A 57671-nucleotide genomic window follows, 5' to 3' on the forward strand; every position below is an offset into this window, starting at 1 on the left:
GCGGTGGGATAGCGCACGTGCCCGATGCCCACGTTGCCCTGGAGCTGGAGCATGTGCCGGGTCCGGAAGACGTCGCGCACCAGGCCATTGCTCTTGCGCAGGAACAGACGTCCCTGGTCATAGGTCATGATGCCCGCGGCGTCCTGGCCCCGGTGCTGGAGCACGGTCAGGCCGTCGTAGAGCGCCTGGTTGACCGGGCCGCAGCCGACCATGCCGATCACACCGCACATTGTTTCCTACCTCCGATTACTCGATGACACCGCCGTCCGCACCGGCCGCCAGCCCCTCCGTGGAGCGGCGGACCAGCGTTGGACGCCGGCAGAACTCGTCCCAGTAGCGCGACAGCCGCTCGCCCCGCTCGCCGGCGCCGGTCCCGGGGACCCGCAGCCGGAAGTCCTCCAGCCAGCCCTCGACGCCGAGCGAACACACCCGCGGCGTCATCCAGGCCGCAATCACGGAGCGCTGCCACCAGCCCTCCCGTGGCAGTGTCGTCAGTCCGGCAGCGAGGATGAGCGCAGCGATGATCACCGCCCCGCGGGCGGCGCCGAAGACCGCCCCCAGGGTGCGGTCCGTGCCGCTCAGACCGGTGCGCCCGACAAGCTGGCGGGCAAGGTGGTTGAGGAGCCCGCCGGCGAGCAGGACCGCCACGAACAGCGCGCCGAAGGCCACGGCCATGCGCACCGTCGGCGAGGCGATCAGTCCATCCAGCCATACCGCCACCGGCGCGGTGAACCGCACCGCCGCCCAGATTGCCGCAATCCAGGTGACGATGGAGAGACACTCGCGCACGAACCCGCGCACGAGGCTGATGATCACCGATATGGCGATCACCGACAGGAAAACAATATCGAGCCAGCTCAAGTTGACGGCACCGGATCAGCGACGGTGAGTCGGGCGCGCACAGGCTAGCGGGAGACCACGAGCACGGGCAAACCCTCCTTCCCGGAGAGTTCCTTCGCGAGGCTGTCGGCACGTTCCCGGGACGCCACGGGGCCGACACGCACCCGGAATATCGCATTGCCGTCGGCCTCCGCCTCGGCGACGTAGACATCGTAACCCTTACTGCGCAGGCGGTCGCGTACCGCGACCGCGTTGGCGCGCTCGCTGAACCCACCCACCTGCACGGCCCAGCCCCCCTCCTGCGGGGCCGCGGACTCGGCCGGGGCCCCGTCGGCGGCGGGCTCCGGGCTGGACGGCGTCTGATCCGCCGCCGTAGCGGACGCCGACGGCTGCGTCTCCGCGGAGCCGGTGGCACCGGTATCCGTCTCCCCGGCGCCGGCTCCGTCGTTCGCCGGCATCTCCGGCTCCGGCACGGCCTCCTGGTCCGCACCGGGATCCGGCGCCTCTGCGACGCCCTTGTCCGGCAAGCCCGCGTCCGGCGCTTCCTCGCCGGCCGGCGGCACGTCCATGGGCACGTCGATCCGCCGCTCCTTCACGGGCCCTTCCAGCAGCATGGGCAGGAAGATCACCACGAGGGCGACGATGATGGTGGCTCCGGCCAGACGGTGCTTGAGTCGCGTATCCACGCCATCCCCCAAGATCAAGATGCAGTCCCAGGCATCACCGCGGTGCGGGCCGGCACCGCTTGCTCCGCCCTATGGTAGCAGCCTCCGGTGCGCACGGAGCACGTCCTCCGCCACACGGAACGAGCCGAAGGCGATGACCCGGTCGCCGGGCCCCAGGCTGCCGTCGAGCTCCCGCATCAGCGTATCCACCGGCGCGCAGCGTCCGACGCGGCCACCGGCCTCGCGGATCAGGGCGATGAGGTCCTCACTGCGCCGCGCCGACGGATCGTCCAGTGCGAGCACGTGCCAGACGTCGACCGCGTCGTGTAGCGCCGCGACGACACCCCCCGCATCCTTGCGGGACATGATCGCGAACACGGCATGGGTACGGCCCGGGCCGGCTCCCGCGCGCAACCGCTCGCCCAGAGCACGGGCGCCGTCGTGATTATGGGCAACATCCACGTACCACGGCACCGCCCGCTCCAGGCGCTGGAACCGGGCCGGCGCCGTGGCGGCGCCGAGCACGGCCGCCGCGGTGGCGGTGTCCGGCAGCCAGCTGTCACCGAGCCGGCGCAGCGCAGCGACGGCCGCCGCCGGGTTCGCGAGCAGCGCCGCCGGCATGCAGTCCGGCCGCGGGATGGCGTCAAGCGCGCCGGAGGCGTCCTCGTAACGCCAGTGGTCGGCGCCCGGAGTGGCCGTCACGGCACGGAAGGTCTCTCCGATGCGCTCCACCGGGCAGTCCTGCGCCGCGGCGGCGGCCAGCACGCTCGTCGGCGGGTCCGGGTCGGCGAGCACGAGCGGCGTGCCCGGTCGGAGGATGCCCGCCTTCTCGGTGCCGATCGCCTCGCGGTCTTCGCCGAGCCACTCCGTGTGATCTAGGCCCACGCTGGTGATCACCGCTACCGTCGGGGCCAGGACGTTGGTCGCATCCAGGCGCCCGCCGAGGCCGACTTCGAGGACCCACAGGTCACAGCCCGCCTCGCGGAAGCACCATAGCGCCGCCAGGGTCGCGAACTCGAAGTAGCTCAGGGTGACCTCGCCGCGTGCGCGGTCTATCGCATCAAAGGCGGCCAGCAGGCGGTCATCCGATACCGGCTCGCCGTCGATGGCGATACGCTCGTTGAACGCCAGCAGGTGGGGCGAGGTATACGCCCCCGTGCTGTGCCCCGCCGCGCCGGCCAGCGCCGTGACGGCCGCCACGGTGCTGCCCTTGCCGTTGGTCCCGGCGACGGTGACCACGGGCACCGGCGGCCGGTTGAGGCCCATGCGTGCCGCCACCTCGCCGATACGCTCGAGTCCCGGATCGATCGCCCGGGGATGCAGTGTCTCCAGCCATGCAAGCCAGTCGTCGACCCGTTGGAAGCGCAACGTCAGCTCAGCCCTCGATCGCGGCCTGGGGCTGGACCGCCGGTGCCGCCCGTCCGTTGAGCATGGCGATGATACGGGCCAGGCGCTCGCGCATATCACGGCGGTCGATGATGGCATCCACCACGCCGTGCTCCAGCAGGAACTCGGAGCGCTGGAAGCCCTCCGGCAGGGTCTCACGCACCGTCTGCTCGATGACCCGCGGCCCCGCAAAGCCGATGAGGGCCTTGGGCTCGGCGACGTTGACGTCTCCCAGCATGGCAAAGCTCGCGGACACCCCACCGGTGGTCGGGTCGGTGAGCACGGAGATGAACGGCACCCCGGCCTCGCGCAGGCGCGCCAGCACGGCACTGGTCTTGGCCATCTGCATTAGCGAGAACAGCGCCTCCTGCATCCGCGCGCCGCCACTGGCGGTAAAGCACACCAGCGCACTGCGCGACTCGAGCGCAGCGTTGGCGGCGCGCACGAACCGCTCGCCCACCACGGAGCCCATGGAGCCGCCCATGAACGAGAACTCGAAGGCCGCGGCCACCACCGGCACCTCGTGAACGGTGCCGGACATGGCGATCAGCGCATCCTTCTCGCCGGTGTTCTTCTGTGCCTGGACCAGGCGGTCCTTGTACTTCTTGCTGTCGCGAAAACGCAGGATGTCCACCGGCGTCACGTCCGTGCCGATCTCGCTGCCGGAGTCCTCGTCGAGGAACCACTCCAGCCGCCGGCGGGCGCCGATGCGCATATGGTGGCCGCACTTCGGGCAGACCTCGAGGTGGCGCTCGAGCTCCGGGCGGTACAGCACCGCGGTACACTCCTCGCACTTCGTCCACAGCCCCTCGGGAATGCTGCGCGTGCGGCTCCCCCCCGCTTCGGTACGGATACGCGAAGGCATCAGTTTCTCGAACCAGCTCATCGAAATCTCCTCAAGCCGTCGCCTGGCTCCGGACGTCCATGGCCTCGCGCATGCCCCGCACGAGGTCTGCCACCGCCTTGCGACCGGCGGCCGGATCGTCGGCATGCTCGCCGACCAGGCGGACGATGGCACTGCCGACCACGACCGCATCCGAGACGGCAGCGACCCGCGCCGCGGTCGCGGCGTCGCGGATGCCGAAACCGACACCCACCGGCAGTGCGGTGAGGCCCCGGATCGTGTCCACGTGTTCGGCGACATCGTCCACGTCCAGGGTGTCGGCCCCGGTCACGCCCTTGAGCGAGACGTAGTAGACGTAGCCCCGCGCCACGTCGCAGATCGCGGTGATCCGCTCCCGGCGGGTAGTCGGCGCGATCAGCCAGATCGGGGCCAGGCCGGCCTTGCCGAGCACGTCAACGAGGTCGTGACTCTCCTCCGGCGGCAGGTCGACGCAGAGCACACCATCCACACCCGCGTCCCGCGCCTCCGCGGCAAAGGTCTCGTAACCGAGCTGCTCGATGGGATTGAGATACCCCATAAGCACCACCGGGGTGTGCGCGTCCCGTTCCCGGAACCGGCGCACGGCGGCCAGTACGTCGCGCACCGTCGTACCGTGTGCCAGCGCCCGCTCACAGGCAGCCTGGATCACGGGGCCATCCGCCATCGGGTCGGAGAACGGCATCCCAACCTCGATGAGATCCGCGCCGGCATCCACCAGCGTGTGCATCAGCGCAGCGGTCTCCGCCGGCGCCGGATCGCCGCCGGTGATGTAGGGAATCAGGAGCTTGCGCCCGGCCTCCCGCGCGCTCGTGAAACACTGCTCGATACGGCTCATAGCTCCATCCCCTGCAGCGCCGCCACGGTGTTGATGTCCTTGTCGCCGCGGCCGGAGAGGTTCACCACGATGTGCCGGTCGCGCTCCATGCCGGCGGCGAGCTCGCGGGCATACGCGAGTGCGTGGGCCGTCTCCAGCGCCGGCATGATGCCCTCGGTGCGGGTCACCTCGTGGAAGGCATCGATCGCCTGCCCGTCCGTGGCGGAGACGTACTCGGCGCGGCCGGTATCCCGCAGCCACGAATGCTCCGGCCCGACACCCGGGTAGTCCAGGCCGGCGGAGACGGAGTGAGTGCCGAGGATCTGGCCGTCCTCGGTCTCCATGAGATACGTGCGGTTGCCGTGGAGCACGCCCGGCCGGCCGGCCGACAGCGGCGCCGCATGGCGACCCGTGTCGACGCCCTCGCCGCCGGCCTCGACGCCGACGATGCGCACATCGGAATCGCCCAGGAACGGATGAAACAGCCCGATGGCGTTGGACCCACCGCCAACGCAGGCCACCAGTGCGTCCGGCAGCCGGCCCACACGCTCGAGCATCTGCTCCCGGGTCTCGCGCCCGATCACCGACTGGAAATCCCGCACCATGAGCGGATACGGATGCGGCCCGGCCACGGTGCCGATGATGTAGAACGTATCGTCGACGTTCGCGGCCCAGTCCCTGAACGCCTCGTTGAGCGCGTCCTTGAGCGTACGCGAACCGGATTCCACCGGTACCACGCGCGCGCCCAGCAAACGCATTCGGTAAACGTTCACGGACTGGCGGCGCACGTCCTCGGCCCCCATGTAGACGACGCACTCCAGCCCCAGGCGGGCGGCCACCGTCGCCGACGCAACGCCGTGCTGGCCCGCGCCCGTCTCCGCAACGATCCGGCGCTTGCCCATACGCGCGGCGAGCAGCGCCTGGCCCATGGTGTTGTTGATCTTGTGAGCACCCGTGTGATTGAGGTCCTCGCGCTTGAACCAGATCCGCGCGCCGCCGATCCGGTCACTCCACCGCTCGGCCAGGTACAGCGGCGACGGGCGCCCCACGTAGTCACGCAGGTCGCGGTGGAGCTCCTCCTGGAAGGAGGGGTCCTCGCGGTAACGCAGATAGGCCTCGGTGAGCTCCTCGAGCGGGGCCATGAGCAGTTCCGGCACGAAACGGCCGCCGAAACGGCCGAAGTGCCCGGTGCTGTCCGGGAATCCCGCGTAATCAGCGGCGCGCTCACCCGCCTTATTGGTATCGGACACGTTCAACCTCTCTGACGAATGCCTCGATGCGGGCGTGATCCTTGATGCCGGGCGCGCTCTCCACGCCGCTGCTGACGTCCACCGCCCACGGCTGCGTGCGCTCGATGGCCTCGGCGACATTACCGGGGTGCAGGCCACCGGCGAGCACCAGCGGCCTGCCGATGTCACCGGGATAAAGCCCCCAGTCGAACGCGGTACCGGTCCCGCCGGCACCGCCCAGGGCGTGACTGTCCAGGAGAAAGCCGCTGGCGGCGGGATGCCGCGCGGCCTGCGACACGGGATCGGGCTCGCCTTCGGCCATCGCCAGCGCCTTGATGTAGCGCCGCCCGTATCCCTCGCAGTCCACCGCCGGCTCCCGGCCGTGAAACTGGAGCATATCCACCGGCACCGTCTCCAGCACCCGCTCGATATCCGCCCTGGCTGCGTCCAGGAAGAGCGCGACGACGGTGACGAACGGCGGGAGCACCCGGCAGATCGCCGCAGCCGTCTCCGCGCCCACTGCACGCGGGCTGGGCGGATAGAACACCAGACCGATCGCGTCGGCGCCGCTCGCGGCGGCTGCCGCCGCGTCCTCCGCACGGGTGATGCCACAAACCTTGACGCGTGTACGCACTATCCGGCCGCCGTGACGGGACCCGCCCGACATCAGTATGGGAAAGCCTTGAATGTTAACCCGCGGCGAACGGATCACGCAAAAGCGGGCAGCGCCCCCAGCGGTGGCAGCGCGTACACCTGCGGATAGCGGACCCCCACCAGGTAAAGCCCGCCCGCCGGCGCTGTCATACCCCCGCAGCGCCGGTCCCGCGCGGCCAGCACCTCCGCCGCCCAGTCTGGCGGACGATCGCCGCTGCCGACCGCCATGAGCACGCCGGCGATATTGCGGACCATGTGGTGAAGAAACGCATTCGCCTCGATGTCCACGTAGACGAAGCCATCCCCGCCGGAGACCGTCAGCTCATGGATCCGGCGCACCGGGTGCTTCGCCTGGCAGGCGACGGCACGAAACGAGGTGAAATCGTGCTCGCCCACCAGGTGCGCCGCGGCCAAGCGCATCGGTTCGATAGACAGCGCCCGCCAGGTCCAGGAGACACGATCGCGGAGCAGCACCGGGCGCAGCGGGTCCGTGCGAATGACGTAGCGGTAACGCCTGGCCCGCGCCGAGAAACGCGCGTGGAAATCCTGCGCGACCGGGCGCATCCAGCGCACCCCGATCGCGGCGGGCAGGTTGGACGTCACCCCGCGGACCCAGGCGCGTTCCGGGCGTGGCACCGGCGGGTCGAGGTGAACCACCTGGTGGGTGGCATGTACCCCGGCATCCGTCCGCCCGGCACAGGTCACGGTAACCGGCGCGTCCGCGACCCGCGCCAGCGCCGCCTCCAGATCCGCCTGAACCGAGGGTGCGTGGTCCTGTCGCTGCCAACCGCTGTACGCGCTACCGTCGTATTCGATCCCCAGTGCGATCCGCAATGCCATCCTCCGCCTGATTGCCGCCGCCATCGGGGTGCGCGACGCCACACCGCCCGCCGCCCCGGCTCACCCCAGCCACAGCGCCGCGGCGACCGCGCATGCTACCAGCCAGTCCCGTGCGGGTGGCGGTGACATCGACGGCAGCGTCAGCTCCGGCAGCGGCTCGTTCTCTGCGCGCTTCAGGGCGTAATCAAGCGGGCCGGCAACCGCCGCGGCAATACGCCGCCAGCGCGAGCCGCCGCCGCGGGGCGGGCGCCATGCGCCGAGCACGGCGAGACGGTCGAACACCAGGACCAGCCGCACGGCGAAGCGCTGCACGGGCAGCCCGATCCGTGCCAGTGGTGCCACGAGCCAGAGCAGGGCCGCCGCGGTCCGCTCGCGTGCGAGCCCGCCCAGGAGCCTGCGCGCCCCCAGCGCCATGACCAGAAGGATCGCCGCCCGCCGCGCCCCCTCCGAGAGGGCTGCCGCATCCGGCAGCCAGTGGAATGTCGCAGTCGAGAACCAGCCGTAGAAAACGGCAATGGAGAGGAGCAGCCAGCGCAATCGCCGCGCCGAATGAAGGACGCCGGCAAGCGGCCCGGCCGGATCCGAGCCGGCCATGAACACGACAACCAGGCCGACCACGACGGCCGCCCAGTCACCGGCCGCCATGCCCGCCGCCAGCGCGACGAGCACGACGATTCGTACCGACGGATGCAGGTTCAACCCGCGCCGTCAGCCACCGGAGGCGCGCAGGGAGCGGGCCTGCTCGCGCTGCGCGTCGTCGCCCTCCGCCATGACCTCATCGAGCAGGGCCTCCGCGCCTTCGGCGTCCCCCATCTCGATGTAGGCGCGGGCCAGGTCCAGTTTGGTCGCGACCTCGTCCTCCGGCTCCGCGTCCCAATCGTCGTTGTCGCCGAAATCGAATCCACCGCCGATATCGCCGTCATCCACGGACGCCGTATCGGCCCCGGTCGCGGGGGCGTCGTCACCGGCCTGATAACCTTCGTCGCCGCCGAAGTCGAGATCCCCGAGCTCCAGGTCCTCGGCCTCGAAACCGGGGGAGTCCGGCTCGCCCGGCCCCCGCTCTGCCGACGCCGCGGGCGTCCCTTCCTCCGCGGGTCCGTCCGGCGGTGTCGGGAGCTCGAACTCCAGGCCCGGGTCATCGTCAGATGGGGCGGGCACCTCGCTGTCCGACGCCTCGTCCCCGTTCCCGGACGGGGCCAACGAGCCGTCGAACTCCAGCGGTTCCAGGCTGTCCTCCACCGGATACTGACCTTCCCGGGTCGGGTCGGTGCTCGTGAAGGCGTCATCGCCGGCCTGAGTACCGCCCTCCCCCGGATCGAGATCGAATTCCAGCTCCGTACCACCCGCCGGCTCCGGTGCGGCCTGCCCGTCGTCGGCCACCGTCACGCCGGAATCCCCGCCCCCCGTCGAGGCTTCTTCCACACCAGCGGCGGTGCCCGCCGCGTGCGCATACGCCTGCCTCAACGCCTCGCTGGCGCTCTGCTCGCGATCACCGTTACCGGCCACCGGCCCGTCCTCAGCCGCCGACGTGGCCGGAGCCTGTGCCGCGGCCCCCTGCTCGCTTCCGGCAAACAGCGGATTGTCCGGCGCCACGTCCGCGGCCAGCGCGCAGACACGCCGCCATTCGGCGGAGTCCGTATCCTGTATCCGTGCCCGGAGCGCATGGGCCTCGGACTCGAAAGCGGGGCGGTCATCACGGCGCGCCAGCACCTCGAGCAGCTTGACGCGAAGCTGGGTGTTGTCCGGGTCGTCGTCCAGCGCCTTGTCCAGGACCTCCTGGGCGCTGTCGTAGCGGCCGTAGGCGATGAAGAAGTCGGCCTGCTCAGCCGGATCGCCCTCCTCCTCGATGATCTCCGGACCCTCGTTCCTGATGGTGGCGCGCTGGCTGCGGCGGCGCTCCGCCGCCGCCTGCGCCAGGCTGCGCTCGGTCTCGCCCTCGCTGCGGCGGCGACGCATTACCAGCAGCAGCAGCACGAGCAGGAGGACCAGTCCGCCCGCCCCCGCCAGCAGGAGACGGTTCGCAAGCAGCGTATCCAGCGTCCGCTCCACCAGCCCGGTGACACTCGCCGTCTGTGCCGGTACCTCGTTGCCGTCCTGCGCGCCGGCACCCTTGTCGTTGCCGGCCACGCCGCCCCCGGTGTCCGCCTTGTCCCCGGCGTTTCCAGTGTTTCCGGTGTCACCGCCGGCCGCCTCCCGGGCGGCGGAATCCGCCGCCGTCTCGACGGCCGCCTGCCCGGAGGCGTCCCCGTTACCGGCGGGCACGGCACCATCGGCCTCGACGTTGATCGCGCTCTCGAGCCGCGCAAGACGCTGATTCAGCGAATCCAGCTCCTCGGATAGATCCTCGTTCTCCGCGCGGAGGCTAGCCCGGCTTTCCCGGGCGGCCGCCAGCTCGTTCTGCAGGCGCCGGATGTTCTCGGGGCTTGCCGCGAGATCCGCGCTGGCGAGATCCGCCGTGGCCACGCCGGTACCCGTCGGGGCGACCACGCGGAGCTCGCCGCCGGCGCTACCCGGCGACGCCTTCCCGGACTGCCCCTCGGTGGCTGCCTTGTCCCCGGACTCCGGCGCCTTCCCGGACTGAGCGTCATCCTCGCCCGCAGAGGCGGCGGAATCCGGCGCGGATGCCGTCTCCCCGGACGTCGTCTTCGCCGCGTTGCCGTTCCGCCAGGCTGCCATCTGGCGATTGAACTCCCGGCGCGCCTCGGCACGCGAGAGCGCGGTGATGGCCCCCGTCTCCGGAACCTCGAGCACCGCACCGCGGCGCAGACTGTTGATGTTGCCGTTGACGAAGGCCTGCGGGTTCGCCTCGCGCAGAGCGATCATGGTCTGATAGACCCCCGCGCCCTCGGGACGCACGGACTGCGCGACGCTCCAGAGCGTATCGCCGGCACCGACCGGCCCATAGGAGCCCGGTGCCGTGCCGGATGCGGGCGCCACCGCTGAAGACGGTGCGGGCTCCGCCTCCGTTTCCGCCGCGCCGCCGGGCTGCGTCGTCGCCGGTTCGGCGCTCGTCCCCCCGGAGCTGGCGTAGACGGGCGGATCCAGCAACACGGTAAACTCGCGCACCAGACTGCCCCGCGGCCACTCGACGGTGACCACGAAATCGAGGAACGGCTCCTGGATCGGCCGCTGGCTGGTGACGGCGATATAAGGCTGACCGTCGTCGCCGTCGCGGACCTCGAAATTCAGACGGGTGAGATAGAAGGGCCTGGGGACCCCGGCACGTTCGAACTGCTTCTGGCTGGCGAGCCGGACCTCGACCTGATCCGCGTTCGCGGTATCCATGGAAAGCAGCGGAATCCGGGCATCGAATCGCTCGTTGAGGGCCGACCCCGCCTCGATGCGGCCCAGCCCGATCGCCGAGATATTCGCGGAGACCCCCGTCAGCGCAACGAACGTCGCGATCGCGATTCTACGTCGCATAATGTCCCTTGTTGTTGTCACAGCACCCCGGCTCTCCCGCCGGCCCCCGAACGCTGCCCGCTGACCCGGGCCCCCGTCGTGCGCGGCAGCCCCCTCGGTGGGCGCGCATCGGGTGATGCGAATGCACACGGACGTTGGTCCCGGTTTTATCGACTGACCGCGATGGCGTCAACCGCAGACGTCACATCACGAGCCCTCCGCACCGCAGCCTGCACGGCACGGAGGGGCCCGGCTAGCCTTCCAGCACGATACGGAGCATCCGCCGCAGCGGCTCCGCCGCGCCCCACAGGAGCTGGTCGCCGACGGTGAACGCGGACAGATACTCGCCGCCCATCGCCAGCTTGCGCAGCCGCCCGACCGGCGTGCGCAGGGTGCCGGAAACCGCCGCGGGGGTCAGACCCTGCTTGCTCGCCTCCGGCTCGTTGGGCACGACGCTCGCCCACTCGTTGTCCTCGGCGATCATGGACTCGATCTCGTCCAGCGGGGCGTCGCGCGTGAGCTTCACCGTCAGCGCCTGGGCGTGGGAGCGCATCGCGCCGATGCGCACGCAGATCCCGTCGATCGGGATGGGATTGTTGCTGCGCCCGAGGATCTTGTTGGTCTCGACCTGCGCCTTCCACTCCTCCTTGCTCTGGCCGGAGGGCATGGGCTTGTCGATCCACGGGATCAGGCTGCCCGCCAGCGGCACGCCGAAGTGCTCCGCCGGGTAGCCGTCGCCGGCCAGCGCCTCGTTGACGCGCCGGTCGATGTCCAGGATCGCGCTCGCCGGATCCGCCAGCGCCTCGCCGGCGGCGTCGCGGAGATAGCCCATCTGCGCGACGAGCTCGCGCATGTTCTGGGCGCCGGCGCCGGAGGCGGCCTGGTAGGTCATGGGGCTGATCCACTCCACCAGGCCGCTGCGGAACAGCCCGGCCATGCCCATGAGCATGAGACTGACCGTGCAGTTGCCGCCGACGAAGGTGCGCGTGCCGTTGTCCAGGCCCTGGCGGATGACGTCGAGGTTCACCGGATCGAGGACGATGATGCTGTCGTCGGCCATGCGCAGGGTCGACGCCGCGTCGATCCAGTAGCCCTGCCAGCCGGCGTTACGGAGCTTCTCGTAGACCTCACCCGTGTAGTCGCCGCCCTGGGTGGTGACGATGGCGTCCATCGCCTTCAGCGCCTCGATGTCGCGCGCGTCGCCCAGTGGCGCGGCCCCCTTGCCCACGTCCGGGCCGGGCTGGCCTGCCTGGGAGGTGGAGAAGAACACCGGCTCGGGGATGTCGGCGAAGTCGCCTTCGGCGCGCATGCGCTCCATGAGTACGGAGCCGACCATGCCCCGCCAGCCGACGAAACCGATTCGTTTCATGTCTACCTCTTCTGAATGGCTTGTCACTGGGGCGGCGCGGGCCCGAAGGCGCGCCGCCGGACGCCCCCATGATACACGTCTGCCCCGGGGCGTCGCCGCCGGGCCGGCTCAGGCCCCGGCGCGCAGGGCCGCAACCACGGCATCGCCCATGGCGGCGGTGCCCACGGCCCGGCCGCCGTCGGTGTGGATGTCCGGGGTGCGCAGCCCCTGATCGAGCACCTGCCCGACCGCGGTCTCCACACGGGCCGCCAGCTCGCCCTCGCCGAGGCTGTAGCGCAGCAGCATCGCCAGCGAGAGGATCGTCGCCAGCGGGTTGGCACGGTCCTGGCCGGCGATGTCCGGCGCGGAGCCGTGTACCGGCTCATAAAGCCCCCGGGAATGCTCGTCCAGCGAGGCGGACGGCAGCATGCCGATGGAGCCGGTGAGCATCGCCGCACAGTCGGAGAGGATGTCGCCGAACATGTTGCCGGTGACCACCACGTCGAACTGCTTGGGGGCGCGCACGAGCTGCATGGCGGCGTTGTCCACGTACATGTGGTCCAGGGCCACGCCGGGATAGTCCGTGGCCACGCCGTTGACCACCTCGCGCCAGAGCTCGCTGACCTCGAGCACGTTCGCCTTGTCCACCGAGGTGAGCCGGCCCTGGCGCTTGGCGGCGATGTCGAATGCGACCCGCGCGATGCGCCCGATCTCGTCCTCGCCGTATACCAGGGTGTTGTAGCCCCGGCGCTGCCCGGGCTCGCCCTCGATGCCCCGGGGCTCGCCGAAGTAGATGCCTCCGGTGAGCTCGCGCACGATCATGATGTCGAGCCCGGAGACCACCTCCGGACGGAGCGCGGAGGCACCGGCGAGCTGCGGGTAGAGGATCGCCGGGCGCAGGTTCGCGAACAGCCCCAGCTCCGAGCGGATGGCGAGCAGGCCGCGCTCCGGGCGCAGGGCACGCTCGATGCCGTCCCACCGGGGGCCACCCACCGCGCCGAGGAGCACGGCATCCGCCGAGCGCGCGAGCGAGAGCGTCTCCGCCGGCAGCGGGCTGCCGCTGGCGTCGGTGGCGGCACCGCCGATGAGCCCGCGTTCCAGCTCAACCGCCAGGCCGAAGTCGTCGCGGAGCACCGCGAGCACCTTCTCCGCTTCAGCCACAATCTCGGGGCCGATACCGTCGCCGGGGAGTACGAGGATCCTGCTGGTCATGGTCGCTCCTGTCGTCGGGTTGGCTGGCGGCTCACGCGCCGGACCGGGTGAACAGCCACGGCGCCTCCCTGGCGCGCCGGGCCTCGTAGGCCCGGATCTCGTCGGCGTGCTCCAGGGTAAGGCCGATCTCGTCGAGGCCGTTGAGCAGCGCGTGCCGCCGGAAGGCATCGATATCGAAGCCGAACCCCTCGCCGGACGGCGTGGTCACCGTCTGCGACGGCAGGTCGACCGTGAGCCGGTAGCCCGGCTCCGCCGCCGTCTCCTCGAACAGCTTCTGCACCGTTTCCTCAGGGAGAACAACCGGGAGGATGCCATTCTTCGTGCAGTTATTGAAGAAGATGTCCGCGAAGCTCGGCGCGATGACCACCCGGAAGCCGTAGTCGAACAGCGCCCAGGGGGCGTGCTCCCGGGAACTGCCGCAGCCGAAATTGCGCCGCGCCAGCAGGATGCTCGCGCCCTCGTAGCGCGGCTGGTTGAGCACGAAGTCCGGATTCAGCGGGCGCTGGCTGTGGTCCTGCCCCGGCTCGCCGTGGTCGAGATAGCGCCATTCGTCGAACAGGTTCGGTCCGAAGCCCGTGCGCTTGATGGACTTCAGGAACTGCTTCGGGATGATGGCGTCGGTGTCCACGTTCGCGCGGTCCAGGGGCGCGACGATCCCGTCGATCTGCTTGAGCGGCTCCATGATCAGAGGCTCCTCACGTCGGTGAATCGGCCGGCAATGGCGGCGGCGGCGGCCATGGCGGGGCTGACCAGGTGCGTACGTCCGCCCTGCCCCTGACGGCCCTCGAAGTTTCGATTGGAGGTGGCGGCGCAGCGCTCACCGGGCTCGAGGCGGTCGGCGTTCATGGCCAGGCACATGGAGCAGCCCGGCTCACGCCACTCGAAGCCGGCCTCCACGAACACCCGGTCGAGGCCCTCGGCCTCGGCCTGCTGCTTCACCAACCCGGAGCCCGGCACTACCATCGCCAGGGTGATGCCGTCGGCGACCCGGTGCCCGCGCACCACGTCCGCGGCGGCGCGCAGGTCCTCGATGCGGGAGTTCGTGCACGAGCCGATAAAGATCTTGTCCGGGCGGATGTCGCCGATCGGCATGCCCGCCTCCAGTCCCATGTACGCCAGCGCCCGCGCGATACCCTCACGGCGGGTCTCGTCCGCCTCCTCCGCCGGGTCCGGCACACGGCCGTCCACCGGTGCGACCATCTCCGGCGAGGTGCCCCAGCTGACCTGCGGGCGGATGTCCGCCGCATCGATGGTGACAACACGGTCGAACTCCGCGTCCGGGTCCGTGTGCAGGGTCCGCCAGTAGGCAACCGCCTGATCCCAGAGATCTCCCTGGGGCGCGAACGGCCGGCCGCGCATGTATTCGATGGTGGCGTCGTCCACCGCGACCATGCCGCAGCGCGCACCGGCCTCGATGGACATGTTGCACACCGTCATGCGCCCCTCGACGGACAGCGAGCGGATGGTATCGCCGCCGAATTCGATCGCGTAGCCCGTGCCGCCGGCGGTGCCGATCCGGCCGATGACGTGCAGGACGATGTCCTTCGCCGTCACCCCGGGCGGCAGTGTGCCGTTCACCTCGACCAGCATCCGCCGGCTCTTCGCCTGAATGAGCGTCTGCGTGGCCAGCGCATGCTCCACCTCGGAGGTACCGATGCCGAACGCAAGCGCCCCGAGCGCCCCGTGGGTGGACGTGTGGGAGTCGCCGCAAACGACCGTCATGCCGGGCTGCGTGGCGCCCTGCTCGGGGCCGATGACATGGACGATGCCCTGGCGCGGGTCGTTCATGGCGAACTCGGTAATCCCGTACGCCGCACAGTTCTCGTCCAGGGTGTCCACCTGCAACCGCGAGACCGGGTCGGCGATCCCCCCGCGGCGGTCCGTGGTGGGCACATTATGGTCCGCCACCGCGAGATTGGCGTCGGTGCGCCACGGCCGGCGCCCGGCCATTCGCAGGCCCTCGAAGGCCTGCGGCGAGGTGACCTCGTGAACGAGCTGCCGGTCGATATAGAGCAACGCCGTGCCGTCCTCGTTCTCGCGCACTACGTGGGCGTCCCAGAGCTTGTCATAGAGCGTTCGGCCCGCCATGAGCAGTTCTCCCCAGATTCCGGATGCGGCGCCCCCGGGGCGCCAGGACTTAGTCAGCGGGATTGAGTCTAGTGGCCGACAAAGAATAAAATCAATTCATCATTTTTATTATTTGGATTCCATATTGGAATGGATATGGACACCCAGAACCTTGCTGCCTTCGTCGCCGCCGCCGAATATGGCTCGTTCTCCCGCGCTGCCGAGGCCCTGGAACTCACTCAACCCGCGGTGAGCAAGCGCATCTCCGGTCTGGAGGACCGCATCGGCGCCCGCCTGTTCGACCGGGTCGGCCGCCGCGTCGCCCTCACCGAGGCCGGGGAGACCCTCCTTCCCCGGGCCCGGGCCCTACTGGTGATGGTCGACGACACCCGCCGGGCGCTGGACAGTCTCAGCCATGACGTCACCGGGCGGCTCACACTGGCGACGAGCCACCACGTCGGGCTGCACCGGCTGCCGGCGGTGTTGCGGGCATTCACCCGCCACTACCCCGCCGCCGGTCTGGACCTGCGCTTTCTGGACTCCGAGCAGGCGTACCAGGGGGTGCTCGACGGCGCGCTGGAGCTCGCGGTGGTCACCCTGGCCCCGACTCCGGACCCGGCGCTGTCCGTCGTCCCGGTCTGGGTGGACGACCTGCGCTTCGTCTGCGGCCCGGAGCATCCACTCGCCGGCGCCGGGCGCATCGATCTCGCCACGCTGGGGCGCCATGAGGGCGTGCTCCCCGGCAGCCGCACCTTCACCCGCGGCCTGATCGAGGAGCGCTTCGCCCGCGCCGGGGTGACACCGACGATCGCACTGGCAACGAACTACCTGGAGACGCTGAAGATGATGGCGAGCATCGGCCTGGGCTGGAGCGTGCTGCCGGAGACGCTGCTGGACGGGACCCTGCACGTCATCGACGTCGACGAGCCCCCGATCCGGCGGCCCCTCGGCTATCTCTATCACCGCAGCCGCACGCTCTCCAACGCCGCGCGTGCGATGATCGCCGAGCTGGAAACGGTGCGTACCGCCGACACGCGCACTTAGCACCACGTCGGTGGACGCCGGCCGACGCGGCACGATTTCCCTGCGTTGGGGGCGCCCGTTGCAGTAAGGTAACGGGCCGGCCCCGGGCGAGGCCCGGGTCATTAAACGCCGCGGTAACCCCGTCGGCCGCAACAGGAGGTGGAGAATGTCACGCAGCGCCATCGGCGGCGTTGCCCGGGGCCCGGTCCTCGCCAGCGACGAGGGGCTAAGCTTCTGGGGCGGCGTCGATCCCGCAACAGGGACCATCATAGACGCCCATCACCCGCTGTGTGGCGAGAGCGTCGCGGGCACCGTGCTCGCGCTGCCGACGAGCCGGGGGTCGTGCACCGGCAGCGGGGTGCTCCTGGAGCTGATCCGGAACGGCCACGCGCCGGCGGCGCTGGTCTTCCGCGAGCCGGAGGGCGTGCTCACCCTCGGGGCGCTGGTCTCGCGCCATGTCTTCGACGCCACCATCCCCGTGCTGCAGCTCGACGGCGATGACTTCGTCACGCTGGCCGCGGCGGAACATGCCGTCATCGACGGAGCCCGCGTAGAGGCCCCCGGACTTGCGCTAACCCTCCCGACGGTGGATCCGGACTCCGTGGCGCTCTCTCCGGACGACCGCGCCATGCTCGACGGCCGCGACGGCACCGCCGTGCAGGTGGCGATGCGCATCGTGCGCGACATCGCCGCCATCGACGGCGCCAGATGCCTCATCGAGGTCAGCCAGGTGCACATCGACGGCTGCATCTACGCCAGTCCGGCCATCCTCCGGTTCGCCGAGGTCTTCGCGGGGATGCAGGCGCGGGTACGCGTGCCCACGACCACGAACGCAATCTCGGTTGACCACGCGCACTGGCGCGAACAGGGCGTGCCAGAGGCGTTCGGCGACCCGGCCAGCCGGCTCGCCGATGCCTACGTGCAGATGGGGGCGAGGGCGAGCTTCACCTGCGCACCGTACCTCCTGGACAGCGCGCCCAAGGCCCACGACGTCATCGCATGGGCGGAGTCCAACGCGGTGATCTACGCCAACAGCGTGCTCGGCGCCCGCACCGCCAAGCACCCCGACTTCCTCGACCTGTGCATCGCGCTGACCGGCCGGGCGCCGGATTATGACGTCTATCTCGATGAGAACCGCGCCGCGCGGCGGGTACTCGAGATAGACACGCCCGCGGGCTGCGACGACGCCCTGTGGCCGATGCTGGGCTATCTCGCGGGGCTACATGCGCCGGATCGCATCCCGCTGCTGAGGGGGCTTGCAAGCCTGTCCCCGGGCGAGGACGACCTCAAGGCCCTGTGCGCGGCCTTCGGCACGACCTCGGCGGCGCCGATGCTCCACGTCGAGGGCGTGACCCCGGAAGCGGGGCATGTCTCCGCGGACGCGGACACGGTAAGACTCACCCGGGAGGACCTCGCACGGGCCTGGCGGCAGCTCAATGCCGGCCCGGTCGGGATCGATCTGGTCGCCTTCGGCAGTCCCCACTTTTCCCTCGGCGAGTGCCGTGCCCTGGCCGCGGAAATGGCAGGCCAGCACTGTGCCGGGGGCGTGACCGCCATCGTCACGCTGGGGCACGACACCCTCGCCGCCGCCCGCGCCGAGGGCCTGGTCGACCAGCTGGAGGAGGCCGGCGTGCGCATCTACGCCGACATCTGCTGGTGCTCGATCTCCGAGCCGGTATTCCCGCCGGAGGCACGGACCCTGATGACAAACTCCGGGAAGTACGCCCACTACGCCCCCGGGCTCAGCGGCCGTTCCGTGCGTTTCGGCAGCCTCGCGGACTGCGCCCTCGCCGCGCGCACGGGCCGCGCGCCGGACACCCCGCCGGCCTGGCTGGGGTAGGCGGGGCGCTATTCCGGCGGGGCCGCCGGCGGGATCACCGGCGTGTCGGTGTGCACGTCGGCGTTCTGGGCGCGGTGGCGGAGGTAGTGGTCCATCAGGGTCAGCGCCGTCATAGCCTCCGCGATCGGGGTGGCGCGCACACCGACGCAGGGGTCGTGGCGGCCGGTGGTCACGACCTCGTCCGGCGCACCGGTCACGTCCACGGATCGGCCCGGCACACGGATGCTCGAGGTCGGCTTGAGGGCGATGCGGGCGACGATGTCCTGGCCGGTGGAGATCCCGCCGAGCACGCCGCCGGCGTTGTTCGACAGGAAGCCGGCGGGCGTGATCTCGTCGCGGTGCTCGGAGCCGCGCTGGGTCACCGCCTCGAAGCCGGCCCCGAACTCCACGCCCTTGACCGCGTTGATGCCCATCAGCGCCCGCGCCAGTTCGGCGTCGAGACGGTCGAAGACCGGTTCGCCAAGCCCCACCGGCAGCCCCTCGGCCACCACCGTCACGGCGGCACCGGCGGAGTCGCCGTCGCGGCGGAGCTGGTCCATGTAGGCCTCGAGCTCCGGCACACGGTCCGGGTCCGCGCAGAAGAACGGGTTCGTCTCCACGGCGGGCCAGTCCACCAGGCCCAGCTCGAAGGGCCCGAGCGCGCTCAGGTAGCCGCGTACGGACACCCCCAGGTGCTCCGCGAGGTAGCGCCGGGCGATGGCGCCGGCGGCCACGCGCATCGCCGTCTCCCGCGCCGACGAGCGCCCGCCGCCGCGGTAATCGCGGATGCCGTACTTCTGATGATAGGTGTAATCCGCATGGCCGGGCCGGAAGCTGTCCTTGATGCGCCCGTAGTCCCGGGAACGCTGGTCGGCGTTCTCGATCAGCAGCCCAATGGGCGTGCCGGTGGTCACCCCCTCGAACACCCCGGAGAGGATGCGCACGCGGTCTGGCTCGCGGCGCTGGGAGGTATAGCGCGAGCGCCCCGGCGCACGGCGGTCGAGGTCGTGCTGGAGGTCCGCCTCGGTGATCGCCAGCCCCGGCGGGCAGCCGTCGACGATCGCGCCCAGGGCCTCGCCGTGGGACTCGCCGAAGGTGGTGACGGTAAACAGTTTTCCGAAGGTATTCCCGGACATACGCGTCAGACCGAAGATTCAGGGTTGAGATGGCCGGCGGCCAGCGCCGCGCGCAGTGCCGCCGCCGTGACCACGAACACGCCCACGCCGCCGCGCTCGAAGGCGAGCCAGGTGAGCGGAAGATCCGGATACGCCGCCTCCATCGCCGGGGCGCTGTGCCCGACCTCGCAGACCAGCACGCCGTCGTCGGTGAGCCGTGCGGTGGCCTCCACGAGCAGGCGGTGGACATAGTCGAGGCCATCCTCCCCCGCCGCCAGCGCCATGCGCGGCTCGTGGCGGTATTCCTCCGGCAGCGCGTCCATCGCGGGTGCGTCCACGTACGGCGGGTTGGCCACGATCACGTCGTAGGCCGGCTCCGCAGGAGGCCCGGCGAGAAGATCGGAGGCGCGCACGTGCACCCGCTCGCGCACGCCATGACGGTCCGCGTTGATGCGGGCCACCGCGAGGGCGTCCTCGGAGATATCCAGCGCGTCCACCTCGCAGCCCGGCAGGGCCAGGGCGCAGGCGATGGCGATGCAGCCGCTGCCCGTGCCCACGTCCGCGATGCGGGTGACCTCGTCGGGATCCGCCCAGGGCTGGAAGCCCGCCTCGATCAGCTCCGCCACCGGGGAGCGCGGGATCAGCACGCGCTCGTCGACATAGAACGCCAGCCCCGCGAACCAGGCCTCGTGGGTGATGTAGGGCAACGGCAGGCGCTGCTCGACGCGCTGGTGGACCCGGGCGACGATCGCCGCCTTCTCCTCACCGGTCAGGCGGCAGCCGAGGTAGGCGTCGTGGGTGTCCGGCGGCAGGTGCAGCGTGTGCAGCACCAGCGCGGCCGCCTCGTCGATGGCGTTGTCCGTGCCGTGGCCGTAGCACACGCCCGCCGCCTCGAAGCGCGAGGCGCCCCAGCGCACGAAATCGGCGATGGTCTCCAGCTCCGGCGGGACACGGTTGGCGTCGCTCATGATCGGCTCCTGCTCTCGCGAGCGGGGATACTAACCCGAGCGGTGCCCCGCTGTCCGCTCCGGGCTTCCGCCGCCGCGCCGATCCGCGGATAATGCCCGTCCCCGAGCCAGCCGGAAGCGAGCGCGATGAGCCGAGACCAGCCCGCGGGCGCGATGGACCGCGTGAAATCCCTCGCCCTCTATCCCCTGCCGCACCACGCGGTATCGCGGCTGGTCGGCCGGGTCACGCGGATGCGCACCCGCTGGGTGCGGGACGTGTTGATCCGCACCTTCGTGCGCGCCTTCGGCGTGGACCTCGCCGACGCCGAGGGCGATGTCCCCGGCGACTGGCCGGACTTCAACGCCTTCTTCACCCGCGCCCTGCGCCCCGGGACCCGGCCGCTGCCGGACGACGGCGCCGCCATCGCCTCGCCGGTGGACGGCACCGTCAGCGAGGCCGGGCACATCGCCGCCGGCGAGCTGATCCAGGCCAAGGGCCAGCGCTTCGGGCTGCGCGCGCTCCTCGGCGGCGACGCCGAGCTCGCGGAGCGCTTCCGCGATGGCGCCTGGGCCACGCTCTACCTCTCACCGCGGGACTACCACCGCGTCCACATGCCCGGGGACGGCCGCCCGAGCGCCATGATCCACGTACCCGGGCGGCTGTTCAGCGTCGCCCCGCACACGGTCCGCGCGGTCCCCGGTCTGTTCGCGCGCAACGAGCGCGTGGTGTGCCTGTTCGACGGCGCGGACGGCCCCTTCGCCGTGATCCTTGTCGGCGCGATCTGCGTCGCCAGCATCGAGACCGTCTGGCACGGCGTGGTGACGCCGCCGGCGGGCCGGCGCGTGCGCGCCTGGCACTACCGCAACGCCGCCCTGCTGGAACGCGGTGCGGAGATGGGCCGGTTCAACATGGGCTCCACCGCGATCCTGCTCTACCCGCGCGGCCGCGTGGACTGGGCGACGGATCTCCGGCCCGGCCGGCACCTGCGCATGGGCGAGGCCATCGGCCGGCACCTCTAACGGGCCGCGGTCAGGCCCGCTCCACCGGGAAGGCGATGACCCCGTCGATCCGCGTGGCTCCCAGGGCGACCATGAACAGCCGGTCGAGCCCCAGGGCCACACCGGCACAGTCGGGCAGCCCCGCCTCCAGCGCGGCGAGCAGGCGCTCGTCGATCAGCGGCACGGGCTGCCCGGCCGCCACACGGTGCTCGCGATCCGCCTCGAACCGGCGACGCTGCTCCGCGGCATTGGTGAGTTCGTGGAAGCCGTTGGCGATCTCCAGGCCGTCGATGAAAAGCTCGAAGCGCTCGGCCACCCGTGGATCGCGCGGAGACAGCCGGGCGAGCGCGGCCTGTGAGGCGGGAAAGTCGGTGACGAAGTCGAAGGCGTCCTGCCCCAGCACTGGGGCGATGCGGGCACCGAAGAGCAGATCGAGGCCGTCGTCGCGGTCGAGCCCCGCGACCGTCGTGCCGGGAACGGCGGCGGCGACGCACTCGCGTACCTCGTCGGCAGCCGCGGTGAGCGGGTCCAGGCCCAGGTGCGTGCGGAACAGTGCCGCGTAGGCGTGCCGGCGCACGGGGCGGGGGCCCGCGATCCGCGCGGCCAGCTCCGCCACCTCCGCCATCAGGTCCTCGTGGTCGAGGCCCGGGCGGTACCACTCCAGCAGGGTGAACTCGGGATTGTGCCGGGCGCCACGCTCGCCGGCACGGAAGGCGCGTGCGACCTGGTAGATCGCGCCCATGCCGGCGGCGAGCAGCCGTTTCATGGCGTATTCGGGGGAGGTCTGCAGCCAGAGGCGGCCGGAGGGCGGCGCCCCGGGGCCGTCGTAGTTCACCCCGAGGCCGTCGAGGTGTACGTCCGTGACCCCGGCGGCGGCAAGGCTCGGGGTCTCGACCTCGACCACGCCGCGCTCCGCGAAGAAGGCGCGGACGTCGGCGAGCAGCGCGGCCCGGCGACGCAGCGTCTCCGGGCTCGCGCTCGGGCGCCAGTCAGTGGCGTCGATCACTCCTTGGCGCGGGAGATATAGGCGCCATTACGGGTGTCCACCTTGAGGACCTCGCCCTCCTCGATGAACAGCGGCACCTGGACCACCGCGCCGGTCTCGAGGGTGGCGGGCTTGCTGCCGCCGCTGGAGGTGTCGCCGCGCAGGCCGGGATCCGTCTGCACCACCTTGAGCTGGACGTGCGGCGGCGCCTCCACGGACAGCGGCTCACCGTTGTAGAGGGTGATGTTGCACACGTCCTGCTCCTTGAGCCACTTGGCGGCATCGCCCACGGCGGCCTCGTTCGCCGCGTGCTGCTCGAAGGTCTCCGGGTCCATGAAGTACCAGAACTCGCCGTCGGAGTAGAGATACTGCATCTCCGTCTCCATGACGTCGGCGGCCTCGACGGTGTCCCCGGACTTGAAGGTGCGGTCGATGACCTTGCCGGTCTTGAGGTTGCGGACCTTCACACGGTTGAAGGCCTGGCCCTTGCCCGGCTTGACGAATTCGTTGTCGACGATGGCATAGGGATCGCCGTCGAGCATGATCTTGAGGCCGGACTTGAACTGGTTGGTGCTGAAGCTCGCCATGGATTACCCCGGATTGACGACCCCCGAGCGGGGGCGGTGATTCACTCCCGCGGGTGCGCTACCATCGCCCCGCGAACAACGCCGCGAATGCTAACGGAAAAGCGCCGACTATAGAACATGGTGAACGCCCAGGCCGCCTCCACGACCACCCGGAGCGAACCGCCGGCGTGGCAACGCGCCCTCGCGGAAGCGATCCGCGACCCACGGGAGCTGCTGGACACGCTGGCACTACCGCACACGCTGCTCGACGGCGCCCGCACCGGTGCGGCGCTGTTCCCGCTGCGCGTGCCGCGGGGCTACGCCGCGCGCATGCGCCGCGGCGACCCGGACGACCCGCTGCTTCGCCAGGTCCTGCCGGTGGCCGCGGAGGCTCGGTCCACACCGGGATTTGTCGACGACCCGGTGGGCGACCTCGACGTCGTGCGCCCCGGCGGCATCCTGCACAAGTACCGCGGCCGGGCGCTGATCGTCGCCACCGGCGCGTGCGCTGTGAACTGCCGCTACTGCTTCCGCCGCGCGTTCCCCTACAGTGAGCACCAGGCCGCACCGCACCAGTGGCGTGAGGCGCTGGACACCCTCCGCGGCGACCCGTCGATCGAAGAGGTCATCCTGAGCGGCGGCGACCCGCTGAGCCTCTCCGACCGCCGCCTCGCCGCCCTCGCCGAGGGCCTCGCCGGGATCGGTCATGTGCGGCGGCTGCGCGTACATACCCGGTTACCGGTGGTGCTGCCCGAGCGTGTCGACGACGGTCTGCTGGACTGGCTCGCCGGGACCCGCCTGGCCCCGGTGATGGTCATCCACGCCAACCACCCCGCGGAGCTCGACGGCGACGTGGCCGCGGCCCTCGCGCGCCTGCGGGAAAACGGCGTCACGCTGCTCAACCAGACGGTGCTGCTGCGCGGGATCAATGACGCGGTGGCGACGCTCGCAGCGCTCTCCGAGCGGCTGTTCGAGCAGGGGGTGATGCCGTACTACCTGCACCTGCTCGATCCGGTGCGCGGCGCCGGCCACTTCGATGTGGACGAGCGGGAGGCCGCCGGCCTGATGCGCGGGCTCGCCGATCGCCTGCCCGGCTACCTGGTACCCCGGCTCGTCCGCGAGGTTCCCGGGCGCAGCGCCAAGACCCACATTGCCTGGGACACGGCCCCGCCGTAAGGCGAACGATTCGACATACCGCGAAACCGCCGGTTGTCGCGATGGCGCAACTCGCCCACTATAGCCTCCCGGGGCCGCCTCCGGCGGGGCGCACCGCTCTCCGGGGCGGCGGCAGCGCTCCGCCGCAGCAGCCACGGCAAAGGAATCCGTGACGATAACAGCCGAGAGCTCATGCCCAGCGACCACACACTGCGCCTGCTGATCGCCGAGGACTCCCTCAACGACGCCGAACGTCTCGTCAGCGTCCTGCGCAATGTCGGCTACGCCGTGCGCCCGACCCGTACCGACGACGGCGAGGCATTGCAGGCGGCGCTGCACGGCCAGGCTCAGGATATCCTGATCTGCGCCCCGGGGCTGACGGACCTGCCGCTGGACGAGGCGCTGCGGGTCATACAGCAGTCGGGGCACGACCTGGGGGTGCTCGTACTCACCGAGGCGGAGGATCCGGAGCTGCGCCGCGAGGTGATGGCCATGGGGGTGGCCGACCTCGTGACCAAGGCCGATCCCGACCATTTCCGGTACGTGATGGACCGCGAGTTCGCGGCGCTGCAGGCGCGTCGTGCCCAGCGCCGGCTGGAGGCCGCGCTCAGCGAGAGCGAGCGCCGCTGCGAGAATCTGCTGGAGAGCTCCCGCGACGCCATCGCGTACGTCCACGACGGCATGCACATCTACGCCAATCACGCCTACGCCGAGCGCTTCGGCCTGGACGACCGCGAGGAGGTGGAGGGCATGCCCCTGCTCGACCTCATCGCACCGACCGAGCAGGCGGCCTTCCGTGAGCGCTTCCGGGCCTATGCCCGCGACGGCGAGACCTCCGCGGAGATCGCCACGCGGCTGCGCGACGCCAACGGTGAGGAACGCGACGCCCACGTCGTGCTGACCGAGGGCAGCTGGGACGGCGAGCATGCCACCCAGATCCTCATCCGGGGCCAGCAGCAGAATGACGACGCCCTGGCCGAGCGCCTGGAGCATCTCTCGCGCCAGGACATGCTCACCGGCCTGCTCAACCGCAACCACTTCCTCACCCATTTGGGCAAGCGGCTCACCAGCAACCATGCCGAGGAGGCCGGCACCCAGCACGGCCTGCTCTATCTGCGCATCGACCGCAGCGATACCATTCAGCACAACCTCGGCATCGGCGCCCTCGACCAGGTGATAGCGGACACCGCGGACTGCCTCGAGGCCCAGCTCCCGGAGGGGGCCGCCCCCGCGCGTTACGCGGACACCGCCTTCGTCGCACTGCTCCCCGGCGCCAACGTCCACGACGCCCTCGCCGTCGCCGAATCCGTGCGCGAGGCCGCCTCACGTCAGACCAGCGATGTCGACGGCCATACCGTGAACAAGACGGTGAGCGTGGGCATCGCCATGATCGGCGACAACGTCGCGACCGCGGAGCAGGCGGTCAACCTCGCCGCCGAGGCCATGGACCAGGCCGCCCGCGAGGGCGGCGACCGCGTCCACCTCCACCAGGGCGCCGCCGAGGCCGGCGACGATACCAGCGCCCTCGGTCCGCGGCTGGAAAAGGCCTTGTCCGACGGCCTGATCGAGTGCCTCTACCAGCCGGTGGTCGGACTGGGCGACGATGCCCCGGCGCGTTACCAGCTCCATTACCGCCTCAGCGACGACGACGGCCTGGTCGACCAGGCCACGCTGAGCAAGGCGGCCGCCGAGGCCGGACTGGCGGCGGCGCTGGACCGCTACATCCTCGACGCCGGCCTCCGCGCCCTCGCCGGGCAGGGCGGAGACGGGCCGAGCCTGTTCGTCCCGGTGTGCGCCGACAGCCTCGCGGACGCCGGCTTCGAGACCCTGGTCGCCGCCGCCCTGGACGAGCATGGCCTGCGCCCGCGGCAGCTGATCATCGAGCTACGCGAGTCCGTCGCGATCACGCAGTTCATGCAGATCGGGCGGATCGCCGAGGCCTTCTCGCGCGCCGGTATCGGCCTGTGCCTGACCGAGTTCGGCACCGGCCTGGACTCCTTCCGCATCCTCTACAACCTGCCGGTGGGCTTCGTACGCCTCGATCCGGTGCTGCTGGAGGATCTCTACGCCGGGCGCGGCGCGGACGACCACCTCAACAAGCTCGCCAGCGCCGCCCACGAGGCGGAATGCCTGATCATCGCCGAGGGCCTGACCGAGGCAGTGCATATCGCCCGCCTCTGGCAGCTCAACATCGACCTCATGCAGGGCGAGTTCCTTCAGGGCCCCGCCCCGGCCATGGACTACGACTTCGCGGGTATGGTCATCTGACGCCCGGCACGCTGCCTAGGCGGCACCGGCCTCCTGGAGCGCCCGGATGCGCACCTCGATAGGCGGATGCGACATGAACAGCCGCCGCAGCCCCGGGCCGCGACCGCCGTTGATCCCGAAAGCCTCGAGCTGATCCGGCATCTCCCCGGCATGCCCCCCCTGCAGCCGGCGTAGCGCCGCAATCATCGACTCACGTCCGGCGAGCCTCGCGCCGCCCGCGTCCGCACGGAACTCGCGCTGGCGCGAGAACCACATCACGATCATCGATGCGAGGATGCCGAACAGGATCTCCGCGGCGATCACCGCGATCCAGTAGCCCATCCCGTAGCCGCGTTCGTTGCGGAAGACCACGCGGTCCACGAACTGGCCGACGATCCGCGAGAGCACGATCACGAAGGTGTTCAGCACGCCCTGCAGCAGGGCCAGTGTCACCATGTCGCCGTTGGCCACGTGGCTGACCTCGTGGCCGAGCACCGCCGACGCCTCCTCCCGACGCATGCCGCGGAGCAGGCCCGCACTGACGGCAACCAGCGCGTCGTCACGGCGCATGCCGGTGGCGAAGGCGTTCATCTCCGCACCGTCGTAGATCCCCACCTCCGGCATGCCGATGCCGGCGGCACGGGCGTGGGTACGCACGGTGTCCACCAGCCACGCCTCGGTCTCGTTGGCCGGCTGGCTGATGACGCGTACCCCCATGAAGGTCCGCGCCATCCACTTCGAGCTCGCCAGCGAGATGAACGCCCCGCCCATCCCGAAGATGGCGGCAAGCACCAGCAGGCCACCGGTGTTGAGGACCACGCCCTGGCGGGCGAGCATCGGCTCGAGGACGTTGAGCACCGTACCCAGGAGGACGAGCACGGCCAGATTGGTCGCGAGAAAAAGCCCGATCCGCTTCATAGACGCCCACTCCCTGTCGGCATGGCGACGAAACCGAATTGCGCCTGGCCCCCTCCCGCCCGGAGGCGCCCTTTACCAGCGCGGGGCGGTCCTCCCCGCCGAAGGTTCAACGGCGCGCGGGACGAATGGCCGGATCAGGATATGGGGACACGGCGGGGCGGTTTCATCCCATCCGTCGGTCACTCGGCGGCGCCCAGCGCATCGACCCGCTGCAGCCCCCTCGGCAGCGCCTGGCCGCGCCGGCCGCGGGCACCCTCGTAGGCCACGAGGTCCCCCGGGCGCAGGGTCAGGGTGCGCTTGCCGGCGGTGACCACCAGGCCCCGCCCCTGCGGAAGCACCGCCATCGCGGCCACCCGCTCCGAACCGTCGGCGAGGCGCTCCCGCGGGATCCCGACGAGCTTGTTGCCCTTGCCCTTGGCGAGCTCCGGCAGCTCGGCGAGCGGGAAGACCAGCAGACGGCCCGCGGTGGTCGCCACCGCGAGACGGTCGCTCGCCGGGTCGTGGGCCGCCACCGGGGTCAGGACGCGCGCCCCGCCGGGTACGGTGAGCAGCGCCTTGCCCGAGCGGTTCTTGGCGAACAGGCTGGAGAGTTCGGTGACGAAGCCGTAGCCGTGGTCCGTGGCGAGCACCCAGCGCCCCTCGGGGTCGCCGGCGACCACGTGCTCGAAGTGGGCCCCGCCCTGGGGCGAGAGCCGCCCGGTGAGCGGCTCGCCCTGCCCGCGCGCAGAGGGCAGCGTATGCGCCGGCAGCGAATAGCTGCGGCCGCTGTCGTCGAGAAAGGCGACGAGCTGATTGGTTCGTCCGGGAGCGGCGTCACGGAAGCCGTCCCCGGCCTTGTACGACAGCCGCTCCGGGTCGACGTCGTGGCCCTTGGCCGCGCGTACCCAGCCCTTCTGCGAGAGGACCACGGTCACCGGCTCGCTGGGCACCAGCTCGGTCTCGGAAAGCGCCCGCGCGGAAGCGCGTTCCACCAGTGGTGAGCGGCGATCGTCGCCGTACTTGTCGGCATCCTCGCGCAACTCCTCCTGGATCAGGGCCGTCAGCCGGGCCGGCGAGTCCAGGGTCTCGCGGAGATCGTCGCGCTCGCGCTCCAGCTCCCCCTGCTCGGTGCGGATCTTCATCTCCTCCAGGCGCGCGAGGTGGCGCAGGCGCAGCTCCAGGATCGCCTCGGCCTGGCGCTCGGAGAGCCCGAAGCGCTCCATCAGCACCGGCTTGGGCTCGTCCTCCTCGCGGATGATCGCGATCACCTCGTCGATGTTGAGGTAGGCGATCAGGTAGCCCTCCAGCAGGTGCAGCCGGGACTCGACCTTGTCGAGCCGCCAGCGCAGCCGTCGGGTGACGGTGTCCCGCCGGAAGGTCAGCCACTCGGAGAGGATCTCGCGGAGGTCGCGCACCCGCGGACGGCCGTCCAGGCCGATGACATTGAGATTGACCCGGTAGGTCTTCTCCAGGTCGGTGGTCGCGAACAGGTGCTGCATCAGCTCGTCCGCGTCCACGCGGGCGGAACGCGGCGTGACCACCAGCCGGGTCGGGTTCTCGTGGTCGGATTCGTCACGCAGGTCCTCGACCATCGGCAGCTTCTTCGCCTGCATCTGTGCGGCGATCTGCTCCAGCACGCGGCTGCCGGAGACCTGGTAGGGCAGCGCGGTTATCACTACGTCGCGCCCCTCCCTCTCCCAGCGCGCACGCATGCGCAGGCCGCCGGAGCCGGTCTCGTAGATCCTGCGGATGTCCGCCGGCGGGGTGACGATCTCCGCCTCCGTGGGCATGTCCGGCCCGGGGATGTGCTTGCACAGCGCGGCCACGGAAGCGTCCGGCTCGTCCAGCAGGTGTATGCAGGCCGCCGTAATCTCGCGCAGGTTGTGGGGCGGAATGTCCGTGGCCATGCCCACGGCGATGCCGGTGCCGCCGTTGAGCAGGACGTTCGGCACCCGCGCCGGCAGCACCACCGGCTCGTCCAGGGTGCCGTCGAAGTTCGGCTGCCACTCCACCGTCCCCTGGCCCAGCTCGGCGAGCAGAAGCTGGGCGTAGGGCGCGAGCCGCGCCTCGGTGTAGCGCATGGCCGCGAACGACTTCGGGTCGTCCGCCGAGCCCCAGTTACCCTGGCCATCCACCAGCGGATAGCGATAGGAAAAGGGCTGGGCCATGAGCACCATGGCCTCGTAGCACGCGGCGTCGCCGTGAGGGTGGTACTTGCCGAGGACGTCGCCGACGGTGCGGGCCGACTTCTTGTACTTCGCCGCCGCCGACAGCCCGAGTTCGGACATGGCGTAGACGATGCGGCGCTGCACGGGCTTCATCCCGTCGCCGATGTGCGGCAGGGCCCGGTCGAGTATCACGTACATGGCGTAGTCGAGGTACGCCTTCTCGGTGAACTCGTGCAGCGGGCGGCTCTCGAAGTCGGAGTACGTCTGGATGTCGGTCATCGGCGTTCCGTCGGTGATTCAGTCGGGATGTCGCGGCAAAGCTGCCACGGCGGGTGCACTATCGCAGGCTGCGGAAAGCGGGGGAGCGAAACCCGGCCCCGGACACACTGTGAATACCTCGCTGTACGCTCGTGTGCGGCCATCCATGGCCGCACACGGTCCGGGGCCGGCCTTCCCTCCCCCATCGTGCACCGCACTCGGGGTCAAACCAGGGGCTCCGCCAGATCGCCCTTGCGCTCGAGCCATTCGCGGCGGGCCGCCGCGGCACGTTTGCCGAGCAGCATGCCCATGAGCCGGTCCGTGTCCTCCGGCGCGTCCACGGTGAGCTGCACGAGCCGCCGGGTGTCCGGCGCCATGGTGGTCTCGCGGAGCTGCATCGGATTCATCTCGCCGAGGCCCTTGAAGCGGGTGGTCGTGACCTTGCCCCGCTTGCCCTCGGCCTCGATGCGGTCGTAGATGCCCTGGCGCTCGGACTCGTCGAGCGCGTAGTGGGTCTCCTTGCCCACATCCACGCGGTAGAGCGGCGGCATCGCCATGAACACATGGCCGGCGCGCACCAGCGCCGGGAAGTGGCGCAGGAACAGCGCGCACAGGAGCGTGGCGATGTGGGCCCCGTCCGGGTCGGCGTCGGCGAGCACGCAGACCTTGCCGTAGCGCAGCCGGGAGAGGTCGTCGGAGCCCGGCTCGATGCCGAGCGCCACGGCGATGTCGTGCACCTCCTGCGAGCCCATCACCTCCGCCGGATCGACCTCCCAGGTGTTGAGGATCTTGCCGCGCAGGGGCATCACCGCCTGAAACTCGCGGTCACGGGCCTGCTTGGCGGAGCCGCCGGCCGAGTCGCCCTCCACCAGGAAGAGTTCCGTGCGTGAGGTGTCCTGGCTGGTGCAGTCGGCGAGCTTGCCCGGCAGCGCCGGCCCGCTGGTGACCTTCTTGCGGGTGACCTTGCGCGCGGCGCGCTGGCGGCGCTGGGCACTGGCGATCACCAGCTCGACGATCCCCTCCGCGGCGGCCACGTGCTGGTTGAGCCAGAGGCTGAAGGCGTCCTTGACCACGCCGGAGACGAAGGTGGCGCACTCCCGCGACGACAGCCGCTCCTTGGTCTGCCCTGAGAACTGCGGGTCCTCGAGCTTCACCGAGAGCACGAAGGCCAGCCGCTCGAAGATGTCCTCCGGGGCGATCCGCACCCCCCGCGGCAGGAGGTTGCGGAACTCACAGAACTCGCGCACCGCCTCGGTCAGGCCGCTACGCAGGCCGTTCACGTGGGTGCCGCCCTGGGCGGTGGGGATGAGGTTAACGTAGCTCTCCTGGACGACCTCGCCGTCCTCCGGCAGCCAGGCCACCGCCCATTCCACGGCCTCGCGCTCACCGTTCACCCGCCCGGTGAACGGCGACTCGGGGATGAACGGGGTGTCCTGCAGCGCGCCGCGCAGATAGTCCACGAGGCCGTCCTCGTAGTACCAGACGGTTGACTCGCCGCTCGCCTCCTCCTCCAGGCGCACGGTGAGCCCCGGGCACAGCACCGCCTTGGCACGCAGGACGTGCTTGAGCCGCGGCACGGAGAAGCGCGCCGAGTCGAAGTAGCTCGCATCAGGCCAGAAGTGCAGCTCGGTGCCGGTGTTGCGGCGGCCCACCTCGCCGACGACCTGGAGGTCCTCGACCTTCTCGCCGTGGGCGAAGGCCATGCGGTAGCGCTTGCCGTCGCGCCGGATCTCCACCTCCAGGCGCAGCGACAGCGCGTTCACCACCGAGACGCCGACACCGTGCAGGCCGCCGGAGAACTGGTAGCTCTTGGAGGAGAACTTGCCGCCGGCGTGGAGCTTGCTGAGGATCACCTCGACGCCGGGCAGTCCCTGCTGCGGGTGGGTATCCACGGGCATGCCCCGGCCGTCGTCGCGTACGGACAGCGAGCCATCACGGTAGAGGGTGACCACGATCTCCCGGGCGTGGCCGGCAATCGCCTCGTCCACACTGTTGTCGATAACCTCGGCGGCGAGGTGGTTGGGCCGGCTGGTATCGGTATACATCCCCGGCCGGCGCCGCACCGGGTCCAACCCCGTTAGCACCTCGATGGAAGCGGCATCGTATGTCGTCGCCATGCGTAATCGTGTCCCTCTCGTCGGCCCTGAGGCGTGCCGCGGCAGTGTAACGCAACGCAACACCCGGCGGTGTGTGCGTTACACTACGTCCTGTCCACCCCCTCCTGCCAAGGGGACGCACACCGCAGCAGCGCGCCGGAGCCATGACCGACGACAGCGACAACACCAACACGGCGGACGCCGACGGCCACACCCCGGATTTCGAGACCGCACTGGCGGAGCTTGAGGAGCTGGTCGCGCGCATGGAACGCGGCGACCTCAGCCTGGAAGACTCCCTGAGCGCGTTCGAGCGCGGCGTCGGCCTGACCCGGGTCTGCCAGAAGGCGCTGACCGAGGCGGAGCAGAAGGTCGAGGTACTGCTCGGCGACAGCGACGACGACAGCGCCGGCCTCGCGCCCTTCGACGAGGGGGAAGGCGATGGCGATTGAACAGCGCCTCTCCGAGTGCCGCGAGCGCGTGGAAGCGGCCCTCGAGCACGCCCTGCCCCCCGCGGGTCTGGCGCCCGCACGGCTGCACGAGGCGATGCGCTACGCCGTGCTCGGCAACGGCAAGCGCCTGCGCCCCCTGCTGGTCTACCTCGGCGGGGAGGCTCTGGACGCCCCCGCCGCCGCCCTTGATGCCGCCGCCTGCGCGGTGGAATGCATCCACTGCTACTCGCTGGTCCATGACGACCTGCCCGCCATGGACGACGACGACCTGCGCCGCGGCCGCCCCACCTGCCACCGAGCCTACGACGACGCCACCGCCATCCTGGTCGGCGACGCCCTGCAGGCCCTGGCGTTCCGGCTCGTTGCCCGGACCCCGGGGGTCGGCGCCGAGGCCCGAGTCGCCATGCTCGACACCCTGGCAACCGCTGCCGGCTCGCGGGGGCTGTGTGGCGGCCAGGCCATGGACCTCGCCGCCGTCGGCCACGCGGTCACGGAGGCCGAGCTCGAGGCGATGCACATCCACAAGACGGGGGCCCTGATCCGCGCGAGCGTGCGCCTCGGCGCCCTCTGCGGCGAGGCACCGGATGCCCCGGAGCTGGAGCAGCTCGATCACTATGCCAAGTGCATCGGCCTCGCCTTCCAGGTCCAGGACGACATCCTCGACGTGGACGGCGACGCGGACGTGCTCGGCAAGGCGAGCGGCGCCGACGCCCGCCTGGACAAGCCCACCTACCCGGCTCTGCTCGGCCTCTCGGAGGCGCGGGCCTTCGCCGCGCAGCTGCGCGACGACGCCCTCGCCAGCCTGGAGCCGCTGGGGGAACGGGCCGAGGGCCTGCGCGAGATCGCCAACTACGTGATCGAACGGGATCACTGAGGCAAGATCGTCCAGCTTTCGGACGCTTTCCTCAATCCCACGGGCACGGACGCCGGGCTAGCCTCATCGATGAGATCACGGTGCCCACAGAGGCACGCCCGTACCCAGGAGGAGGGAACGCCATGACCTACCAGATCGTGATGCCGCGGGTGATGGAGATCGGCGGCGGCGCGAGCGGCTCGCTCGCCTCGGTGCTCGAACGTCTGGGCCTGTCCCGGCCGCTGATCGTCACCGATGCGTTCATGAACACCCGCGGGCCGGTTCCCGGCCTCGTCACCCAGCTCAGGGAGGCCGGGATCACCGCCGGCGTATTCGCCGACACCGTGCCCGACCCGACCACCGCCTCCATCGACGCCGGCGTCGAGGCCCTGCGCCAGGACCGTTACGACTGTGTCATCGGCGTCGGCGGCGGCAGCCCGCTGGATTCCGCCAAGGCCATCGCCTACCTCGGCACCTTCGGCGGCACGATGCGCGACTACAAGGCGCCGCGCCAGAATGACGGGCCCGCCCTGCCGGTGATCGCCGTCCCGACGACCGCGGGCACCGGCTCGGAGGTCACGCGCTTCACCGTGATCACCGACAGCGAGAGCGGCGAGAAGATGCTCTGCGGCGGTACCGCCTTCTGCCCGACCGCGGCCCTGGTGGACTTCGAGCTCACCCTGAGCATGCCCTTCCGCCTGACCGCGGATACCGGCCTCGACACCCTCACCCACTGCATCGAGGCCTACGTCTCGCGCCGCCGCAACCCGATCTCCGACGCCCACGCCATCGCCGGCATGCGCGCGGTCGCCGACAACCTCCGCACCGCCTGCTTCGAGCCGGACAACCGTGAGGCCCGAGAGGCGATGATGCGTGCGGCGACCCAGGGCGGGATGGCCTTCTCCAACGCCTCCGTCGCCCTCGTCCACGGCATGAGCCGGCCCCTCGGCGCGTTCTTCCACGTGCCCCACGGGCTGTCCAACGCCATGCTGCTGCCGCGGATCACCGAGTACTCCGCCGAGGGCGAGGCGCTGCCGCGCTACGCGGACTGCGCCCGGGCGATGGCCGTCACCGCTCCGGACGCGGACGACGAGACCGCCGTCGCCGCCCTGCTCGATGCCCTGCGCGCGCTCAACCGCGACCTGCAGGTCCCCACCCCGGCGGACTACGGTATCGACCGGGCCGAATACGAGGGCGTCCTGGAGACCATGGCGGAGCAGGCACTGGCGTCCGGCTCGCCGGGCAACAACCCCCGCGTGCCGGACGTGCCGACCCTCAAGCAGCTCTACATGGACTGCTACGAGTAGTCCCGCGACACGACGGGCCGCCCGGCGGCCCGTCGCCCCTCAGCCGTAGCGCATCGCCCGGTAGCGCGTAGGCGAGACCCCGACCACCTTCCGGAACAGCCGCGAGAAGTAGTAGGCGTCCTCGTAACCGAGCTCGAAGGCGATCTGCTGCACGCTCCGCGTGGATATGTCGAGCAGATAGCAGGCCCGTTCCATCTTCATGTGGATGAAGTTCTGTATCGGCGGCATCCCGGTCAGGCGCTTGTACTGACGGGCGAAGGTATAGCGCGAGAGGTTCACGCTCGCCGCCAGCGTGTCCAGGTCCAGGTGGTGGTGGAGGTTCGCCTGCATCAGCGCGTGCACGTGATCGAGGTCGAAGCCGCCCGCCTGACGGGTCGCCGAGCGTGGCGAGACCACCGCCAGGTAGCTCAGCATCGCCCGCAGGTGGTTCGCCGCGTGCACGAACACCGGCGGGGAGTAGCCGCTGCGACGAACCCCCAGCAGGGTCTCGAAATCGGCGAGGAGCTTCGGCGAGCGCCCGAGCCGGGCCACCGGCCGCTCGCGCTCGAAGCCGATCGCCGCCCAGAAGTCGCCGGTGCGCGTGCCATCGAAATGCACCCAGTACAGCGTCCAGGGGTCGTCGCCGGACGCGGCGTAGGCGTGGAGGACGTCGCGGGGCAGCAGCATCACGTCCCCGGCCGCCACCGGCCACTCATGGCCGTCCACGCTGAGGGTGCCGGCCCCGTCACAGCAGTAGAGCACCAGGTGGTCAACATGGCTGTCGCGGCGCACGGCGTGGCCGGCCGCGCGGGGATAGTAGCCCATGGCGTGGGGATAGAGCTCTCGGGTGAGCGGGTTCCCCGCCAGGTGATCGCGCAGGAACGTGGGCACGAAGAAACGCACCCCCTCCGGCGGCAACGGCCAGTCAGAGGGCCCCGTCACCGCTGCCCCCCTTCCGCCACCGGGACGATTTTGCCGCGTTGTTGGTGTAGGCTTGCCGCCCGTGCCCCAAGCGAACGGATGCCGGAGCGATGAGCCGTCCCTGCGCGTTTTTCCGAGAGTTCCTCCGCCGCCCGGGCGAGGTGGCGTCCATGATCCCGAGCTCGCGCTTCCTGGAGGCGGGCCTGGTCGGGGCCGCCGACCTCGCCAGCGCAGCGACCGTGGTGGAGCTCGGGCCCGGCTCCGGCGGTACCACCACGGCCCTGCTCGCGGGCATGGCGGCGGATGCGCGGCTGCTCGCCGTCGAGATCAATCCACACCTGCATCGCCTCCTCGCCGGTATCGATGACAACCGCCTCGTCGCCCACTGCGGCAGCGCGACGGCCCTGGACCACGCCCTGCGGGAGAACGGCCTGCCGGCGCCGGACGTGGTCGTCTCCGGGATCCCCTTCTCCCGCATGCCCGCCGACGACGGCCGGGCCGTGATCGAGGCCGTCCGGGGCGCCCTCGCCCCCGGCGGGCGGTTCGTCGCCTACCAGCTCAGCGACCGCGTCGCACGGCTTGCCACCCCGGTGTTCGGCGCCCCGCGCATCGCGCGCTGGGAATGGCGCAACATCCCGCCGCTACGGCTGTACGTGTGGGACCGCCCGGCGGGTTGAACCGCCCCTGGGCAAGATCGTCCATTACCCCGTTCGTTTCGTCAATTCGCCCCTCCCGGACACGGCGCCAGACTGAACGTCCGGTTAACCGCGAGGAGGAGCGATCATGACCGAGACCACCATTCATCACTTCATCAACGGGGCGCTTCGCAGCGACGAGGGCGAGCGCCGTGCGCCGGTCTACAACCCCGCCACGGGCGAGCGTACCGCGGAGGTCGCGCTGGCAAGCGAGGCGCAGGTCCGCGAGGCCATCGACGCCGCCGAGGCAGCCCAGGCCGGTTGGGCCGCCACCCCACCGCTGCGCCGCGCACGGGTGATGTTCCGCTTCAAGCAGCTCATCGAGGAGAATCACGACCGCCTCGCCGAGTTGATCACCCGGGAGCACGGCAAGGTGTTCTCCGACGCCAAGGGCGAGGTCATCCGCGGCCTGGAGGTGGTGGAGTTCGCCTGCGGCATCCCCCACCTGCTCAAGGGCGAGCACTCCAGCAACGTCGGCACGAACGTGGACTCCTGGTCCATGCAGCAGCCGGTGGGCGTGTGCGCCGGTATCACGCCGTTCAACTTCCCGGCCATGGTCCCGATGTGGATGTTCCCGGTGGCGCTGGCCTGCGGCAATGCCTTCGTGCTCAAGCCCTCCGAGAAGGACCCGTCGGTGGCCCTGCTGCTCGCGGAGCTGCTGCGTGAGGCCGGGCTGCCGGACGGCGTGTTCAACGTCGTCAACGGCGACAAGACCGCCGTGGACACCCTGCTCACCGACGAGCGCGTGCGCGCGATCAGCTTCGTCGGCTCCACGCCCATCGCCCAGTACATCTACGAGACGGGCGCCGCCAACGGCAAGCGCGTGCAGGCCCTCGGCGGCGCCAAGAACCACATGGTGGTGATGCCCGACGCGGACCTCGACCAGGCGGTGGATGCCCTCATGGGCGCCGCCTACGGCTCCGCGGGCGAGCGCTGCATGGCGGTCTCCGTGGCCGTGCCCGTGGGCGAGGAGACCGCCGACCGGCTGGTCCAGCGACTGCGCGAGCGCACCGAGGGCCTGAAGGTCGGCAACGGCCTGGACCGCGACAACGAGCCGGACATGGGTCCGCTGGTGACCCGCGAGCACCTGGAAAAGGTGCAGGGCTACGTCGATGTGGGCGTCTCCGAGGGCGCGGAGCTGGTCGTCGACGGACGCAACCACACCGTCGCCGGCCACGAGAACGGCTTCTTCCTCGGCGGCTGCCTGTTCGACCGGGTGACCCCGGAGATGCGCATCTATCGCGAGGAGATCTTCGGCCCGGTGCTCTCGGTGGTCCGCGCCGCGGACTTCGACGAGGCCGTGGATCTGATCAACGCCCACGAGTTCGGCAACGGCACCGCGGTGTTCACCCGCGACGGCGACGCGGCCCGCACCTTCGCCCAGCGCATCCAGGTGGGCATGGTCGGCATCAACGTGCCGATCCCCGTGCCGATGGCCTTCCACAGCTTCGGCGGCTGGAAGCGCTCGCGCTTCGGCGTGCTCCACGCCCACGGCCCGGAGGCGGTGCGTTTCTACACCGAGATGAAGACGGTCACCGCGCGCTGGCCCAAGGGCGTGCGCGAGACCAACACGAACCATTTCAGCATGCCTACCATGTAACCACGTCCGGCACGCCGCCGGATCCCGGCCCGGCCGCCCTGCGCCGGGCCGGGCAGGTTGGAGGCCGCCCCCTGCCCATCGCGCGTCACGCCACCGCCGCATCCGCGAACGGGACCGTCCGGGCCAGGACCCGTCAGCGGTCCGTGCCGTCCGGTTACGCGGTTACCACACGGTTGCGGCCGTCCCGTTTGGCGGCATAGAGCGCCGCATCGACCCGCTGCATCACGGCCTCCAGCGACTCCCCGGGCGCGCACTCCGCGACCCCGATGCTCACCGTAATCCGAACGTGGGTGCCGGCCACCGGCACGGTGAGGTCCGCCAGCGCGGCACGCAGCGTCTCCGCCCGCTCGGCCGCGCCTGCCGCACTGCAGTCGCCGAGCAGAACGATGAACTCCTCACCGCCCCAACGGCAGACCGTGTCCGCCTCACGGATGTGGCGGCGCACCGTGTCCACCACGCTGCGAATGACCTGGTCCCCCGCCTGGTGGCCGTGGGTGTCGTTGATCGCCTTGAACCGGTCGATGTCCACGCTCAGCACCGACACCGCCTCGCCCCGGCGGCGTGCGCTGCGCACCACCTGGTCGAAGACCATGCCGAAGACCTGGCGGCTCGCCGCCCCGGTGAGCGGATCGGTGGTCGCCATCTCCTCGAGACGGCGCTGATAGCCGCGCACGGTGATATAACCAAGCGTGAGCACCAGCACCGTGATCGCCAGCGAGATGGCCAGATTGACCGCCAGCGTGCGCTGGATCCGCGCCTCCGCGGCCGCATTGCTCTGCTCCACGACCAGGATCCAGTCCATCTGCGGCACCAGCCGGGTGTTGACGTAGACCGTCTCGGCGGCCCCCCGGTCGAAGCGGAACGAGGTGCTGGGACTCGTCAGGATCCGGGTGGCATAGGCCCCGAGCCCCTCGCGGTCGTGGATGTTCGGGGCCACATCGAAGGCACTGCCGTGCAGGGTCACGTCGCCCTCACGGTCGATGAAATAGATGCGGCGGCCGTAACGCCGCTGGTAATTCTCGATGAGATCGGCGACGGCGTTCACCGACAGGCCCACGCCGATGGCACCAAGATAATCACCGTCGTAGTCGAGCACACGGTAGTTCACGAAGATGCTCACCCGCCCGGGATTGGCCGTATCGGCATCCACGTTGATCTCGTAGCGATCGTGCATGTTGCGGACGCGGAAGTACCAGGCGTCCTGCGGGTCTTCCGGGCGGACGGTCTTGAGCACGCCGCGGGGGTGGTAGTAACGCCGGCTGCGCTCGGAGACGAAGAACGCGGTGATGGTGTCGTACTTCTTGCGCACCTCGCTGAGGTAGCGGGTCATCCGCTGGACGTTGTGCTCGCCGCCGATGGCCCAGTCGCGCACGAAGGTGTCATGGGCCATGAACGAGGAGATCAGCACCGAACGCAGGAGATCGCGCTGGATCTCGGAGTAGATGTTGTCGCTGGTCAGCGGCAGCGTCTCCTCGGCGACACGCTCGGCCAGCGAATCATGGGCGACGTAGTAGCTGATCAGGCTGGTGGCCACCAGTCCCGTCGCCACCAGCAGCGCGAGTGCCACCGCGAAGTAGATCTTTCTGCGCCGCATCCGGCCCGTTCCCCCCTCTGGTCGACGCGATCACCGTCCCACCGCGCCGCCGCCCCCGGCCGCGCTTATCTGGCAGGCGCGCCGAAGGTTACCACGCCCGGCTCCCCGGCGCTCCCGCCCTGCTCCACCGCCGCCAGCGGGTCCTCTCCCCCGTCCGTGGCGGCCCCGTCGGCGCGCAGGCCATGGAAATCGAACAGGTCGGTATCGGCCAGCTGGGAGGGCTGCACGTTCTGCATCGCGCGCAGCATGCTCGTGAGCCGTTTCGGGTCCTCCGCCTCCCACTGCCTCAGCATCGCCTTCACCGCCTGGCGCTTTAGGTTGGGCTGGGAGCCGCAGAGGCTGCAGGGGATGATCGGGAAGCCCTTGAGCTCGCTGTAACGCTCCGCGTAGGACTCGGGTACATGGGCCAGCGGCCGGATCACCACGTGACGGCCGTCATTGCTCTTGAGCTTCGGGGCCATCGCCGCCAGCCGCCCACCATAGAACATATTCAGGAACAGCGTCTCGAGCATGTCGTCGCGGTGATGGCCAAGTGCGATCTTGGTCGCGCCGAGCTCCGAGGCGGTGCCGTAGAGGATGCCCCGGCGCAGCCGCGAGCACAGGCTGCACATGGTCTGGCCCTCGGGGATCACCCGCTTCACCGTACTGTAGGTATCACGCTCGACGATGCGGTAATCCACGCCGAGGCCGTCGAGATATGCCGGGAGCACGTGCTCGGGGAAGCCCGGCTGCTTCTGGTCGAGGTTCACCGCCACCAACTCGAAGCGCACCGGGGCCCGGCGCTGGAGCAGCCGCAGGACCTCCAGCAGGGTATAGGAGTCCTTGCCGCCGGAGAGGCAGACCATCACCCGGTCACCGTCCTCGATCATGCCGTACTCGCGGATCGCCTTGCCCGTGAGGTAGGTCAGGCGCCGCTCCAGGGTCTTGAGATTCATGGCCAACGTGTCAGATTCCGTTGTGTCGTTGACCGGCACGGGCACCGTTCAGTGGCGCCAGAACGCCGGCGTGAAGAGCACCATCAGGGTGAACACCTCGAGGCGGCCGAGCAACATGGCAAAGATGCCGAGCCACTTCACCATCTCCGGCATGCCCTTGAAGTTGCTCGCCACCTCTCCCAGGCCGGGACCGACCAGGTTGATGGTCGCCATCACCGCGCCGAACGCGCTCTCGAGGTCGAGCCCTGCCGCCATCATCAGGCCGGTGAGCACCAGTGAGGACAGCACGTAGAGGGTGTAGAAGCCCCACACGGAGTTCATCACGTTCTCGGCGACGGGCTTGCCGCCGAGCTTCACCGGCTGGGTGGCCCGGGGATGGATGAGCCGGAAGGTCTCCCGCGTACCCTGCTTGTAGAGCAGCACGATGCGGATGACCTTCATCCCGCCGGCGGTGGAACCGGCGCAGCCGCCGATGAAGCCCACCGCCGCGATCACCAGGGGGATGTAGACCGGCCAGTCGTTGAAGCCGGTGGTGGTGAAGCCGGTGGTGGTGATCACCGAGATCACCTGAAGTAGTGCGTGCCGCAGCGCCTCCCCGCCATTCGGGATCGCGCCCGTGACCACCAGGGTAACCGCGATCACCAGCGTCGCCACCGCAACGATGCCCAGGTACGCCCGTGTCTCCGTGTCCTGGAGGTAGCGCCGGGGGCTGCGGTAGCGCCACACGAAGAAGTGCAGCGCGAAGTTGATGCCGCCCAGCAGCATGAACACGTTCGCGACCATCTCGACGGCGACGCTGTCGTAATAGGCCAGACTCGCATCGTGGGTCGAATAGCCGCCGGTGGCGATGGTGCTGAAGGCATGGGCCACGGCGTCGAACGCCGACATGCCCGCGAGCCAGTAGCACACGGCACAGGCCACGGTGAGCCAGAGATAGACGTACCAGAGGGTGCGCGCGGTGTGCATGATCCGCGGGCTGATCTTGTCGTCCTTCATCGGCCCGGGCGTCTCGGCACGGTAGAGCGCCATACCGCCGACGCCGAGCATGGGGATGAGGGCGACGGCGAGCACGATCACACCCAGGCCGCCGAGCCACTGGAGCTGCTGGCGGTGGTAAAGCACCGACGGCGGCATGTTGTCCAGCCCGGTCATCACCGTCGCCCCGGTGGTGGTGAACCCGGAAACCGCCTCGAAGATCGCGTCGGTGAAGCCGAGGTGGGGGCCGAGCATGAACGGGATGGCGCCGAAGACGCCGAGCACGCTCCAGAACAGGGCCACCACCAGGAAGCCGTCCCGCGTGCGCAGCTCGCCGCGGTCGCCGCGCACCGGCAGCCACAGTGCCACGCCGGTCATGGCGGTGAGCGCGAAGGTCAGCAGGAAGATCACGACCTGCCCGTCACCGGCGATCAGCGCAACCATCGCCGGCGGCAGCGCGGTCACGCTGAACATCATGAGCAGCAGTCCGATCAGCTGCTGTATGGCTGCCCACTTCATCTCGACGCCGTCACACCCTGATTACCGGACGGGGGGCATTCTCGCTGCTGGCCGCCGTCATTGCCAGCGGTAAAGGAGATGACAACCTTCCGTCATGCCCCTGCCATGCGCCTGCGTCACCCTCGGCGGCAGTCACAACAGCGGGACACAGCGAGGTCCGAGATGGCCGCAACTACCCTGTCACGACGCGAGACCGGCCGCTTCACCGTGGACTGGGCGGACACCCCGGAGGCGGTCGAGGCCTGCCAGCGGCTGCGCTACCGCGTGTTCGCCGAGGAGCTCGGCGCCTCCGTGCACGCCGCCACCCCGGGGCTGGAGACGGACCGCTACGACCGCTGGTGCCGGCACCTGATGGTCCGCGACAATGCCAGCGGCGAGGTCGTCGCCTGCAGCCGCCTGCTCGACGACCACACCGCCAGGATGGCCGGCGGGTTCTACTCCGAGGCGGAGTTCGACATGGGCTTCGTCGGCGACCTGCCCGGACGCATCATGGAGCTGGGGCGTACCTGCGTCGACCCGGCATACCGCCGGGGCGCGAGTATCGCCACGCTCTGGTCCGGGCTCGCCGGCCACATCGTGGACGCCGGCTACGACTACCTTATCGGCTGCGCGAGCATCCCCGCCGGCGACGGCGGCCTCGCCACGGAGGCCCTGATGCGGCGCCTGCGCAGCCGCCACATGGCCCCCGAGCCCATGCGTGTACGCCCCCGGCACGGGATGCCGGCGCTGCCCGAGGGCGACCCCGTCACCATGGCGACGCGGGTGCCGCCGCTGCTCAAGGCCTACCTCTCACTCGGCGCGCGGATCTGCGGCGAGCCCTGCTGGGACCCGGATTTCCGGGTGGCGGACGTGTTCATCATCGTCGACACGCAGGCACTGTCCGCACGCTACGTGCGCCGTTTCCTCGGCATCGACGGCACCGCCATTCCCCACGCGGCCAGCGCCTGAGCGCGCTGCCCGCGCCGGCGGGGATATGCTATAACGCGGGGCTTTCGGAGCACGATGCCGGAGCCCCTATGGACCGACGGGTCGGGCGCGTCCTCGAGCGCGCCGGAGACATCATCCTCGGCAAGGATCACTCGATCCGACTGTCCCTCGCCTGCCTGCTGGCGGGCGGACACCTGCTCATCGAGGATCTTCCCGGCGTGGGCAAGACCACCCTCGCCCACGTCCTCGCCCGGCTGCTCGGACTGGAGATGCAGCGGGTTCAGTTCACCAGTGACCTGCTCCCCGCCGATATCCTCGGTGCCTCCATCTACGATCGCGAGGTCCGCGGTTTCCACTTCCACCCCGGGCCCGTGTTCACCCAGCTGCTGCTCGCCGACGAGATCAACCGCGCGACCCCGAAGACACAGAGCGCGCTGCTCGAGGCAATGGAGGAGCACCAGGTCACCGTGGACGGCACCACCCATGCGTTGCCGGCGCCGTTCTTCGTCATCGCGACCCAGAACCCCGCCGATCAGACCGGCACCTACCCGCTGCCGGAGTCCCAGCTCGACCGCTTCCTCATGAGCCTGGCCCTGGGCTACCCGGACCGCGCGGCCGAGCGCGAGCTGCTGCTGGGCGCGGACCGGCGGCAGCTGATCGACGCGGAGCCGCCGGTCCTCGGCGACGACGATCTGGACGACCTGCGAGCGGCCGTCCACCGCGTCCATGTCGCCGGTGCCCTGGTGGACTACGTCCAGGCACTGCTGCGCGCGACCCGTAACGGCGACCGCCCCGGCGGGCTATCCCCCCGGGCGGGCCTCGCGCTCATGCAGGCCGCCCGCGCCTGGGCATTCACCGGCGGGGACACGGCGGTGCTGCCGGAGCACGTCCAGGCGGTCTTCCCCCACGTCGCCGCCCACCGCCTCCAGCACCCCGGCGAGGGACTGGCCACGGCCCGCGAGCGCTGCGGCGCGCTGCTGGCGGACGTGCCGATCCCGTGATCGACCTCCCGCTGTGGCTCCGGGGCTGGCTGCGACGCCGCCACGGGGACACCCGCGCCCGGGTGACGCTCCACTACCGCCGGATCTACATCCTGCCCACGGCCCAGGGCTGGGGCTTCGCCGCCCTCGTGGTGGTGATGTGGCTGACCGCAACCAACTACCGGCTGAACCTCGGCTTCGCCCTGACCTACCTGCTCGTCGGTATCGGCGTGGCCGCCATGCACCGCAGCTACCGCAATCTCGCGGGCCTGACCCTGGAGCCGGGCAACCCGGGGGCACTCTTCGCCGGCGGCACCGCACGCTTTCCGGTCACCCTGATCAACGACACCCCGCGGGGACGAGTCGCCATCGCGCTCGACGCCGGCGACGCAAGCGTCGCCGAAGACGTCGGGCCTCATGACCAGACCGTCGTCCGCGTGCCCCGGCCGGCACCCCGCCGCGGCCGCCTCCCGGCCGGGCGCATCCGCGTGGCGACCCGCCATCCCGGCGGCCTCTTCCAGGCCTGGAGCTGGATCGAGCCGGACCGCTCCGCCGTCGTCTACCCCTTGCCGGAGGCGCACCCGCCGCCGCTGCCCGCCGGGCGAACCGGCGACGGCGGGACGGCCAGCGACACCTCCGAAGAGGACTACGCGGGCCTGCGCCGCTACCGTATTGGCGACCCGCTGCCGCGCATCGCCTGGAAGGCGAGCGAGTCCGCCGGCGAGCTCCACACCAAGGTGTTCTCCGGCACCCGCGGTGCCCAGCGCCGGCTCGCCTGGGGCGACGCCCCCGGACTCGCCCCGGAGGCGCGGATCGCGCGGCTCGCCGCCTGGATCGAGATGGCCCACGCACGGGGTGAGGCCTACACGCTGATCCTGCCCGGCTGCTCCCTCGGCCCCGGCCACGGTGAGCGCCACCGCCACGACTGCCTGACCGCACTGGCGCTGCTACCGTTATGAGCACAATCAGCGCCGTCGACCGCCGCACCCTGTTCTGGGCGATAGCCTTGATCGCCGGTGTCCTCGTCCCGCACCTGTTCGCCCTGCCGCCGGCGATATCCACGGCCATCGCCGCATTGCTCGGCTGGCGGCTGTGGATCGGTGTGCGCGGCTATCATCTGCCACGCCGGCTCACCCGTGTGGCCCTGACCGCCGCCGCCCTGGCCCTGGTCGCAGCGCAGTTCGCCACTGTCGTCGGGCCGGAGGCGGGCGTCGCACTACTCACCCTGATGGGGGCACTGAAGACACTGGAGATGCGTGGACGCCGCGATCTACGCATCGTCGCCTACCTCGCGGTGTTCCTTGCACTGACCGCCTTCCTCGATGACGAGTCGCTGCCCATGGGCGCCTATCTCCTGGCGACCGCCTGGGCGGCCACCGCGCTGCTCATTGCCGCCGGACGGGCGACGGGCGCCGGAATCGTCCGGGCGGACCTGCGTACCGCCGGTGCACTCACCGGGCAGGCGGTGCCGGTCATGCTGATCCTGTTCGCGCTCTTTCCACGCCTGCCGGGACCGTTATGGGCCCTTCCCGACGACGGCGGCACCGGGGTCACGGGCATCTCCGATACGATCCGCCCCGGCGACCTCAGCCGGCTCAGCCGCTCCGATGAGGTGGCCTTCCGGGTCCGCTTCCCCGACGGCCCGCCCCCACCGCCCGGGCAGCGCTACTGGCGGGGACCGGTGTTCGCCGCCTACGACGGTGTTACCTGGCGCCGGGGCGAGCGTCCACCGCGGACGGTCTCCGTCAGCCGCGACGGGCCGGTCCGCACCCAGGTGATCACCCTCCAGCCCCACCGGCAGCGCTGGCTCTACGCCCTGGACCTGCCCGGCGACGTCAGCGCGGAGGTGCAGCGCACGCCGGCGCTGGAATACCTCGCTGACGAGCCGGTCGCCTCGCTGCGCCGCTACCGCGCCCGCTCCTTCACCCCCGGGCGCGTCGAGCCGGACATGTCCGCACGCGTGCGACAGCGCTATACGGGCCTGCCGGCGAACGCGCATCCGCGCACCCGCGCCCTCGCCCGGCGCCTGCACGACCGCGCGGCGGGTACCGCCGGGTTCGTCGACGCCGCGCTGGCGTGGCTGCGCCAGCGCCCGTTCGTGTACACGCTGAGCCCCGGCCGCCTCGACGGCGGCCGCATCGACCGTTTCCTGTTCGATACCCGTCGTGGTTTCTGCGAGCACTTCGCCAGTGCCTTCGCCGTGCTGATGCGTGCCGGCGGGGTGCCGGCCCGGCTGGTGGCCGGGTACCTGGGCGGCGGGCGTCCGGACGGGGCGGATTACCTGGTGGTCCGCCAGTCCGACGCCCATGCCTGGGTGGAGGTATGGCTGCCCGGTGACGGCTGGCAGCGCATCGATCCGACCGTGGCCGTCGCCCCGGCCAGGGCCAGTGACGGGCTGGCGGCGTCGGTCCCGGCGGACGATCCGGTACCGCTCATGGCGCGCGGCGGCGATGGCGGTGTGCTGCGCGCGATGCGACTGGCTTGGGAGCAGGTCGACGTGATGTGGAACCGCTGGGTGCTGACCTACGGCCCGCGGGCCCAGCAGGGACTGTGGCAGCGCCTCGGCCTGACCCGGCCGTTGACCGTAGGGCTCGGCGTACTGGGGGCCCTTGGCGCCGTTGCGGCCGTCTATGCGCTCTGGGGCCTGCATCGCCGACGGGCGGCGGAGGATCCGCTATCGCGGGCCTGGCGCCGTATCCGCGCCCGTCTCCTGCGCGCGGGCATCCCCCTGGAAGCGGGGGACGGTCCGCATACGGTGGCACGGCGGGCCGATGACGCCGATGAGGCGCTGGGTGCCGTGGTCGCCGCACTCGCGCGCGACTACGTCCGGCTTCGCTACCGCGAACGCGGCGACACCGCCGAGCGTGCCGCGTTCATCCACCGGGCCCGGCGCTTTCGCGCACGTCCTCTTCGAGGGCGGCGATGATCGCCGGGTCCGCAGCGAGCGTCTCCAGGGTGATGCCGTCAAGCAGGGTATAGAGCTGGCCGGATAGCTCCGACCACAGGTCGTGGGTGAGGCACTGGGCCGCTGCGTCGTCGTCGGCGGCGCCATCGCCACCGGCCGGATCCACGGCGCTAACCACCGCCGCGACGCTGATTCCGGAGGCCGGCCGTGCCAGCCGGTAACCGCCCCCCGGGCCGCGCACACCGGTCACCAGGCGCGCACGGCGCAGCGCGGCAAAGAGCTGCTCGAGGTAGGAAAGCGAAATGCCCTGCTCCGCGCCAAGCTCCGCCAGGCTCGTCCGCCCGCCGGGCTCGCGCAGGGCGAGCACCGTCATCGCCGTGACCGCATAGCGTGCCTTGGAGGTCAGCCGCACCGCCGGCTCCGGTCAGACGCTCCAGCGCCGTGCCAGCGGCCGGTACGCCGGGGGTTCGCCGAGCACCGGCATGAACGAGTGGCCCTCGCCCAGACAGTACCGCAGCCAGCGGTTCAGGAACCGGTTCACCTCCCAACGCCAGGCCATGCTGCCCGTCTCGGGCCCGCGACAGTCGCGGCGGAAGCCGCTCAGGCACGAGTCCGGCAGGACTTCCGCGACTCGGGCATCGTGGTAGATGCGGACCCGCAGATCCGGCGTCACCTCGGCGGTATCCCCGCGATGGAAGTGATGGGTCAGCACCACGCTCGTGGTGTAGGCGCAGCGCTCGACCACCCGTAGATGCAGATCGGGGGTGCCGGGCACGCGGGAGACCACGCAGTCGCCATTGCGGTCCGGTTCCGGGAGGAGCCGGCGCATGTAGATGTAGTTGTTCTCATAGAGCTCCATCAGCGCGGCGAAGCTGCGCTCGCCACGGGAAGCCGGAACGGTTTGCGGGGTCTCGATCATCATGTCGCGGATAGTATCACAGCGCCCCAGCGTGCATGTCCCACCGGAGGCCGGCTCCCCCGGCGTCACCCGGGTCGGTGCCGACCGTTGCCGTCCGTCGTCGGCATACGGCCACACCGGCGGGCGCTGGGCACCCCGCACCCCGAAGCACCCCGGAGGCCGTACCACTGCCGCACCGTAAGGCGCCTTCGATCAGCTCGCCCTATAGGTTAAGTGGAAAGCCACGCCGTTTTTTAATAAAGTCGCCGGCGCAGCTGCCGGTTATGGATGATCGTGGTCGCGATCTCCTCGATGGACATCGCGGTGGTGTCGGCCATCGGCAGCTTCTCGCGCTCGAACAGGCCCTCGGCCCGGGCGACCTCGTACTGACACTGGCGCAGCGAGGCGTAACGGCTGTCCGGACGGCGCTCCGAGCGGATCCGCGAGAGACGGTCCGGACGGATGGTCAGCGCGTAGAGCTTGCGTCGGTGCGGGCGGATGATGGAGGGTAAGCGCCCGCCGAGGAGGTCCTCCTCCGTGAGCGGGTAGTTGGCGGCATAGATGCCGTACTGCAGCGCGAGGTAGATGCAGGTGGGCGTCTTGCCCGAACGCGAGACGCCGACGAGGATGACATCGGCCTGATCGTAGTGACGCACCACCGCCCCGTCGTCGTGCGAGAGCGCGTAGTTCATGGCGTCGATGCGCACATCATAGCGCTGATTGTCGATCATGCCGTGGGAACGCCCGATGGTATGGCTGGAACGCTCACCGAGCTCCTGCTCCATGGGGGCGATGAAGGTGTCGAAGAAGTCGAAGACCAGCGCATCGACGTGCTGCAGGTGCTCGCGGATCTCCGGGGCGATGACGGTGCTGAACACAATGGAACGCAGGCCGTTGACGCGATTGGCCTCCTCGACACGCCGAACCGCCTGGTCGGCGCGCTCGGGGCTGTCCGTGAACGGCAGCGTAATATGATCGAACTCGTCGTTGAATTGCGTAAGCAGGCTGTGGCCGAGTGTCTCGGCGGTAATGCCGGTTCGGTCGGAGATGAAGAATACGGCGCGTTTTCCTGCCATCCTCGCCTCGCGGGGGTTGGTTGATCGTGCGCGATCACCTTAAACGCGCCGTGGCGCCGGCGGAAGCCCGCGGGGCCCGCCACCGCGGCGTCGGCGTCCCGTACGCAGCCGGTCTGACAATCTGGGAGGCATTACATTGACCGAATACGTTGTCTGGTTCGAGTCCCTGGGCATGCAAGACGTCGACCGCGTCGGCGGCAAGAACGCATCCCTCGGGGAGATGATCAGCCATCTCGCCGCCGCCGGCGTCCAGGTGCCGGGAGGCTTCGCCACCACTGCCGGCGCGTACTGGAAATTCCTTGATGACAGCGGTCTGCGCTCGCGCATCAACGACGAGCTGGAAGGCCTCGACGTCGACGACGTCGAGCAGCTCATGGCCGTGGGCGCGCGGATCCGCAAGATGATCGTGGAGACGCCCTTCCCCGCCGAGCTCGAGGAACAGATCACCGCCGCCTACCGCGACCTCGAGAAACGCGTGGGCAAGTCGGATATGGCGGTCGCCGTGCGCTCCTCCGCCACCGCCGAGGACCTGCCGGACGCCTCCTTCGCCGGCCAGCAGGAGACCTTCCTCAACGTGCGCGGGCTCGACAACGTCCTCCTCGCGATCAAGGACGTCTTTGCTTCGCTGTTCAATGACCGCGCGATCTCCTACCGCGTCCACCAGGGCTTCGAGCACGAGCAGGTCGCCCTGTCGGCGGGCATCCAGGAGATGGTGCGCTCCGACGTCGGCGCCGCCGGCGTGATGTTCACCATGGACACCGAGTCCGGCTTCCGCGACGTGGTGTTCATCACCTCGTCCTACGGCCTCGGCGAGACCGTGGTCCAGGGTGCGGTGAACCCGGACGAATTCTACGTGCACAAGTCCACGCTGGAGGCCGGCCGCCCGGCGATCCTGCGCCGCATCCTCGGCGGCAAGGCCATCAAGATGGTCTACAGCGGCGAGACCGGTCACGGCAAGAGCGTGCACACCGTCGAGGTCGCTGAGGGCGAGCGCAACCGCTACTCCCTCACCGACGCCGACGTCGAGGACCTCGCCCGCCAGGCGCTGATCATCGAGAAGCACTACGGCCGGCCCATGGACATCGAGTGGGGCAAGGACGGCGAGACCGGCCGGCTATACATCCTCCAGGCCCGCCCGGAGACGGTGAAGAGCCGCGACGGCGGCCAGGTGCTGCAGCGCTATCAGCTCAAGGAGCGCGGCCGCGTGGTCGCCACCGGCCGCGCCATCGGCCAGCGCATCGGCGCCGGTCGCGCCCGGGTCGTCGACAGTATCGACGACATGCACAGCGTCGCCCCCGGCGACGTCCTCGTCACCGACATGACCGACCCCGACTGGGAGCCGATCATGAAACGCGCCGCGGCGATCGTGACCAATCGCGGCGGACGGACCTGCCACGCAGCGATCATCGCCCGCGAGCTCGGCATCCCGGCGGTGGTCGGTGCCGGCGATGCCACCGAGCGCATCACCGACGCCCAGGACGTCACGGTATCCTGCGCCGAGGGCGATACCGGCTATATCTACGAGGGCCGCAAGGACTTCGAGATCAAGGAGATCAGCCTGGAGAACATGCCTGATCTGCCGTTCAAGATCATGATGAACGTCGGCAACCCGGACCGCGCCTTCGACTTCGCCCACCTGCCCAACGCGGGCATCGGCCTGGCGCGGCTGGAGTTCATCATCAACCGCATGATCGGCATCCACCCGCGGGCGCTGCTGGAGTTCGACCAGCAGAGCGCGGACATGCAGGCGGTGATCCGCAACCAGATGGCCGGCTACGACGACCCGGTGCAGTTCTACGTGGACAAGCTCGCGGAGGGCATCTCCACGCTGGCCGCGGCGTTCTGGGACAAGCCGGTGATCGTGCGCATGTCGGACTTCAAGTCCAACGAGTACGCCAACCTCATCGCCGGCACGCAGTACGAGCCGGACGAGGAGAACCCGATGATCGGGTTCCGCGGCGCCTCGCGCTACATTTCGGACACCTTCCGGGCCTGCTTCGAGCTGGAGTGCCGCGCACTCAAGAAGGTGCGCGACGAGATGGGACTGACCAACGTCTGGATCATGATCCCGTTCGTGCGCACCGTCGACGAGGGCCAGCAGGTGGCGGACCTGCTCGCCGAGAACGGTCTCAGGAAGGGCGAGAACGGCCTCAAGCTCATCATGATGTGCGAGGTGCCCTCCAACGCCGTGCTCGCCGATGAGTTCCTCGAGATCTTCGACGGCTACTCCATCGGCTCCAACGATCTCACCCAGCTCACGCTGGGCCTGGACCGCGATTCCAGCCTCGTAGCCGAGCGCTTCGACGAGCGCGACCCGGCGGTCAAGGCGATGCTCCACATGGCCATCCAGGCCGCCCGGCGCAAGGGCAAGTACGTGGGCATCTGCGGCCAGGGCCCGTCGGACCATCCGGACCTCGCCCGCTGGCTGATGGACGAGGGCATCGAGAGTGTCTCCCTCAACCCGGACTCGGTGGTGGAGACGTGGCTGTTCCTGGCCGGCAAGGAAGCCCCGACAGGCTGACCCGCCCCTGGCGACAGACCGCGCCGGCCCTTCCGGGGCCGGCGCGCGCCTTATCTCCGTTCCACGGGCCGTATCGAGCCGAACCCACCCGCCGCACAGGCGTATCCGCGACACGCCCGGACTCGATGCCCTGATCGTGCGCATGATCGAGTAGCCTGCTTATAATCACACCCGCCGGCCGCCCCCGCGCGACCGGCATCCGATCGACCGGCATCCGGAGCCACCCATGGACGCTGCCACCACAACCGCCACCGCCCCGGAGCGGACGCACACCGTCCGCCTCACCGGAATGAGCTGGGCCCATTTCCTCAACGACGGCGCGGCCAACTACCTGCCCGGCGTGCTGCCGGCGATCCTGGTATCGCTGAATCTCTCCGTCGCCCTCGCCGGGACGATCATGGCCGCCCTGTTGATGGGCCAGGCGCTGCAGCCGCTGGTGGGGCTGCTCGCCGACCGCCTCGGCGGCCGGGTCATGATCGCGCTGGGACTCGCGGGCTCGTCGCTCGGCGGCGCACTGGTTGGGCTGACCACCAGCTTCTGGACCCTGGTCGCCGTACTGGTCCTGATCGGCATCTCCAACTCGTTCTTCCATCCCCAGGCGCTGGCCGGTGTGCGCCGCCTCGGCGGCGACCGGCCGGGCACCGCAATGTCGGTATTCCTGGTCGGCGGCGAGGTTGGCCGCGGCGTGTGGCCGGCGATCGCGAGCTGGGTCGTCGTGGAGTGGGGTCTGGGCTATCTGTGGGTGCTCGCGCTGCCCGCCCTGCTCACCCTGCCTTTCCTCTTCGGCCTGGCGCCGCACCTGCCTCCGCGCACACCGGACGCCACGCCGATCCAATGGCGTCGTCACATCGGGCCACTGTCACGGCTGGTGGCGTTCTCGGCGCTGCGCTCGCTCGTGATCCTGTCCGTGGTGACCTACGTGCCGTTGATGTGGACCGGTGCAGGCGGCTCGCTCACCACCGGCGCCAGCTTCATCACCGTCATGCTGGTGATCGGGGTCATCGGCAACGTCAGCGGCGGACGGCTTTCGGACCGGGTCGGGCGCCGGCCGCTGCTGATCGGCGCGATGACCGTGTCGGTGGCCATGCTCGCCGCCTTCCTGCTCGCGGACGGCGTGTGGCTCTGGATCGCCCTCGGCGTGCTCGGCATCTGCCTGTTCGCCACCCTGCCGCTGGGTATCCTCATCGCCCAGGACATCCTGCCGGAGAACCGCTCCCTGGGATCGGGACTGGCACTGGGGCTGTCGAACGGCCTGGCGGCGCTGGGCGTCATGGCCCTGGGCCCGGCGGCCGCCGCCTGGGGGCCGGCGGCGCCGCTGTGGATCGCGCTGGCCGGCGGTGCGGTCACCGTGCCCCTGGCAACGGGTCTGCCGGAGCACACGCGCCAGGCCGCCTGACGGGTAACGGCGCCGCGTCGCGGGTACGTACACATCACCGGTAATCGCCGGCCGCCTTCGGGTAGCCGGCCCACCGCTGCGGGCACCCGCGCAGGCCGTGCACCACGCTCCCCCTTCACCGGGCCGTGACACCAGGCGCACGGGCCACGATGATGGGGCCTCAGGGGTCAATCGGAGCCAGTTCTATGCCGCCGGGGCGCCTGCGTCACGGCCTCGCCGCCGTGCTCCTGTGCATAGCCACCGTCAGCAGCGCCGTCGAGACGTTCGCCGTCGACGTCGGCCGCGCGGCCGTGGGCGGCGCCGTCGTCCACGGGATACGGCTGAGCTACGGGCTCGGCGACGGCGCCCTGACCGTGAACATCGACCGCCTCGACCTGCCCGGCGACCAGCCACCGGTCAGGGACGTGCGGATCGACTGTCCGGCGGCACGGCTGGCCCCGGACCGCGTCACCTGCGCCGACGCCCGGTTGAGCGCGAGCTGGGCACCGGTCGGCACTGTCGCCGCCGATGCGGCGGCCACCTGGCGCCGGGACACCGGTACACTGGACGTCACCCTGCCCTCGCTCCCGGTCGGCGGCTCCGGCCTCCGGGTCGCCGCACACTACGGCCCGGGCGGCTGGCGGGTGAACGCCCAGGGCAACGGCCTGGCGCCGGGCGCCATTCTCGCCCTCGCCGGCGATGCGGTTCGTGGCTGGCAGGCCGGCGGCGGCACCGTCTCGGTCAACGCCACGTTCTCCGGCGACGCCGCCGGTGTACTGCGCACCGCCGGCGAGATCGTGCTGGAAGGGCTGTCAGGCGGCAGCGCGAGCGGCCTGCAGGCCGCCGAGGGCGTAACGGGCCGCCTGTCCTGGGCGGCACGCGGCGGCGACGGCGACTGGTTCGGCCAGACGGAGGCGGCGCTCGACGGCGGGCAGGTCTACAGCGACCCGGTCTTCGTGGACCTCGCCGCACACCCACTGACCCTGCGGACCGACCTCACGGTCCCCGAGACGCTCGACAGCGTCCATCTCTCCCGGCTGCGCGTGGATCAGCCCGGCCTCGTCAGCGGTCAGGGCACCCTTACCTGGGCGAGCGGCCGGGGCATCGTCGCCGCGGACGTCACGCCGTTGACCTTGAGCCTGCCGGCGGCCTATGCCACGTATGCACGCCCGTTCCTCACCGGCGGCGGCTTCCCCGAGGTGGCCGGCGACGGCAACGCCACGCTTCGCGCGGCGTTCGCCGACGGGGTACTCCGGAGCGTGAACCTGCGCCTCTCCGGCGTCGGGCTCGACGGTGCCGACTACCGGCTCAACGGCCTCGACGCCCGGCTGGATTGGCGGGCCGGCGACCTCGACGCGCCTGCGGCGAGCCGCCTGAGCGTGCAGGGGGGCAGCCTCCACGGCGTCCCGGTCGGGGCGTTCGACGCACGGGCCCTGCTCCACGGCGATGGCGGCAGGCTCCTTGCGCCCCTGCGCGTCCCCATCGCGGACGGCGCGCTGGCGGTGGAGCGGCTCGCGCTATCCGGGCTCGCCGGCGATAACCCCGCCGCCGCCCTGGACGCGCGGGTGACCCCCATCAGCCTCGGCCCGGTGACCCAGGCCCTGGGCTGGCCGCGGTTCGGCGGCACCCTCTCCGGCGAGCTGCCGACCCTGCGCTACGCCAACGGCACCGCGAGCGTCGCCGGGACCCTGCGCATCGAGGCCTTCAAGGGCCTCATCCGCCTCCAGGACCTGGTACTCTCCGACCCCTTCGGTGTGGCCCCCCGGCTTACCGGGGAGCTGACGGCGCAGGGCCTCGACCTGGAGACGCTGACGACGGCGTTCGAGTTCGGCCGCATCACCGGCACGCTGGAGGGCCGCGTCACCGGGCTGCGCCTGGTGGGCTGGCAGCCCGCCGCCTTCGACGCCTGGTTCCACACGCCGGTGGACGACCCGGTACCCCACCGGATCAGCCAGCGGGCGATCGAGGCCCTGTCAAGCATCGGCGGCAGCGGCGCGGCCGGGGCCCTGTCCCGCGGCCTGCTCAGCGTGTTCGACGCCTTCGGCTACGCCCGCCTCGGGCTCGGCTGCCGCCTCTCGGGCGATGTATGCCTGATGCGGGGCGTCGGCCCGGCGGAGAACGGCTACTACATCGTCGAGGGCGCGAGCGTCCCCCGCGTGGACGTGATCGGGCACGTCGACCGGGTCAGCTGGTCGACGTTCATCCGCCAGCTCGCAGGCGTCACCGCCGGCGGCGCACCGGTGGTAGAGTAGACCCGACGCCACGACGACGAAGGAGACCCGCCGTGACCGCGATCAAGCGCCTGGGCCTCGTGCCGCTGTTCATGCTGCTCGCCGCCTGTGTGACCATCAATGTGTACTTCCCGGCGGTCGCCGCGGAGAAGGCCGCCGACCGCATCATCAAGGACGTCTGGGGCCCGGAGGACGGTGCCCCGCCGACGCGCGAGCAGGCCCCGGAGGGGGACGACACCCAGGGGCGAGCCCCCGGAGCGGAACGTCCCCTGGCGATACGCCTGCTCGACACGCTGATCACCCCCGCCCACGCCCAGGAACCACGCATCGACATCTCCTCACCCGCGGTCAAGCGCCTGACCGCGAGCATGGAGAAGCGCTTCTCCCGGCTGCGTCCCTACTACGAGTCCGGTGCCGTCGGGCTCACCCGGGACGCCCTGGTCGCGGTGCGTGACCTCAACAGTGTGCCGCTCGCCGAGCGGGGCAGCGTCCGCCAGCTCGTCTCCGCGGAGAACGCGGACCGCAACGCCCTGTACCGTGAAATCGCCGTGGCCAACGATCACCCCGAATGGGAGCAGCGCATCCGCGGGGTCTTCGCGGAGCGCTGGGTGCGCAACGCCCGGGACGGCTGGTACTACCAGAACGACGGCGGCAAGTGGGTCCGCAAATGACCCGCCGACGGCCCTGCTGACGGGCCCGCCTCCCCGAGCCGCCGCCGACGCCCGTGCCCGATGCACGGGCGTTTTCCTTTCGGCACCCCGGTCTGCTATGGTGCATTGGTCAGACCAATGGAGGAGAGGTCATGGCAGCGCCGTCCCGTTACCGTGACGAAGACACCCGTTTCTCCGTCGACCGCGACGACCTGATCACGCGGCTCTCGGCGATACTCCCCGGCGAGGGACTGATTGTCCACGAGGCGGGCCTGCGCGCCTACGAGTGCGACGGCCTGTCCGCCTATCGCCAGCTGCCGCTGGTGGTGGCCGTGCCCGAGACCGTCGAGCAGGTTCAGGCCGTGCTCCGGCTGGCCAGCGAGTGGGACGTCCCCGTGGTCGCCCGGGGCTCCGGCACCAGCCTCTCCGGCGGCGCCCTGCCCCATCCGCAGGGCATCCTGCTGTCGCTGGGCAAGTTCAACCGCATCCTGTCAGTGGACGCACAACGGCGCATCGCGCGGGTCCAGCCCGGCGTGCGCAACCTTGCGATCTCCGAGGCCGCCGCCCCCCACGGGCTGTACTATGCACCGGATCCCTCCTCCCAGATCGCCTGCTCCATCGGCGGCAACGTCTCCGAGAACGCCGGCGGCGTGCACTGCCTGAAGTACGGGCTGACCGTGCACAACGTCCTCGAGGTGACCGCAGTGACCATCGACGGCGAGCTGGTAACCATCGGCTCGGAGGCCCCGGACACCCCCGGCTATGACCTGCTGGCGCTGATGCACGGTTCCGAGGGCATGCTCGCGGTGATCGTGGAGATCGCCGTGAAGCTTCTGCCCGAGCCGCCGACGAAATCCGTGCTCATGGCCTCGTTCGACGACGTCGAGCACGGCGGCCACGCGGTCGCGGCGATCATCGCCGCCGGCGTGATCCCGGGCGGACTGGAGATGATGGACGGCCCGGCGATCCAGGCGGCGGAGGACTTCGTCCACGCCGGCTACGACACCGGGGCCGCCGCCATCCTCATCTGCGAGCTCGACGGCACCGACGCCGAGGTTGCCGACCAGCTCGAAAGCGTCCAGGCACTGATGCGCGAGCACGGCGCCACGCGCATCCAGGTCGCCGCGGACGACGCCGAGAAGGCCCGCTTCTGGGCCGGTCGCAAGGCCGCGTTCCCGGCCGTCGGGCGCATCTCGCCGGATTACTACTGCATGGACGGCACCATCCCCCGCCACCAGCTCGCCCACGTGCTCCGGCGCATCCGCGAGCTCTCCTCGGAGTACGGGCTCGGCGTGGTCAACGTCTTCCATGCCGGCGACGGCAATCTCCATCCCCTCATACTCTTCGACGGCAACCGTCCCGGCGAGCTCGAGACCGCGGAGCGCCTCGGCGGCGAGATCCTCACCCTGTGCGTCGAGGTGGGCGGCACGGTCACGGGCGAGCACGGCGTGGGCATGGAGAAGATCAACGAGATGTGCGTCCAGTTCCGCACTGCGGAGCTCAACCAGTTCCACGCGGTAAAGCATGCCTTCGACCCCCGGGGACTGCTCAACCCCGGCAAGGCGGTCCCGACGCTGGCGCGCTGTGCGGAATTCGGCGCCATGCATGTGCACAACGGGGAACTGCCCCATCCGGAACTCGAGCGATTCTGAGGAGCATGCCATGGAGACCGGCGAGGACCGGACCGAGTACATTGCCGAGGCCGTCCGCGACGCCGCGGCCGCATCCCGCGCGCTGTCCATCGCCGGCAGCGGCAGCAAGGCCTTCTATGGACGCACGCCGACGGGCACGACGCTGGACGTCTCCAGCCACCGGGGTATCGTCAACTATGCCCCCACCGAGCTGATCCTGACCGCCCGGGCGGGCACCCCGCTCGCGGAGATCGAGGCCGCGCTCGCCGGGCAGGGTCAGATGCTGCCCTTCGAGCCGCCTCACTTCGGTGGCGGCGGCACCCTCGGCGGCGCTGTCGCCGCCGGCCTCGCCGGCCCCCGGCGGCCTTTCACCGGGGCCGTGCGCGACATGGTGCTCGGCCTGCGCCTGGTGAACGGCAATGGGGAGGTCCTGCACTTCGGCGGCGAGGTCATGAAGAACGTCGCCGGCTACGACCTCTCCCGTCTCAACACTGGCGCGCTGGGCACCCTCGGCGTGATCCTGGAGGTCACGGTCAAGGTCCTGCCGCGGCCGGAGACCGAGGCCAGTGTGCGCCTCGAGCTCCCTGCCGAGGCGCTCCACGGCGCCGTCGAGGGCTGGCTGCGCCAGGGCGTGCCGGTCTCCGCCGCCGTTCACGACGGCGAGGCCGCGCTGCTGCGGCTCTCCGGCACCCATTCCGGCGTCGAGCAGGGCCTGGCCCGCGTCGGCGGTGAGGCCCTGGCGGACGCGGCGACGGTCTGGGCCGACTGGCGGGATCACCGCCATCCCTTCTTCGCGCGCACCGACACGCCCCTGTGGCGGATTGCGCTGCCACCGGGGCAACAGCCGGAGGGTCTGCCCGGCGAAGCCGTCACGGACTGGGCGGGCCAGCAGCTGTGGCTACGCACCGACGCCGACACGGCCGCGGTACGTGGCCCGGTCACCGCCCGTGGCGGCCACGCCGCGCTGTTCGCCGGCGGCGACCGCGACAGCGACGTCTTTCAGCCCCTGTCGCCGGTCCTCATGCGGGCGCACCG

The 57671-nt window shown here is 70.6% G+C and carries 49 protein-coding genes (2 of these 49 running past the window's edge); 20 read left to right on the forward strand and 29 right to left on the reverse strand.

The annotated features are described in order from the left end of the window. From purF to leuC, 15 genes are all read right to left on the reverse strand, one after another. Window positions 1-230: the 5' portion of an amidophosphoribosyltransferase gene (gene purF, locus C516_RS0103325; RefSeq protein WP_018716947.1), read on the reverse strand. 1291 nt of this gene lie to the left of the window's left edge; 230 of the gene's 1521 nt are visible here — the first part of the coding sequence; its start codon is at window positions 228-230; the stop codon falls past the left edge of the window. Between the two features lie 16 nt (window positions 231-246). Next, window positions 247-861, reverse strand: coding sequence for a CvpA family protein (locus C516_RS0103330; protein ID WP_018716948.1), 615 nt, complete (start codon window positions 859-861; stop codon window positions 247-249). 44 nt (window positions 862-905) lie between these two features. Further along, window positions 906-1526 (reverse strand): SPOR domain-containing protein, encoded by a 621-nt coding sequence (locus C516_RS0103335; protein ID WP_018716949.1) that lies wholly within the window; start codon window positions 1524-1526, stop codon window positions 906-908. A gap of 69 nt (window positions 1527-1595) precedes the next feature. Further along, a complete protein-coding gene (locus C516_RS0103340; RefSeq protein ID WP_018716950.1) occupies window positions 1596-2873 on the reverse strand; it encodes a bifunctional folylpolyglutamate synthase/dihydrofolate synthase in 1278 nt (425 codons plus the stop codon). Between the two features lie 7 nt (window positions 2874-2880). Further along, a complete protein-coding gene (gene accD / locus C516_RS0103345) occupies window positions 2881-3777 on the reverse strand; it encodes an acetyl-CoA carboxylase, carboxyltransferase subunit beta (RefSeq protein WP_018716951.1) in 897 nt (298 codons plus the stop codon). Between the two features lie 10 nt (window positions 3778-3787). Then, the gene (gene trpA / locus C516_RS0103350) at window positions 3788-4609 is read right to left on the reverse strand and encodes a tryptophan synthase subunit alpha (RefSeq protein ID WP_018716952.1); all 822 of its coding nucleotides are present in this window, start codon (window positions 4607-4609) and stop codon (window positions 3788-3790) included. Beyond that, window positions 4606-5844 (reverse strand): tryptophan synthase subunit beta, encoded by a 1239-nt coding sequence (gene trpB, locus C516_RS0103355; RefSeq protein WP_018716953.1) that lies wholly within the window; start codon window positions 5842-5844, stop codon window positions 4606-4608. Before trpB ends, trpA begins: the two co-directional genes overlap by 4 nt. Then, window positions 5822-6451, reverse strand: coding sequence for a phosphoribosylanthranilate isomerase (locus C516_RS0103360; protein WP_018716954.1), 630 nt, complete (start codon window positions 6449-6451; stop codon window positions 5822-5824). Before C516_RS0103360 ends, trpB begins: the two co-directional genes overlap by 23 nt. A gap of 74 nt (window positions 6452-6525) precedes the next feature. Further along, window positions 6526-7311, reverse strand: a complete 786-nt coding sequence (gene truA / locus C516_RS0103365; RefSeq protein ID WP_084594061.1) for a tRNA pseudouridine(38-40) synthase TruA — start codon at window positions 7309-7311, stop codon at window positions 6526-6528. A 60-nt stretch (window positions 7312-7371) separates the two neighbouring features. Continuing rightward, the gene (locus C516_RS20325) at window positions 7372-8010 is read right to left on the reverse strand and encodes a hypothetical protein (RefSeq protein WP_018716956.1); all 639 of its coding nucleotides are present in this window, start codon (window positions 8008-8010) and stop codon (window positions 7372-7374) included. 9 nt (window positions 8011-8019) lie between these two features. Further along, on the reverse strand, window positions 8020-10734 hold the full coding sequence (locus C516_RS0103375) for a FimV/HubP family polar landmark protein (protein ID WP_018716957.1): 2715 nt from the start codon (window positions 10732-10734) through the stop codon (window positions 8020-8022). A 232-nt stretch (window positions 10735-10966) separates the two neighbouring features. Next, window positions 10967-12082 (reverse strand): aspartate-semialdehyde dehydrogenase, encoded by a 1116-nt coding sequence (gene asd, locus C516_RS0103380; RefSeq protein ID WP_018716958.1) that lies wholly within the window; start codon window positions 12080-12082, stop codon window positions 10967-10969. A 108-nt stretch (window positions 12083-12190) separates the two neighbouring features. After that, window positions 12191-13273 carry a 3-isopropylmalate dehydrogenase gene (gene leuB, locus C516_RS0103385; protein WP_018716959.1) on the reverse strand — a complete coding sequence of 361 codons (1083 nt, stop codon included), beginning with the start codon at window positions 13271-13273 and terminating at the stop codon, window positions 12191-12193. A gap of 31 nt (window positions 13274-13304) precedes the next feature. Next, entirely contained in the window at window positions 13305-13955 is a 651-nt protein-coding gene (leuD, locus tag C516_RS0103390; protein WP_018716960.1) for a 3-isopropylmalate dehydratase small subunit, read from the reverse strand. A 2-nt stretch (window positions 13956-13957) separates the two neighbouring features. Next, window positions 13958-15361, reverse strand: coding sequence for a 3-isopropylmalate dehydratase large subunit (leuC, locus tag C516_RS0103395; RefSeq protein WP_018716961.1), 1404 nt, complete (start codon window positions 15359-15361; stop codon window positions 13958-13960). Between the two features lie 135 nt (window positions 15362-15496). On the opposite strand from leuC, the gene C516_RS0103400 reads away from it, so the two are divergent. Both C516_RS0103400 and lhpI read left to right on the forward strand, forming a co-directional pair. After that, window positions 15497-16384: a LysR family transcriptional regulator gene (locus tag C516_RS0103400; RefSeq protein ID WP_018716962.1), complete on the forward strand. Its 888-nt coding sequence runs from the start codon at window positions 15497-15499 to the stop codon at window positions 16382-16384. 145 nt (window positions 16385-16529) lie between these two features. Then, on the forward strand, window positions 16530-18203 hold the full coding sequence (gene lhpI / locus C516_RS0103405; protein WP_018716963.1) for a cis-3-hydroxy-L-proline dehydratase: 1674 nt from the start codon (window positions 16530-16532) through the stop codon (window positions 18201-18203). 8 nt (window positions 18204-18211) lie between these two features. Here lhpI and aroC read toward each other — a convergent pair whose 3' ends face one another. Next, window positions 18212-19318: a chorismate synthase gene (gene aroC / locus C516_RS0103410; protein ID WP_018716964.1), complete on the reverse strand. Its 1107-nt coding sequence runs from the start codon at window positions 19316-19318 to the stop codon at window positions 18212-18214. A 5-nt stretch (window positions 19319-19323) separates the two neighbouring features. After that, entirely contained in the window at window positions 19324-20265 is a 942-nt protein-coding gene (prmB, locus tag C516_RS0103415) for a 50S ribosomal protein L3 N(5)-glutamine methyltransferase (RefSeq protein ID WP_018716965.1), read from the reverse strand. Window positions 20266-20391: 126 nt separating this feature from the next. Between prmB and asd (C516_RS0103425) the strand changes: the two genes are divergently transcribed. Continuing rightward, entirely contained in the window at window positions 20392-21264 is an 873-nt protein-coding gene (gene asd, locus C516_RS0103425) for an archaetidylserine decarboxylase (protein ID WP_018716966.1), read from the forward strand. A 10-nt stretch (window positions 21265-21274) separates the two neighbouring features. On the opposite strand, the gene epmA is transcribed toward asd (C516_RS0103425), so the two are convergent. Both epmA and efp read right to left on the reverse strand, forming a co-directional pair. Continuing rightward, window positions 21275-22249, reverse strand: coding sequence for an EF-P lysine aminoacylase EpmA (epmA, locus tag C516_RS0103430; protein ID WP_018716967.1), 975 nt, complete (start codon window positions 22247-22249; stop codon window positions 21275-21277). Then, window positions 22246-22815, reverse strand: coding sequence for an elongation factor P (gene efp / locus C516_RS0103435; RefSeq protein ID WP_018716968.1), 570 nt, complete (start codon window positions 22813-22815; stop codon window positions 22246-22248). The genes epmA and efp overlap by 4 nt, the downstream gene beginning before the upstream one ends. A gap of 117 nt (window positions 22816-22932) precedes the next feature. Between efp and epmB the strand changes: the two genes are divergently transcribed. Next, the gene (epmB, locus tag C516_RS0103440; protein WP_018716969.1) at window positions 22933-23970 is read left to right on the forward strand and encodes an EF-P beta-lysylation protein EpmB; all 1038 of its coding nucleotides are present in this window, start codon (window positions 22933-22935) and stop codon (window positions 23968-23970) included. Between the two features lie 171 nt (window positions 23971-24141). Then, window positions 24142-26217: an EAL domain-containing protein gene (locus tag C516_RS0103445; protein WP_018716970.1), complete on the forward strand. Its 2076-nt coding sequence runs from the start codon at window positions 24142-24144 to the stop codon at window positions 26215-26217. A 15-nt stretch (window positions 26218-26232) separates the two neighbouring features. Here C516_RS0103445 and htpX read toward each other — a convergent pair whose 3' ends face one another. The 3 genes from htpX to parE all read right to left on the reverse strand — a co-directional run bounded on the left by htpX (window position 26233) and on the right by parE (window position 31636). Continuing rightward, window positions 26233-27114: a protease HtpX gene (gene htpX / locus C516_RS0103450; protein WP_018716971.1), complete on the reverse strand. Its 882-nt coding sequence runs from the start codon at window positions 27112-27114 to the stop codon at window positions 26233-26235. 179 nt (window positions 27115-27293) lie between these two features. Next, window positions 27294-29540, reverse strand: a complete 2247-nt coding sequence (gene parC / locus C516_RS0103455) for a DNA topoisomerase IV subunit A (protein WP_018716972.1) — start codon at window positions 29538-29540, stop codon at window positions 27294-27296. Window positions 29541-29743: 203 nt separating this feature from the next. After that, complete coding sequence (gene parE, locus C516_RS0103460; protein ID WP_026320906.1) at window positions 29744-31636, reverse strand: DNA topoisomerase IV subunit B; 1893 nt, start codon at window positions 31634-31636, stop codon at window positions 29744-29746. A gap of 143 nt (window positions 31637-31779) precedes the next feature. Here parE and C516_RS0103465 point away from each other — a divergent pair, with 143 nt between their 5' ends. From C516_RS0103465 to C516_RS0103475, 3 genes are all read left to right on the forward strand, one after another. Continuing rightward, window positions 31780-32064 carry an exodeoxyribonuclease VII small subunit gene (locus C516_RS0103465; RefSeq protein WP_018716974.1) on the forward strand — a complete coding sequence of 95 codons (285 nt, stop codon included), beginning with the start codon at window positions 31780-31782 and terminating at the stop codon, window positions 32062-32064. Next, window positions 32054-32938, forward strand: coding sequence for a (2E,6E)-farnesyl diphosphate synthase (gene ispA / locus C516_RS0103470; RefSeq protein ID WP_018716975.1), 885 nt, complete (start codon window positions 32054-32056; stop codon window positions 32936-32938). Before C516_RS0103465 ends, ispA begins: the two co-directional genes overlap by 11 nt. Window positions 32939-33060: 122 nt before the next feature. After that, complete coding sequence (locus C516_RS0103475) at window positions 33061-34224, forward strand: iron-containing alcohol dehydrogenase (RefSeq protein WP_018716976.1); 1164 nt, start codon at window positions 33061-33063, stop codon at window positions 34222-34224. 39 nt (window positions 34225-34263) lie between these two features. On the opposite strand, the gene C516_RS0103480 is transcribed toward C516_RS0103475, so the two are convergent. Continuing rightward, window positions 34264-35145 (reverse strand): AraC family transcriptional regulator, encoded by an 882-nt coding sequence (locus tag C516_RS0103480; RefSeq protein ID WP_026320907.1) that lies wholly within the window; start codon window positions 35143-35145, stop codon window positions 34264-34266. A gap of 149 nt (window positions 35146-35294) precedes the next feature. On the opposite strand from C516_RS0103480, the gene C516_RS0103485 reads away from it, so the two are divergent. Beyond that, window positions 35295-35801: a class I SAM-dependent methyltransferase gene (locus C516_RS0103485; protein ID WP_211210566.1), complete on the forward strand. Its 507-nt coding sequence runs from the start codon at window positions 35295-35297 to the stop codon at window positions 35799-35801. A 106-nt stretch (window positions 35802-35907) separates the two neighbouring features. Beyond that, window positions 35908-37419 carry a CoA-acylating methylmalonate-semialdehyde dehydrogenase gene (locus C516_RS0103490; protein WP_018716979.1) on the forward strand — a complete coding sequence of 504 codons (1512 nt, stop codon included), beginning with the start codon at window positions 35908-35910 and terminating at the stop codon, window positions 37417-37419. A gap of 154 nt (window positions 37420-37573) precedes the next feature. Here C516_RS0103490 and C516_RS0103495 read toward each other — a convergent pair whose 3' ends face one another. The 3 genes from C516_RS0103495 to C516_RS0103505 all read right to left on the reverse strand — a co-directional run bounded on the left by C516_RS0103495 (window position 37574) and on the right by C516_RS0103505 (window position 41442). Beyond that, a complete protein-coding gene (locus tag C516_RS0103495; protein ID WP_018716980.1) occupies window positions 37574-39013 on the reverse strand; it encodes a sensor domain-containing diguanylate cyclase in 1440 nt (479 codons plus the stop codon). Between the two features lie 65 nt (window positions 39014-39078). Then, window positions 39079-39987: a tRNA 2-thiocytidine(32) synthetase TtcA gene (gene ttcA / locus C516_RS0103500; protein WP_256379692.1), complete on the reverse strand. Its 909-nt coding sequence runs from the start codon at window positions 39985-39987 to the stop codon at window positions 39079-39081. A gap of 9 nt (window positions 39988-39996) precedes the next feature. Continuing rightward, the gene (locus tag C516_RS0103505; RefSeq protein ID WP_018716982.1) at window positions 39997-41442 is read right to left on the reverse strand and encodes a TrkH family potassium uptake protein; all 1446 of its coding nucleotides are present in this window, start codon (window positions 41440-41442) and stop codon (window positions 39997-39999) included. Window positions 41443-41604: 162 nt separating this feature from the next. Between C516_RS0103505 and C516_RS0103510 the strand changes: the two genes are divergently transcribed. The 4 genes from C516_RS0103510 to C516_RS18430 all read left to right on the forward strand — a co-directional run bounded on the left by C516_RS0103510 (window position 41605) and on the right by C516_RS18430 (window position 46275). Beyond that, window positions 41605-42390 carry a GNAT family N-acetyltransferase gene (locus C516_RS0103510; protein WP_018716983.1) on the forward strand — a complete coding sequence of 262 codons (786 nt, stop codon included), beginning with the start codon at window positions 41605-41607 and terminating at the stop codon, window positions 42388-42390. A gap of 68 nt (window positions 42391-42458) precedes the next feature. Then, a complete protein-coding gene (locus C516_RS18425) occupies window positions 42459-43370 on the forward strand; it encodes an AAA family ATPase (RefSeq protein ID WP_018716984.1) in 912 nt (303 codons plus the stop codon). Beyond that, window positions 43367-44308 carry a DUF58 domain-containing protein gene (locus C516_RS0103520; protein ID WP_018716985.1) on the forward strand — a complete coding sequence of 314 codons (942 nt, stop codon included), beginning with the start codon at window positions 43367-43369 and terminating at the stop codon, window positions 44306-44308. Before C516_RS18425 ends, C516_RS0103520 begins: the two co-directional genes overlap by 4 nt. Then, window positions 44305-46275, forward strand: coding sequence for a transglutaminase TgpA family protein (locus tag C516_RS18430; RefSeq protein ID WP_018716986.1), 1971 nt, complete (start codon window positions 44305-44307; stop codon window positions 46273-46275). The genes C516_RS0103520 and C516_RS18430 overlap by 4 nt, the downstream gene beginning before the upstream one ends. On the opposite strand, the gene C516_RS0103530 is transcribed toward C516_RS18430, so the two are convergent. The 3 genes from C516_RS0103530 to ppsR form a co-directional block, all read right to left on the reverse strand. Beyond that, complete coding sequence (locus C516_RS0103530; protein ID WP_018716987.1) at window positions 46223-46666, reverse strand: Rrf2 family transcriptional regulator; 444 nt, start codon at window positions 46664-46666, stop codon at window positions 46223-46225. The two genes, C516_RS18430 and C516_RS0103530, sit on opposite strands and share 53 nt — an antisense overlap. Window positions 46667-46678: 12 nt before the next feature. Then, the gene (locus C516_RS0103535; protein WP_018716988.1) at window positions 46679-47176 is read right to left on the reverse strand and encodes a DUF1249 domain-containing protein; all 498 of its coding nucleotides are present in this window, start codon (window positions 47174-47176) and stop codon (window positions 46679-46681) included. A 230-nt stretch (window positions 47177-47406) separates the two neighbouring features. Beyond that, complete coding sequence (gene ppsR / locus C516_RS0103540) at window positions 47407-48228, reverse strand: posphoenolpyruvate synthetase regulatory kinase/phosphorylase PpsR (RefSeq protein ID WP_018716989.1); 822 nt, start codon at window positions 48226-48228, stop codon at window positions 47407-47409. A 136-nt stretch (window positions 48229-48364) separates the two neighbouring features. On the opposite strand from ppsR, the gene ppsA reads away from it, so the two are divergent. From ppsA to glcE, 6 genes are all read left to right on the forward strand, one after another. Continuing rightward, complete coding sequence (ppsA, locus tag C516_RS0103545) at window positions 48365-50749, forward strand: phosphoenolpyruvate synthase (protein WP_018716990.1); 2385 nt, start codon at window positions 48365-48367, stop codon at window positions 50747-50749. 226 nt (window positions 50750-50975) lie between these two features. Next, window positions 50976-52145: an MFS transporter gene (locus C516_RS0103550; protein WP_018716991.1), complete on the forward strand. Its 1170-nt coding sequence runs from the start codon at window positions 50976-50978 to the stop codon at window positions 52143-52145. 185 nt (window positions 52146-52330) lie between these two features. After that, entirely contained in the window at window positions 52331-54376 is a 2046-nt protein-coding gene (locus tag C516_RS18435) for a hypothetical protein (RefSeq protein ID WP_018716992.1), read from the forward strand. 32 nt (window positions 54377-54408) lie between these two features. Next, window positions 54409-55026 (forward strand): DUF1318 domain-containing protein, encoded by a 618-nt coding sequence (locus C516_RS0103560; protein ID WP_018716993.1) that lies wholly within the window; start codon window positions 54409-54411, stop codon window positions 55024-55026. Between the two features lie 131 nt (window positions 55027-55157). Continuing rightward, window positions 55158-56657, forward strand: a complete 1500-nt coding sequence (locus C516_RS0103565; protein WP_018716994.1) for an FAD-linked oxidase C-terminal domain-containing protein — start codon at window positions 55158-55160, stop codon at window positions 56655-56657. A gap of 10 nt (window positions 56658-56667) precedes the next feature. After that, window positions 56668-57671: the 5' portion of a glycolate oxidase subunit GlcE gene (gene glcE, locus C516_RS0103570; RefSeq protein WP_018716995.1), read on the forward strand. The gene runs 64 nt beyond the window's last position; the window shows 1004 of its 1068 coding nt (coding positions 1-1004); its start codon is at window positions 56668-56670; the stop codon falls past the right edge of the window.

Origin of the sequence: Arhodomonas aquaeolei DSM 8974 (genome assembly GCF_000374645.1) — a bacterium.
Lineage (GTDB): Bacteria > Pseudomonadota > Gammaproteobacteria > Nitrococcales > Nitrococcaceae > Arhodomonas > Arhodomonas aquaeolei.

Coding starts and splice junctions, on each gene's coding strand:
- accD (WP_018716951.1), bottom strand. CDS start 3,777: ATGAGCTGGTTCGAGAAACTGATGCCTTCGCGTATCCGTACCGAAGCG.
- trpA (WP_018716952.1), bottom strand. CDS start 4,609: ATGAGCCGTATCGAGCAGTGTTTCACGAGCGCGCGGGAGGCCGGGCGC.
- truA (WP_084594061.1), bottom strand. CDS start 7,311: ATGGCATTGCGGATCGCACTGGGGATCGAATACGACGGTAGCGCGTAC.
- C516_RS0103375 (WP_018716957.1), bottom strand. CDS start 10,734: ATGCGACGTAGAATCGCGATCGCGACGTTCGTTGCGCTGACGGGGGTC.
- asd (WP_018716958.1), bottom strand. CDS start 12,082: ATGAAACGAATCGGTTTCGTCGGCTGGCGGGGCATGGTCGGCTCCGTA.
- leuB (WP_018716959.1), bottom strand. CDS start 13,273: ATGACCAGCAGGATCCTCGTACTCCCCGGCGACGGTATCGGCCCCGAG.
- leuD (WP_018716960.1), bottom strand. CDS start 13,955: ATGGAGCCGCTCAAGCAGATCGACGGGATCGTCGCGCCCCTGGACCGC.
- leuC (WP_018716961.1), bottom strand. CDS start 15,361: ATGGCGGGCCGAACGCTCTATGACAAGCTCTGGGACGCCCACGTAGTG.
- C516_RS0103400 (WP_018716962.1), top strand. CDS start 15,497: ATGGACACCCAGAACCTTGCTGCCTTCGTCGCCGCCGCCGAATATGGC.
- lhpI (WP_018716963.1), top strand. CDS start 16,530: ATGTCACGCAGCGCCATCGGCGGCGTTGCCCGGGGCCCGGTCCTCGCC.
- aroC (WP_018716964.1), bottom strand. CDS start 19,318: ATGTCCGGGAATACCTTCGGAAAACTGTTTACCGTCACCACCTTCGGC.
- prmB (WP_018716965.1), bottom strand. CDS start 20,265: ATGAGCGACGCCAACCGTGTCCCGCCGGAGCTGGAGACCATCGCCGAT.
- asd (WP_018716966.1), top strand. CDS start 20,392: ATGAGCCGAGACCAGCCCGCGGGCGCGATGGACCGCGTGAAATCCCTC.
- efp (WP_018716968.1), bottom strand. CDS start 22,815: ATGGCGAGCTTCAGCACCAACCAGTTCAAGTCCGGCCTCAAGATCATG.
- epmB (WP_018716969.1), top strand. CDS start 22,933: ATGGTGAACGCCCAGGCCGCCTCCACGACCACCCGGAGCGAACCGCCG.
- C516_RS0103445 (WP_018716970.1), top strand. CDS start 24,142: ATGCCCAGCGACCACACACTGCGCCTGCTGATCGCCGAGGACTCCCTC.
- htpX (WP_018716971.1), bottom strand. CDS start 27,114: ATGAAGCGGATCGGGCTTTTTCTCGCGACCAATCTGGCCGTGCTCGTC.
- parC (WP_018716972.1), bottom strand. CDS start 29,540: ATGACCGACATCCAGACGTACTCCGACTTCGAGAGCCGCCCGCTGCAC.
- parE (WP_026320906.1), bottom strand. CDS start 31,636: ATGGCGACGACATACGATGCCGCTTCCATCGAGGTGCTAACGGGGTTG.
- C516_RS0103465 (WP_018716974.1), top strand. CDS start 31,780: ATGACCGACGACAGCGACAACACCAACACGGCGGACGCCGACGGCCAC.
- ispA (WP_018716975.1), top strand. CDS start 32,054: ATGGCGATTGAACAGCGCCTCTCCGAGTGCCGCGAGCGCGTGGAAGCG.
- C516_RS0103475 (WP_018716976.1), top strand. CDS start 33,061: ATGACCTACCAGATCGTGATGCCGCGGGTGATGGAGATCGGCGGCGGC.
- C516_RS0103485 (WP_211210566.1), top strand. CDS start 35,295: ATGATCCCGAGCTCGCGCTTCCTGGAGGCGGGCCTGGTCGGGGCCGCC.
- C516_RS0103490 (WP_018716979.1), top strand. CDS start 35,908: ATGACCGAGACCACCATTCATCACTTCATCAACGGGGCGCTTCGCAGC.
- C516_RS0103495 (WP_018716980.1), bottom strand. CDS start 39,013: ATGCGGCGCAGAAAGATCTACTTCGCGGTGGCACTCGCGCTGCTGGTG.
- C516_RS0103505 (WP_018716982.1), bottom strand. CDS start 41,442: ATGAAGTGGGCAGCCATACAGCAGCTGATCGGACTGCTGCTCATGATG.
- C516_RS0103510 (WP_018716983.1), top strand. CDS start 41,605: ATGGCCGCAACTACCCTGTCACGACGCGAGACCGGCCGCTTCACCGTG.
- C516_RS18425 (WP_018716984.1), top strand. CDS start 42,459: ATGGACCGACGGGTCGGGCGCGTCCTCGAGCGCGCCGGAGACATCATC.
- C516_RS18430 (WP_018716986.1), top strand. CDS start 44,305: ATGAGCACAATCAGCGCCGTCGACCGCCGCACCCTGTTCTGGGCGATA.
- C516_RS0103535 (WP_018716988.1), bottom strand. CDS start 47,176: ATGATGATCGAGACCCCGCAAACCGTTCCGGCTTCCCGTGGCGAGCGC.
- ppsR (WP_018716989.1), bottom strand. CDS start 48,228: ATGGCAGGAAAACGCGCCGTATTCTTCATCTCCGACCGAACCGGCATT.
- C516_RS0103550 (WP_018716991.1), top strand. CDS start 50,976: ATGGACGCTGCCACCACAACCGCCACCGCCCCGGAGCGGACGCACACC.
- C516_RS18435 (WP_018716992.1), top strand. CDS start 52,331: ATGCCGCCGGGGCGCCTGCGTCACGGCCTCGCCGCCGTGCTCCTGTGC.
- C516_RS0103565 (WP_018716994.1), top strand. CDS start 55,158: ATGGCAGCGCCGTCCCGTTACCGTGACGAAGACACCCGTTTCTCCGTC.